This window comes from Paracoccus sp. TRP, from assembly GCF_000185925.1.
Lineage (GTDB): Bacteria > Pseudomonadota > Alphaproteobacteria > Rhodobacterales > Rhodobacteraceae > Paracoccus > Paracoccus kondratievae.
Map to the genome: position 1 here is coordinate 53,747 of NZ_AEPN01000006.1, position 53,011 is coordinate 106,757.

Below are 53,011 nucleotides of genomic sequence, written 5' to 3' on the forward strand. Positions count from 1 at the left end.
TTCGCGCACCGTCAAGGGCACCCACCTGCCGGTCGAACCCTGACCGCAACCTAATTCCCGAGGGGAGGAACAATGCAACCACTGGCGCCAGAAAAGAAGGAACTGGACCCGATCGAAACCGCCTCGCGCGATGAGATCGAAGCCCTGCAGTTCCACCGCATGAAGCGGTCGTTGAAACACGCTTTCGAAAACTCGCCTTTCTATCGCAAGCGGTTCATCGAACATGACGCGCATCCCGAGGATCTGAAATCGCTCGCGGATATCGCCAGGTTCCCCTTTACCACCAAACAGGACCTGCGTGACACCTATCCCTTTGGAATGTTCGCGGTTCCGCAGTCCAGGCTGGTGCGTATCCACGGCTCGTCCGGGACTACGGGCAAGCCGACCGTGGTGGGCTATACCCAGGCCGATATCGACCATTGGGCGAATCTGATCGCGCGCTCGATCCGCGCAGCTGGCGGGCGGCGGGGCGATATCCTGCACAACGCCTATGGCTACGGGCTGTTCACCGGTGGCCTTGGTGCGCATTACGGGGCCGAGCGGCTGGGCTGCACCGTCGTCCCGATCTCGGGCGGCATGACCGAGCGGCAGGTGACGCTGATCAACGACTTCCGTCCGCGCATCATCATGGTGACCCCCAGCTACATGCTGTCGATCCTTGATGAATTCCGCCGGCAGGGCCTTGATCCGCGCGAATCCTCGCTTGAGATCGGGATCTTCGGCGCCGAACCCTGGACCAACTCCATGCGGCAAGAGATCGAAGAAGCCTTCGACATGCATGCCGTCGATATCTACGGCCTTTCCGAAGTCATGGGCCCGGGCGTCGCCATGGAGTGCGTCGAGACCAAGGACGGGCTGCATTTCTGGGAAGACCATTTCTACCCCGAGATCATCGACCCCACGACCGGCGAGGTCCTGCCCGATGGTGAGATGGGCGAACTGGTCATCACCACGCTGACCAAGGAAGGTTTGCCGATGGTGCGCTATCGCACCCGCGACCTGACCCGCCTGCTGCCCGGCACGGCGCGCAGTATGCGCCGGATCGAAAAGATCACAGGGCGCAGTGACGACATGATCATCCTGCGCGGCGTTAACGTTTTTCCGACCCAGATCGAGGAACAGATCCTGAAATGCACCGGCCTTGCCCCGCATTTCCAGATCGAGCTCAGCCGTTCGGGCCGGATGGACAGCATGATCGTCCATGTTGAATGCGCCCCCGGCCGCACCGACGATGCGGCCCGTACCCAGTCGGCCAAAGAGCTTGCCCACCACATCAAAAGCGTGGTCGGCGTCTCGACCAGGATCGAGGTTTGCGATCCGGGCAGCGTTGCCCGTTCGGAAGGCAAGGCCAAGCGGGTGGTTGACAACCGCCCCAGGACATGATGCCGCACCGCGTCATCGACATGACATGCGGTAACAAAGCCGCTAAGGCGTCGGGGGGCTAAGGCTCCCCGGTTTTCCCGCCCCAGAAAGCGGGCGGATGAATGACAAGAGGATGGCATGGCGCGGACACGGGCAGCCGATTTCGAGGAAAAGCAGCGCGTTCTTTTGGACAAGGCCGCCGAGGTCTTTGCCGATCTGGGAATGGAAAAAGCGTCGATGGCGCAGATCGCGGCGCATAGCCAGGTCTCCAAGGCCCTGCTTTACCATTACTACCCCAGCAAGGACGCGCTGATCTTCGCCATCATCATCACCCACCTCGAAGAGCTGGATGCCGCCATCGAGGACGCCGACGACGCCGATCTGCCGCCGCGGCAGCGTCTGCGCCAGCTGGTCGGCACTGTCCTTGACCGCTATCGCGGCGCGGATAACCAGCACAAGGTCCAGCTGAACGCGACCTCAGCCCTGCCGGATGAGCAAAAGGCCGAAATCCTCGCGGTTGAACGCCGTATCGTGCGCCGCTTTGCCATGGTCCTGCGCGAAATCAACCCCAGCCTCGACAACCCCGAGCGCCCGTTGCTGACCCCGGTGACCATGTCGCTGTTTGGCATGATGAACTGGGTCTATATGTGGTTCCGCGACGGTGGCCGCATCACGCGCGAGGATTATGCCGACGTCGCCACCACCCTGATCCTTGAAGGCATCAAGGCGGTGAAGTGACAACGGATCGGGTATCCATTTGACCGGATTGGCGCTAGGGTCGCCAGGTCTTCCCGCCGTCCCCAAGCCCAGGCCATGCCTGCATCGACCGCCTCTATCAGCCTTGCCGACAACAGCGATCTGGACTGGCTGATCAGGCAGCACGAGACGATCTATGCCAAGGAATTCGGCTTTGGCCCCAGCTTTCGCGACAGCACCGCGGAAAAAGTCGCAGCTTTTATCAAAAACAGCACCGATTTCAGCCGCATCTGGATTGCCAGGACAGACGGGCAACGTGCTGCCTCGATTGCGATTTCCGAACGCCCCGAACGCTCTGCCTTCCTCAACTTCGTGCTGGTTCTGCCCGCATTCCGCGGCCATGGCCTTGCCCGCAGGATGGTCGCAACCGCCCTTACCCATGCGCGAAATCACGACATGACCGAAGTGCGGCTGGAAACCTATGACTGCCTGCAAGAGGCGCGGCGCCTCTATGCGCAGCTGGGGTTCGAACTGACCGAAGCCACCCCCGGCGTGATAGCCTGTGGTCAGACATTCACGCGCGAATTCTGGGCGCTGAAGCTCTGATATCGGTAAGTGCCGGGCGACCCCAAAGCATCGCCCGGCTCAGTTCTGTTATTCCGCGGCTTCTGGCAGCGGCCATTCCTTGGCCACCATGGTCAGCACGTCATATTGCGCCACGACCTCGTCCTTTTGATTGGTCACGCGGCAATCCCAACGCACCTCGCCATGACCGGCGTTTTCGCGCGGATTGATCTCTTTGCAGGTCAACCGCACCTGCAACGTGTCGCCAAAGTAAACCGGGGTCAGAAAGCGCAGGTTGTCGACGCCGTAATTGGCCAGCACCGGGCCGGGGTTCGGCTCAACAAAAAGACCGGCGGCAAAGCTGGCGATCAGATAGCCATGCGCCACCCGGTCGTCAAAGAACGGGTTCGCCTTGGCCGAGGCCTCGTCCATATGGGCATAGAACGTGTCGCCGGTGAAATGGGCGAAGTGCTCGACATCCTCGCGGGTGATGGTGCGGGTCGCCGTGACCAGCTGGTCACCGATTTGCAGCTCGGCCAGCGATTTGCGGAAAGGATGGACGCCCTGTTGCGCCTCGGCCCCTTCGATCCAGCGCCCGGTCACTGCGGACAAAAGCCGTGGCGTGCCCTGAACGGCGGTGCGCTGCATGTAATGCTTGACGCCGCGAATGCCGCCCATCTCTTCACCGCCGCCAGCGCGGCCCGGGCCGCCATGCACCAGCGGCGCCAGCGGAGAGCCATGCCCGGTCGAGCTTTTGGCCGAAGCGCGGTTGCCGATCAGCACCCGGCCATGGAAGGGAGCGACGCCCAGAACGACCTCTTCGGCGACTTTCGGATCATCGGTAAAGACCGAGGACACCAGCGAGCCGCGGCCCATCTGTGCCAGCACCACCGCCTCGTCCAGATCATCATAGGGCATGACGGTCGAAACCGGGCCGAAAGCCTCGACCTCATGCACCGCTGCGGCCTCAAAGGGTTTCGCGGCATGAAGCAGAACCGGGTTCATAAAGGCCCCCTGCCCCGCGTCCCCCGAGGTCAGGCGTACATCGTCAGGATCGCCCGCGACGATCTCGGCCGCCGCTTGCAGGTCGCGGATGCGGGCGCGGACCTCGTCGCGCTGATCAAGGCTTGCAAGCGCCCCCATACGCGTACCCTCATCGTCCGGCAGGCCGACGGCGGTACCCGCCAGCCGCTCACCCAGGGCGGCGACAAGCGCGTCGATCTGGCCGCGCGGCACGATGACCCGGCGGATGGCGGTGCATTTCTGCCCGGCCTTCACCGTCATCTCACGCGCAACCTCGCGCACGAACAGATCGAACTCGGGCGTGCCAGCCACTGCATCAGGGCCAAGGATCGCGGCGTTCAGACTGTCCGCCTCCATGGTAAAGCGGACAGAGTTGGCGATGACCGCCGGATGGGTCCTGAGCTTGCGCCCCGTCGCCGCCGAGCCGGTAAAGGTCACCGCATCCTGTTCGGTGACATGATCCAAAAGATCCCCGACCGAGCCGCAGATAAGTTGCAGCGCCCCTTCGGGCAGGATGCCGGTCCCGACAATGCGGCGCACCATCAACTCGGTCAGATAGGCGGTCTGCGAGGCAGGTTTGACCACGCAGGGCATCCCCGCCAGCAGCGTCGGCGCAATCTTTTCCAGCATCCCCCAGATCGGAAAGTTGAAGGCGTTGATATGAACCGCCACCCCCTGCAGAGGCGTCAGGATATGCTGGGCGCTGAAGCTTGTGTCGCGCGACAGCGGCTCGACCTCGCCATCAGTCAGAATCCGGGCGTTCGGCAATTCCCGCCGCCCTTTCGAGGCATAGGTCAGCATGGTGCCGATCCCGCCCTCGATATCGACCCAACCATCGGCTCGGGTCGCGCCGGTGTGCAGGCTTTCGGCGTAGAATTCCTCTTTCTGCGCCATCAGCGCCAGACCAAGCGCCTTGAGCATGGAGGCGCGCTCATGAAAGGTCATGGCGCGCAGCTTTGGCCCCGCCGCCTCGCGCCCATGGGCAAGTACGGCGGCGAAATCCAGGCCGGCAGAGTCGATCACGGCAACGGGCTCGCCGGTTGCGGCATCGCGCAGGGTCTGGCCCTGGCCGCTGCCCGGGGTCCAGCGTCCGCAGACATAGCTTTCAAGACGGCGCGGGTTGGTCATGGCGTTTCCTTAAGTCATTCGTCAAAGGGCCAGGGCCGCGCAGTCACCTTGTGGCGGACAGGCGGCCCAGGCCGGTTACAGGCCGAAAGCGGCCAGATGTTCAGAGGCCAGCGCCTCCCATCGCGACAGCAGCGCCGCGTTGGGACTGTGGCGCAGGCCAAAGCGCGCCAAAGTGTCATAGCGGTCCGATTGCGTCAGGCCGAATCCTGCAGCCACCCGGGGCCGCCAATAGGCGACGGCGGCACGCGCTTCGGCGCGCCCCTCTTCGGTCGCGGCAATCTGGGCCAGACCCTCCAGCCCCAGTTCGGCATGACGCGCCTCACGCGGGGCGATTTCGCGAAAGACCTCGGCCAGCGGACCATATGAGACCCGGGTCAGTTCGGTCATCTGCACGCCGGTCGCCAGACCCTGCAGCACATTCATCACCACCGCATCGGTCCAGCCAGTGATCGGATAGTGAAAGACTGACAGCCGCATATCGCCCGGGCGGCGGGCCGCGCCCAGATCGGCCTCGCGCGGGACCCGGGCGGACCAGTCATGGCTGGCCTGATAGCGCGCCATATCGGTACCAAAATCGCCCATCACCCGCAGAACCCGTTCGGCATGATCGGCTTTTTCAAGGGTGATGCGGCTGGCGGCGATGCGCTCTTTGATGCCGGGGGCAAAGTTGATCGCATTGGCAAACCCGGCAGAGGCAGCCAGTTCGCTGTCCACAAAAGACGACATCAGCCGCAAAAGCTCGCCGCGATAACGGGGCGGGACGTTGCCCGGTGCGGTCATGATGCCGCCTTGGGCAAGGTAGTCCTCGATATTCATGGTGTCGGACATTGTTTCCTCCCTGCCCTGCGGATCATTCGTCGTAGCTGACGACGACGCGGTCGCTGATCGGGTGGGCCTGACAGCTAAGGACATAGCCGGCGCGGACCTCGTAATCCTCAAGCGCGTGGTTCACCATCATCTCGACCTCGCCCTCAAGCACTTTGCAGCGGCAGGTCGAACAGACGCCGGCCTTGCAGGAATAGGGCGCGTCCATGTCATTGGCGAGCGCGGCGTCCAGGATCGTCTCGCCCTCGCGCGCGATCTGGAAACTGCGCGTCACCCCGTCGAGCGTCACCGTCCCCGCGACACCGTTGCCATCGGCACCCGAGGCCCCGCGCGACACCACCCGCGCCTTGGCCCGGCCCGGCTGGCTGCTGGCAAAAAGCTCGAACCTGATCTGATCGTCCCGCAGACCATGGTCGCGCAGCGAGGCGGCAACGGTCAGCATCATCCCCTCTGGCCCGCAGATGAACGCGGTGTCCAGCGCCTTGGGGTCGATCCAGTGCCTGAACAGCGCCGCCATCTTTTCGGCATCAATACGACCCGAGAACAGCTCGATCTCTTGCGATTCGGCCTTAAGCACATGCAGCACCGACAACCGGCCCAGATAGAGGTTCTTGAGATCCTCCAGCTCCTCGCGGAACATGATCGAGCTGGCCTGACGGTTGGCATAGATCAGCGTGAACTGCGATTTCGGTTCGCGCGCCAGCACCGTCTTGATGATCGACAGGATCGGCGTGATGCCCGAACCCGCAGCGACGGCGAGGTAGCTGCGCTCGGCCACGGGGTTCAGTTCGGTGTTGAACTTGCCCATCGGCGGCATCGCCTCGATTTCGACGCCGGGGACCAGATTCTCATTCGCCCAGGTGCTGAAGGCGCCGCCTTCGACGCGCTTGATCCCGACCTTCAGGCAGCCGTCGTCAACGCCGGCACAGATCGAATAACTGCGGCGCAGCTCTTCGCCATCAAAATCGCGGCGAAAGGTCAGGTATTGGCCCTGAACAAAACCGAACAGCGCACGATCCTCATCACGTGGCGCCAGGGTGACGACCACCGCGTCGCGCGTTTCGCGGCGCACGTCGGTGACCTTCAGCGGATGGAAGCGTGCCATGGGGGTATCCTTCCTGAAGCGGGGCGCATTCTCAGATGCATTTGAAATAGTCAAAGGGTTCCAGACAGTCCTTGCAGCGATAGCTCGCCTTGCAGGGGGTCGAGCCGAACTGGCTGATCCCTTCAGTATGGGTCGAGCCGCAGCGCGGGCAGGCGATCTTGAGGTTCGTGCCGGTCATCCGGGCGATACGCCCGGCCAGTACCCCATCCGCCGCCGTCCCGTCCACGGGCGGTGCAATGCCATAGGCGCGCAGCTTTTCCCGGCCCTCGGGGCTGATCCAGTCGGTGGTCCAGGGCGGGGTAAGCTGGCGTTCCAGCCGCAGCTTTTCGATGCCGTGGCGGCGCAGCGCGGTTTCGATATCCAGGTTGATGACACTGGTCGCGGGGCAGCCGGAATAGGTCGGCGTGACCCGGACGACCAGCGTATCGCCCTGCCATTCCACGCCGCGGATAATGCCCAGATCAGTCAGGCTGATCACCGGGATTTCCGGGTCGGGCACCTCCGAGAGCCAGCCCCAGACCTCTTCGACGCCGGGTTGGGTCTGCGCGGCCATGGGCTTACCAGCTTGCACCGGGATAGGCGCGCTGCAGGAACTGCATCTCGGACAGGATATAGCCCAGATGCTCGGTGTGGATGCCCTGTTTGCCACCTTTATGCGCGAAACTGCCTTCGGGGATCTGCAAGGTCGCCTCGGTCAGCACGTGCTGTAGCGTCTGATCCCATGCCGCACGCAGGCTGGAGGGATCGGGCGCAATGCCACGCGCCGCCACTTCGGCATCCTTGGCATCACCGATGAACATCTCGCCCGCATAAGACCACAGATCATCAAGCGCCTCTTGCATGCGGCGGTGGCTTTCCTCGGTCCCATCGCCAAGCCGCACGACCAGATCGGAAGAGCGTTCGAGGTGATAGGCCACCTCCTTGCCCGCCTTGGCCGCGATTTCGGCGACACGCGGATCGGACGATGCCGCAAGTGCCTTGAGCAGTTCATGATGCCAGGCGTCGAACAGGAACTGACGCATCAGCGTATGGCCGAAATCGCCGTTCGGACGCTCGCAGATCAGCAGGTTACGAAAATCCCAGGCGTCCCGCAGATAGGCCAGATCGTCAGCCGAGCGGCCCTTGCCCTCGACCTCGCCGGCAAGGCTCAGCCACAGCTGGGTCTGGCCGATCAGGTCCAGCGCCACGTTCGCCAGCGCGATATCCTCTTCCAGCGCCGGAGAGTGGCCGCACCATTCCGAGATGCGGTGGCCAAGGATCAGCGTGCTGTCGCCAAGGCGTAGCAGCATCTCGGAAAAGGCCTCCTGCCCGGCGTCGGGCTGGGGTACCGCAGGATGGGCCGAGGCAGTCTGCGCCGCCTCTCGCGCCAGATCCGCCACATTGGGCGTGGTCATATCGGGCAGCGACGGCATCACATATGCCCCACTTCTTCGGGGATGTCGAAAAAGGTCGGGTGGCGATAGACCTTGCTGTTCGAGGGCTCGAACAGCGGCCCCTTGTCCGAGGGGCTGGAGGCGGTGATCTCGGACGAACGCACCACCCAGATCGAAACCCCCTCGTTGCGGCGGGTATAGACGTCGCGGGCGTTCATGATCGCCATTTCGGCGTCAGGCGCATGCAGACTGCCGACGTGGCGGTGGTTCAGCCCGTGCTGGCCCCGGATGAAGACCTCCCAGAGCGGCCATTCCTTGGACATTGTTCTCTCCCTAAATCTGGCTTGCGCGCATTGCTGGCCAAAGGGCCGGTTACTCGGCGGCGACGGGCGCGCGGCGCGCGGCCTGTTTCTCGGCATGGGCCATCAGCCCCTCGCGGAACCATGCGCCATCCTCCCAGGCCCTGATCCGGGCGCCCAGCCGGTCCTTGTTGCAGGGGCCGTTGCCGGCGATGACCTCAAAAAACTCGGACCAGTCCGGCTCGCTGAAGTCATAGCCGCCCTTGTCCTCGTTCCACTTCAGATCGGGGTCGGGGACGGTCAGGCCCAGATATTCCGCCTGCGGCACGGTCTGATCGACGAATTTCTGCCGCAGTTCGTCATTGGTGTTGATCTTGATCTTCCACGCCATGGACTGGGCCGAATGCACCGAGTCCTTGTCCGAGGGACCAAACATCATCAGCGCCGGATACCAGAAGCGGTTCAGCGCATCCTGCGCCATCCGCTTTTGTTCGGGCGTACCCTGCGCCATCTTCATCATGATGGCGTAGCCCTGGCGCTGGTGAAAGGATTCCTCTTTGCAGATACGGATCATCGCACGGGAATAAGGACCAAAAGAGGTGCGTTGCAGCGGCACCTGGTTCATGATCGCCGCGCCATCAACCAGCCAGCCCACCGCGCCGATATCGGCCCAGGTCAGGGTCGGATAGTTAAAGATCGAGGAGTATTTCATCTTACCGGCGTGCAAAAGCTCCATCAGCTCGTCACGCGACACGCCCAGCGTCTCGGCCGCCGAATAAAGATAAAGCCCGTGCCCGGCCTCGTCCTGCACCTTGGCCAGCAGGATCGCCTTGCGTTCCAGCGTGGGCGCGCGGGTGATCCAGTTCCCTTCGGGCAGCTGGCCGACGATCTCACTATGCGCGTGCTGGCCGATCTGGCGGATCAGGGTCTTGCGATACCCCTCGGGCATCCACTCCTTGGGCTCGATCTTTTCGCCGCGGTCAACGCGGTCCTGAAAGGCGATCTCCTCGGGGGACATCTCCTCGCGGGCTTTCATCCCTTCGGATTTGACAAGCTGGGCATACATGCTGGTTTCTCCCCCTTGGTCACACGCGTTCGATAATGACGGCGATGCCCTGTCCGACACCGATGCACATGGTGCAAAGCGCATAGCGCCCGCCCGTGCGATGCAGATGATACATCGCCGTCGTCACAAGCCGGGCCCCCGACATGCCAAGCGGATGGCCTATCGCGATGGCACCGCCGTTCGGGTTCACATGGGCAGCGTCATCGGGCAGACCAAGATCCCGCAGCGTTGCCAGCGCCTGACTGGCGAAGGCCTCGTTCAATTCTATCACATCCATCTGGTCGATGGTCAGTCCCGCGCGCGCCAGCACCTTTTTCGCTGCCGGAGCTGGTCCGATACCCATGATGCGCGGCTCAACACCTGCAGCCGCCATGGCGACGATGCGCGCCCTGGGCGTCAGCCCATGCCGCTCTGCCGCAGCACCCGACAGGATCGCCAGCGCCGCAGCGCCGTCATTCACGCCCGAGGCATTGCCGGCCGTCACTGTCAGATCAGGTCCGTTGACGCCTTTAAGCCTGGCCAGCGTCTCGGCCGTGGTGCCGGGGCGCGGATGTTCGTCAGTGTCAAAGACGACCGGCTCACCCTTTTTCTGCGGGATAGTGACGGGAATAATCTCATCGCGGAAGGCTCCTGCCTTTTGCGCGGCCTCCCAACGGGCCTGGCTGCGCGCGGCAAAGGCGTCCTGATCCTCGCGGCTGATGCCAAAATCGGCCGCGACATTATCGGCAGTCTGCGGCATCGAGTCGGTGCCAAACTGCGCCTTCATCCTGGGGTTCACAAAGCGCCAGCCGATGGTCGTGTCATAGACCGCATTGCTGCGCGAAAAAGCGGTTTCCGCCTTGGGCATCACAAAGGGGGCGCGGGTCATGCTTTCGACGCCGCCAGCGATGACGAAATCGCAATCGCCCGCCTTGATCGCCCGCGCGGCCATACCGACCGCATCCATCCCCGAGCCGCAAAGCCGGTTCACCGTGGTCGCCGGTACGCCGACGGGCATCCCCGACAGCAGGACCGCCATACGCGCGACGTTGCGGTTATCTTCACCCGCCTGGTTGGCACAGCCAAAGATCAGGTCATCAACCGCCGACCAGTCCACGCCCGGATTGCGCTCCATCAGCGCTTTCAGCGGCAGCGCGGCCAGATCATCAGCCCGAACCGAGGCCAGCGCCCCGCCATAGCGGCCAATCGGCGTGCGCACCGCATCACAGATGAAGGCGTCCTGCATGCTCTCTCCCATTTTCACGAAAGACCGGCGATTCTCCAATTCGCCGACCGATTGGTCAGTTTATACACCCCAAAACATCACAAAGAAAGAGGTTTATTGGAGAATCGTGTAATGTTTCTGGGCGGGAAAAAATATTATTCCGGATCATGCACTTACACCTGACAGGTCGTTAAGACGCGCCTCGGTTTCAGTGGTCTGAGCGGACAGAAAGCCCTCGCTGCCCTCAAAATGGGTGCCGATCCAGCGCTCGGCCGCCGGGGTAAGTTGACGATAAAGGCTGCGAAACAGCGCCCGCGCCTCTTGTCCCTTCCAGTCGGGCGGCAAGGCGGCTTGCGGTAAGCGCGGATCGCGCAACAACACGCCGCGATAGTCATGGACCAACAGCAGTCGCGCGATCAGGGCCATCTCATCCGAAAGCGTTGCGGCAGCCTTGGCCAAGGGCGCGAAACGGGCAAGCAGGTCCCGATAACGCTGATGCAGCGACGAGAGGTCCCAAAAGCGGCCCAGCCCCTCAAGCTCTGACGGATCGGCGGCGCGAAACAGCAGCGCGCCCTCGGGCACCGGCTGGCCGCGGTCGGGACGGACGAACACCGCCCCGCCCATATGGCCCATGCGCTGACGGCGGGCCTCATCCTCGCCCAGATCGGGGGCATAGAGGATCTGCCAGCCCTGCGGCGGCACCTCGGGCCGATAAAGCAGCCCGGCAGCCTGATCAAATTCGCGCTGTGCCGAGGCATCCAGCCGGTAATAGCTGCGCCGTCCCATCCGCTCGCCTCGCAACCGATGGGCGGCGACCAGACGTGAAACAGCGGTGCGCACCAATGATTCGCTGATGCCGACCCGGTCGCAAACCTCGATCAGCGTGCCGGTCCACAGCACACCACCGCGCGGCACCACCACATCGCCATAGACGGTGACGATGAACCCCGCCGAGCGCAGGGCCATCCCCTCAAGAATATTGTCAATCAGCCGCCGTTCGGCCGCCCCGTCCTGCCGCATGTTTCCCCGCTGTCTGCCATTGGCGCCATAGAAGCCGGGAAACGGCGCAGGCGCAATGCGGCTTGTCCCTGCCGACCGGCGCCCATGTCAGCTGCCTTTACCGTTTGCAGCGGATTTCAGCGCGGGATATGGATCGGGCGATGCACGAACCTTTGCTTTCCCCGCCCGCTTTCTTGTCCCGCCCGGGCCTGCCGGGTGCATCCTGACATGGCGGATGCGATGTTCGGGCTTGACGCCTTTCATTTCTGGATCGCTGTGGCGATCACGCTGTTTTCCGGCTTTGTCAAAGGGGCGATCGGCTTTGCCATGCCGATGATCATGCTGGCGGCGCTCGGCTCATTTTTACCGGCCCAGCAGGCGGTGGCGGCGGTGATCCTGCCGGTGCTGATCACCAATATACGCCAGGCGCTGCGCCAGGGCTGGGGACCGGCATGGCAGACGACTGTGGCCTGGCGCTGGCATGTCGGCATGGTGGTGCTGTTCATTCCCATCAGTGCGTTTTTCGCCACCCGCATCCCGCAATGGCTGATGTATGCGCTTATCGGTCTGCCGATCACCGCCTTTGCCCTGTGGCAGATCATGGGCCGCAGCCTTGCCCTGCCGGTGCATCATCGCCGCGTGATGGAGATCGTGACCGGCGCAATCGGCGGCCTTATCGGCGGGATTTCGGGCATCTGGGGACCGCCTTTGCTGGTCCTGCTTTTGTCGCTGCAAATCCCCAAGGACGAACAGATGCGCGCGCAGGGGGTGGTGTTCTTTATCGGTGCGATCGCGTTGACGGGCGCGCATCTGCAATCTGGGCTTTTGAATGCGCAGACCCTGCCCTTTTCCGCCATTCTGGTCATCCCGGCGCTGATTGGCATGTGGCTGGGCTATCTGGCACATGACCGGCTGGACGTGAATCAGTTCCGCCGCTGGACGCTGATCCTTCTGGTGCTGACCGGGGCAAACCTGCTGCGGCGCGCGCTGGAGCTTGCAGGCCCGGCGATGTAACCACAGTCCAAAAGCGAAAGGCCCCGCCATGACGACGATCCCCGACCCCGCCCGTTTGACCGCCGACCTGATCCGCTGTCCCTCGGTCACGCCTGATGAGGGCGGCGCGCTGACCCTTTTGGCCGGGGTGTTGAGCAAGGCAGGTTTCACCTGCCAGCGGGTGGATCGTGAGGGGGTGCCAAACCTTTTTGCTCGCTGGGGAAAAAAGGGCGCGGCGCGCAGCTTTGGCTTTAACGGTCACACTGATGTGGTGCCTCCGGGCGATCTGGCCAGCTGGACCCACCCGCCGTTTTCCGGACACGAAGAGGATGGCTGGATCTGGGGGCGGGGCGCCACCGACATGAAATCGGGCGTTGCGGCCTTTGCCGCCGCCGCCATCGCCTTTGTGACCCAAACCCCGCCCAAGGACGGGTCGATTATCCTGACGATCACCGGCGATGAAGAAGGACCGGGCAGGCACGGCACCCGTGCGCTGCTCGACTGGATGCAGGCCAATGATGAACGCATGGACGTCTGCATCGTCGGCGAACCCTCGAACCCCGACCGTATGGGCGAGATGATCAAAATCGGCAGACGAGGCTCGATGACCCTGCGGATCGAGGCGCAAGGCGTTCAGGGCCACGCCGCCTATCCCCATCGCGCCCGCAACCCGATCCACGCGCTGGTGCGGCTGCTGCATGGGCTGACTTCGACACCGCTTGATCACGGGACCGAGCATTTCGATCCTTCGGGCCTTCAGGTTACGACGGTCGATTGCGGCAACCCGGCCTCGAACGTGATCCCCGAACGGGCGCAGGCGACGATCAACATCCGCTTCAACGACGCCCATGACTCGGGCAGCCTTGACAGGATGATCCGCGCGCGGGCCGAGGCGATTTCGGCCGAGACCGGCATCAGCTTTGCCATCTCGGCCGAGGTGTCGGGCGAAAGCTTCCTGACCCGGCCCGGCCCCTTTGTCGATCTGGTCACGGGTGTCGTGCGCGAGGAAACCGGGATTGATCCGGTGCTGTCCACCTCGGGCGGCACCTCGGATGCGCGGTTCATAAAAGATCACTGTCCGGTCCTTGAATTCGGACTGGTCGGACATTTCATGCATCAGGTTGATGAACGTGTCCCCGCCGATCAGGTACGCCAGCTTGCCCGTATCTATCGCCGTGTTCTGGAGAGCTATTTCTCATGATCGAAAAGACCACCGATCTTGACACCTGTCGCGACATCCGCCGCGAAGTCTTTATCCTCGAACAGAACGTGTCCGAAGATGAAGAGTGGGACGGGCGCGACGACGAGGCGCTACACCTGCTTGCCCGCGATGCACAGAACCGCGCAATTGGCACCGCCCGCATCCTGATCGAGGGAAAGACCGGCAAGATCGGCCGCGTCGCGGTGCGGAAATCTGCCCGCGGCACAGGGGTCGGCGCGGCACTGATCCGCGCGGCGCTTGAGGAATTGCGCACACTGCCCGGCATTACTCGCGCCAAGCTGGGCGCCCAGACCCATGCCATCGGCTTTTACGAAAAGCTGGGCTTTGTCGCCTATGGGCCGGAATATGATGACGCCGGCATTCCCCATCGGGACATGGTTCTGGATCTGGAATGATCCGGCCCGAACTAGCCGAAAAACTGCGCCCCTGGGCCGAAACCGGCGCTGCGCTGCTTGCCACCGCCTTTGGTCTCTGGGTCTTTTCGTTGGGCGGGTGGCTCTTTTGGCCCTTGGGCGCGGGATTGGCGGGGGCTTCGGCTCTTTGGGCGCTCGATGCGCGGCGCCGAATGCGTTTTCGTCATGCCACGCTGGGACCCGGCGTGGTCGAGCTTGACGAAGGCGCGATCCGTTACATGTCCCCCAACCCGCTGCTCGGTGGCGAAATAGCACTGCGCGAACTGAACGAGATCCGGCTGACCCGTCTGAGCAGCCGCCTGCACTGGCGGCTGAAAAGCGCGGATGGGCAGGCGCTGCTGATCCCGGTCGATGCAGCCGGGGCCGAAGATCTGGCCGGTGCCTTCTCGACCCTGCCGGGGGTCGAGATGGGCCGGCTTGCTGCCGCGCTCGGGCCGGAAAGTCCAACAATCCAGACCGTTTGGACGAGGCCGGCTCGCACCCGCTTGACTTGAGACGCGGCACTTGCCACCTGTGACACGCAAAGGCAAACGAGAGGCCACCGATGTCCATTCCCCAACAGGGCGGCGGCCCGATCGAACACACCGCACAATTGGCCGAATATATCGCCTCGGGTGAAAAGCCGCGCGAGAAATGGCGCATCGGCACCGAGCATGAAAAATTTGGCTACCGCCATTCCGACCATATGCCCCTGCCCTATGAGGCCCCGGCAGGACAGCCCTCTGTCAAAGCCATGCTGGAGGGGTTGCAGGCGCGCTTTGGCTGGACCCCGGTACTTGAGGCGGACAACATCATCGGGCTGGAGCGTAACGGCGCCAATATCAGCCTGGAACCGGGCGGGCAGCTTGAGCTGTCGGGCGCGCCCCTGGAAACCATTCACCAGACCTGTGACGAGGTGAACCAGCACCTGGCCGAGGTCAAAAGCGTCGCCGACGATCTGGGCGCGGGCTTTATTGGTCTGGGCACAGCCCCGATCTGGTCCCAGGAACAGATGCCGATGATGCCCAAGGGCCGCTACCGGCTGATGACCGACTATATGGGACGGGTCGGGACTCTTGGTACGCAGATGATGTATCGCACCTGCACCGTGCAGGTGAACCTCGATTTCGCATCCGAGGCCGATATGGTGCAGAAACTGCGTGTGGCGCTGGCGCTGCAACCGGTCGCCAATGCGCTTTTCGCCAATTCGCCTTTCCTCGACGGCAAGCCGAACGGCTGGAAAAGCTGGCGTGCGCATATCTGGCAAAACCTGGATGATGCCCGCACCGGGCTTTTGCCCTTCGTCTTTGAGGACGGGTTCGGCTATGAACGCTGGGTCGATTACGTTCTGGATGTGCCGATGTATTTCGTCTATCGCGACGGCAAATATATCGACGCGCTGGGGCAGAGCTTCCGCGACTTTTTGCAAGGCCGTCTGCCAGCACTGCCGGGCGAGATCCCGACGCTGTCGGATTGGGCCGACCACCTGACCACCGTCTTTCCCGAAGCCCGGGTCAAGAAGTTCATCGAGATGCGCGGCGCCGATGGCGGTCCGTGGCGGCGGCTTTGCGCCCTGCCCGCACTATGGGTTGGGCTGATCTATGACCAGACGGCACTGGACGCGGCCTGGGATCTGGTCAAGGGCTGGGATCATGAAACGCGCGAGGCATGGCGGCGCGGCGCGGGCGTTCACGCGCTTGATGCCGAGGTGAACGGCACCCGGATGCGCGATCTTGCCCGCGAGGTGCTGAACATCGCCGAAGCAGGGCTTAAGGCGCGGGCACGGGCCGGTTCGGGCGGGCTGGTGCCGGATGAGACGCATTTCCTTAACACGCTCAAGGAAAGCGTCGAGAACGGCAAGGTCCAGGCCGATGAGCTGCTTGAGAAATATCACGGCGAATGGGCGGGCGATCTGAACCGCATCTACGCCGAATATTCCTACTGAGCCGATCTTTGTAAAAAAGAAGGGGCCGGGGTTTTCCCGGCCCTTTTGCATTGCTTGACCGTCGCCTCAGGCCTGCGGCTCACGCGGCTCGTTGCGGTTTTGCATGAACTGGTCGAACTCGGCCTTGTCCTTGGCCTCGCGCAGCTTCTGCAGAAAGTCCAGAAACTCGCGGTGTTCGTCCTCAAGCCGCTTCAGCGTTTCCTCGCGATAGGCGTCAAAGGCGCTATTGCCGGTCGGCGCAGAGAAACCGTGACGATAGCTGCGGGCAGAGTGGTGGCGATGGCGGCAGGAAAACATCCGTTTGCTCCAGATCATGTAACCCAGGATAGCCAGGCCCAGGGGCCAGCAGGCGACAAAGGCCAGGATCATTGCAGCGATCCAGGCGCCCTTTCCGCGCTCGTCCAGCCAGTCCCGGACGCCGGCGAGCACTGCCCCGATCCGGTCGAAGACAGAAGGGCGCGGGGCTATGTAGGTGTTCATTGCGGTCCCTTTCCAATGTAAATGTTAATTACATTTACATAGATGGCGCGCAACGAGCCCCGGTCAAGACTTTCGGCTAATTTTTTTTCACTCAGGGATGACGCCCAGACCGCGCAGATAGATCAGCGCCCCGCTTTCCAGCATATCCGCAGGCGCAACGGGCGAACGTGAGCCGGGCTTGCCCCGGCCAAACAGCTCGACCACGCCGTGGCTCAGCGCCCAGATATGATCGGCGACCATGCCGGGCGGTGGGCGGCGACCCTCGGGCAGCTGACGAAACAAAACCTCGGCACCACGCACCAGCATCCCACGCGCACGCTCGGACGCCTGCGCCAGTCCGGCATTACCCGCAATCGAGATACCGGATTCGAACATGGCGATGTAAAAGCCGCGCCTTTCAGCGGCAAAGCTCAGATAGGCCTGCCCCATGCGCAGAAAGGCGGTCAGCGGAGTCGGCCTGCCATTGTCGAAAGCATCGTCCAGACGTTCCGAGAACTCATCGAACCCTTGCCGCGCAACCTCTTCCAGCAATTCGTCACGGCCAGAGAAATGGCGATAGGGCGCGGCGGCACTGACACCGGCCAGACGCGCAGCTTCGGCCAGAGTAAAGGCCTGCGGGCCCTTCTCTTCGATCAGCTGTACCGTGGCCTCGACAAGGGCCTGACGCAGATTGCCGTGATGGTAGGACGCGCGGGCCATGTCCGGCCCTTACATGCCTTCGCCGAAGTAATCCTCGACAAGGGCGGTCAGCGCATCGGCAAGCTCTTTCGCCTGTGCGCCGGTTGTCGTGACGCGAATGGCACTGCCGCGCGGAGCGGCCAGCATCAAAAGGCCCATGATCGAATCGCCTGCAACCGACATCCCGTCTTTTTCGACGGTCGCCCGTGCATCAAAACGCTCAACCGTCTCGACGAATTTTGCGCTGGCCCTGGCGTGAAGGCCCTTTTCGTTGATGATCGCCAGTTCGCGGGTAATCGCCCCGTTGGTCATATCATTCATGAAAAGGCACGTTTCGGGATGGGCAGCACATCGGCGGGCACGACGTCATAGCTGTTGATATACTTGCGGCCCGCATCCTTGGCCAGCGACACCGCATCGGCGACCGGCAACTTGCGCGACTTGGCCAGCTTGACCAGCATGGGCAGATTGGCCCCATAAAGAATGGCCCGGTTGCGCGCCGCACAAGCCATCAGCGACAGGTTCGAAGGCGAGCCGCCGAACAGGTCCGTCACCACGACCACGCCGTCGCCCGCATCCACCGCGTCGGCAGCGGCACATATTTCGGCCTGCTTTTCGCCACGGTCATGGTTTTCCTCGATCGCCACGGCCCTGATTCCGGTCTGGGGCCCCACAACATGTTCGACCGCCGAGAGATATTCCCGGGCCAGGCCCCCATGCGCCACGATGACAATCCCTATCAATTCGCCTCACCACGCACAGCCGTCAACCCTGCGCCCGGGCCGTGCGAGAGGCCAAAACCTGGCCATCATCCCAAGGTGCCGGCGCCTTTTCACGGCGTTCAAGTTCCCGATGTCTAATTGACACCTGCCAGCCTGCTTTCGCAAGCGCATCTGCCATTTTTTCCGCCATTGTGACAGAACGGTGTCGCCCCCCTGTGCAACCAAAGCCGATTGCCAGATGGGCTTTACCTTCCTCAAGATGGGCAGGCAGGGTAAAAAGTGCAAGATCACGGACGCGACGGAAGAATTCGTCGAATCGCGGATCGGCCATCACATAGTCCTGAACAGGCGCATCACGCCCGTCCAGAGGTCGCAATTCCGGCTTCCAATGCGGGTTCGACAGAAAGCGACAGTCAAACATCATGTCGACGCCGCGCGGCACGCCCCGCTTGTAAGAAAATGACTGGACCGAGACGGTCAGCCTGCGCCCCGGCTCGGTCTCGAACCAGCGCGACAGCTCGGCCTTGAGATCATGCGGCGACAGCTCTGATGTATCGACCAGCACATCGGCGCGCGCCCGGATCGGGGCGAGCATGTCACGTTCGGCCACAATCGCTTCCAGCGGCGAGCCCTCAAGCCGCAGCGGATGGCGGCGGCGGGTCTCATTAAAGCGGCGCAGAAGCTGTTCGGTCGAACAGTCCAGAAACAGTACTTCGGGCGCATATTCGGGCAGCCGGGTCAGCCGGTCGATCAACTCGATAAGGTTTGAGACCGAAAAGTCGCGGTTGCGCACATCCAGCCCCAGCGCCAGGGGCACAGGCCGCGTCGGGCCATCCAGCAGCCGGGGCACCAGCGACAGCGGCAGGTTGTCGATGGCCTCGTAGCCCAGATCCTCAAGCACGTTGATCGCGGTCGAGCGCCCGGCACCCGACGGGCCGGTGATCAGTACCAGCCGCTGCGCTTCTTCTTCATGGGTCTCGGTGGGGCTGTTGGCCTCCGGCATCGCTTGGCTCTTACCTCCCGTGCATATCCGTATCGGCCCTGCCGGCGATAAGATATTGCAGCAGCATCGGCGCAAGATGGACCTGCCCCGCGCCAAGGACAAGAGGCAAGCGGCAATCCATCAGCTCAATGTGGCGATCGGGCGGCAGGCGGTCGGGCTCGGGCCGCTCAAGATCCACCGCCAGTGCCAGTTCGACCGGGCCATGGGCCTGCGCATTCAGAATACCGACCCCGCGCGCCTCGATCCGGCCACGAATCGAATCGGGGGCATCGGCGATGATCCGGCCCTGCCGGACGTTCAGAATGGTGCGGTCATCGGCAACCAGCTCCGCGCCAAATGCCATCAACTCAAGCGCGAGCGTCGATTTTCCAGACCCCGAGGGGCCAAGGATCAGCAGCCCCCTGCCGGAATGGGCGATGCAGGACGCATGCAGGATCATCGCGGGCACCTCATTCGTCGGGGGCGAATCACCCCGGTTTTCGCGCGTGGACGGCTTGGCTTTGTGACGTTTTCTTATGGACAACTCTACGGCCGGGCAAATGATTGCGCTAACCTTTCCTGATTGCGCTAACCCTGTCCATAACTGCACTTTCGCCGGGGAAATGCCGTGTTATAGGACGCGCAACGGCCGGTTGCCGGCCCGGAATTAAGCAGGAGCACAGGTGCCATGACCGAACCGCGCGTCAATCCGAATTGCCGTCTCGAAGACCAGGGAATCACGGGGCTCGGCAAAGTCCACTACAACCTGCTCGAACCGGCGCTGATCGAAGCTGCGATCCAGCACGGCGAAGGCAGGCTGGGTCTGGGCGGCACGTTCCTTGTCTCGACCGGCGCCCATACAGGCCGCTCGCCCAAGGACAAACATGTCGTGCGCACCCCTTCGGTCGAAAACACCATCTGGTGGGAAAACAACCGCCCGATGGAGCCCGAGGCCTTTGACCGCCTGCACGCCGATATGCTTGAGCATATGAAGGGCAAGGAATACTACGTTCAGGACCTCTACGGCGGCGCGGATCCTGCCCTGCGCCTTGACGTGCGGGTCGTGACCGAACTGGCCTGGCACGGGCTTTTCATCCGCCACCTTCTGCGCCGCCCCGAACTGGCCGAGCTTGCAAGCTTTGTGCCCGAGTTCACCATCATCAACTGCCCCAGCTTCAAGGCGGATCCGGCGAAACACGGCTGCCGCTCGGAAACGGTGATCGCGCTGAACTTCGACAAGAAGCTGATCCTGATCGGCAACACCGCCTATGCCGGCGAAAACAAAAAGTCGGTCTTTACCCTGCTGAACTACATCCTGCCGGAAAAAGGCGTGATGCCGATGCATTGCTCGGCCAACCACGCGATCGGCAATCCCGATGACTCGGCCATCTTCTTCGGCCTGTCGGGCACCGGCAAGACCACGCTGTCGGCCGATCCCTCGCGCACGCTGATCGGCGATGACGAGCACGGCTGGTCCGACCACGGCATCTTTAACTTCGAGGGCGGCTGCTACGCCAAGACGATCAACCTGTCGGCCGAGGCCGAGCCCGAGATCTATGCCACCTGCTCGAAATTCGGCACCGTGATCGAAAACATGGTCTTTGATCCGGACACGCTGGAGTTGGACTTCGAGGATAACTCGATCACCGACAACATGCGCTGCGCCTATCCGCTGGACTATATCTCGAACGCCTCGGCAAGCTCGCTGGGTGGTCAGCCCAGGAACGTGATCATGCTGACCTGCGACGCCTATGGCGTGCTGCCGCCGATCGCGCGGCTGACCCCGGCGCAGGCGATGTATCACTTCCTGTCGGGCTTTACCTCCAAGACCCCGGGCACCGAGGTCGGTGTGACCGAACCGACCCCGACCTTCTCGACCTGCTTCGGCGCGCCCTTCATGCCGCGCCGCCCCGAGGTCTATGGCAAGCTGCTGCAGGAAAAAATCGCCAAGACCGGCGCAACCTGCTGGCTGGTCAACACCGGCTGGACCGGCGGCGCTTTCGGCACCGGCAAGCGCATGCCGATCAAGGCTACCCGTGCCCTGCTGACCGCTGCGCTGGACGGTTCGCTGAACAATGCCGAATTCCGCAAGGACCCGAATTTCGGCTTCGAAGTTCCGGTCTCGGTCCCGGGCGTCGAGGACAAGTTGCTTGATCCGCGCCAGACCTGGACCGATCCTGCGGCCTATGATGCCCAGGCACGCAAACTGGTCAGCATGTTCAGCGACAACTTTGCCCAATACGCCGACAAGATCGACGACGACGTTCGCGCCGCCGCCATCGGCTGAACACTGACGGCGAAAGTCTGACAGGGAAAACAACAAGGGGCGGTCCACCGGGCCGCCCCATTCATTATCAGATCGCTGCGAGGTCTGGCGCGTTTCAGCGCTGGCGGCGGACGCGGCGGCGTTTTTGCGCGCGCTTGATTTCAGCCAGCCGGGCCTGGGTCGCACGCTTGCGCATCGGCCCTTTGCCTGCGCCGCGACGGCCGCTTTGCGGCAGCGGCCGACCCTCGACCTCCAGCAACTCAAGCATCAGACCGCCGGTCACCGGCACCGCCTCGGAAAGCCGGACGGTGACCCGCTGACCAATACCGATCTCCAGCCCCGTCTCTGACCCCATGAGCACCTGCGCATCGGGGTCATAATGGAAATACTCTCGCCCGATCTCGCGGATCGGCAAAAGCCCGTCCGCCCCGGTTTCGTCCAGCCGTACGAAAGCGCCGAACCGCTGCACGCCACTGACCCGACCGGTAAACTCGGCCCCCACCCGATCAGCCAGATAGGCCGCAAGATAGCGGTCAGTGGTATCCCGCTCGGCCGCCATCGAACGGCGCTCGGTTTCCGAGATATGTTGCGCTGTCTCGGACAGTCGCTCGATATCCTGCGGCGACAGCCCGTCAGCGCCCCATTTATGGCCGGTGATCAGTGCGCGATGCACGATCAGGTCCGAATAGCGACGGATGGGAGAGGTGAAATGCGCATAGGATCGCAGCGCCAGTCCAAAGTGACCAAAATTCTCGGGGTGGTAATAGGCCTGCTGCATGGAACGCAGCGCGGTCATATTGATCAGCTCATCGAACTCTGATCCCTCGGCCTGTTCCAGCAGCCGGTTCAGATGCCGGGTCTGCAGGACCTGTCCACGTGCAAGGGTAAAGCCCGAAGCCTCGGCCACCTCGCGCAGCGCATCAAGCTTTTCCACCGTCGGCTCTTCGTGCACGCGATAAAGCAGCGGACGGCGCAGACGCTCAAGCTCTTCGGCGGCGGCGACATTGGCCAGCACCATGAATTCCTCGATCAGCCGGTGCGCGTCAAAACGTTCGCGGAAGTTGACCGATTTGACACGCCCGTCAGCAGTCAGCTCGATCCGACGCTCGGGCAGGTCAAGTTCCAGCGGCTGGCGACGCTCACGCGCGGCCTTCAGCAGCGCATAGGCAGCCCAAAGCGGGCGGATCACACTGTCGATCAGCGGGCCGGTCTGCTCATCAGGGTTGCCGTCCGCCGCTGCCTGCGCCTGCTCATAGCTAAGGCTCGCGGCCGAACGGATCATGCCGCGATGAAAACTGTGGCTGACCTTGTTGCCCTGCGCATCCAGCCGCATACGCACGGCGATCACCGGCCGGTCAATGCCTTCATGCAGCGAACAAAGATCCCCTGAAAGGACGTCGGGCAGCATCGGCACCACCCGGTCAGGGAAATAGGTCGAGTTGCCGCGCAGCCGTGCCTCACGATCAAGGGCCGAGCCGGGGCGGACGTAATGCGCCACATCGGCGATGCCGACCCAGATTGTTGCACCGCCGTCCTCATGCGTCTCGGCCATGACGGCATCGTCATGGTCGCGGGCATCAACGGGATCAATGGTGACAAATGGCAAATGGCGCAGATCCTCGCGTGACTTCATGGTCGCGGGGCTGGCGGCATCCGCCTCGGCGATCACGTCGTCGGGGAAATCATCGGGAATGCCGTGCTGATGGATGGCGATCAGGCTGACCGCCCTGGGCGCCGAAGGGTCGCCCAGCCGTTCGACGATGCGTGCCATGGGCAGGCCAAGACGGCCGCGCGGGCCGACCTGTTCGGCCTCGACCAGTTCGCCGCTTTGCGCACCATGGGCGTCGCCGGGGCGCACCTGCCATTCCTTATCCTGCCCCTTGTCGATGGGCAGAATACGCCCCCCCGCCTCGGGACCGCCCGCCGAGGCGCGAAAAATGCCGACGATGCGGTGCTGGACCGTGCCGATGCGGCGGATCAGCCGGGCCTGATAATCATGATCCTCGCCCCGGGTCTCGATCAGCCGGGCTAGGATGCGTTCACCCGGCGCGACCGCCGGGTCGGATTTAAGAGCTGCGTACAGGATGCGCGGCATCGGCCCCTCACCCTGCCACTCCAGCGGCCTGGCAAAGATGTCGCCATCGCGATCGGGCGGCAAAAGCTGCACCACCGTCACCGGAGGCAGACGCTCGGCATCATGGTAATGGCGGCGGCGGCGTTCTAGCAGACCGTCGGCCTCAAGCTCTTTCAGAATACGCTTGAGCTCGATCCGCGCCGCCCCCTTTATCCCAAAAGCCTTGGCGATATCGCGCTTGGCGGTGGCGTCCGGGTGGGCGGACACCCAGTCGAGAATCTCTTGCCGGGAAGGTAGCTGTGCCATGCCGTCACGCTATCACGCCGAAAGCTTGGGCGGCAGAGGCAAAAAGCGCACCTGCACCGATCAGATGCGAATGAGATCCGCCGCCTCGCGCACCACCGGATCGGCCTCGGCACCGGCACGGATCTGTTCGACAAAGTCCTGACGCATGCGGGGCGACCAGGAATCGTTGATATGGGCGGCGACAGCCTCAGGCGCGGGGCGATCAGGCTGGCTGCGAAAGAAATCTGCCATCTGGGTCGCCATACGGATCAGCTTGTTATGGGTCATGGTCTCGGTCATCTCAAACCTGAACTTCCGGCGATACGCCAGGGGTGGGTGTAAAGATCAAAACTGTCCTGCCGCGAGCGTGCGATCAGCGTGATGCCCGCGCGTTCAGCCCAGTCAAGCGCAAGCGCGGTCGGGGCGCTTGCACCGATTAAAACGGGCGCACCGATACGGGCAGCCTTTTGCACCAGATCGACCGACAGGCGCGAGGACATGACAATCGCACCCTGCCCCGCCGCCTGTCCCGCAACGGCAAGGGCACCGGCCAGCTTGTCCAGCGCATTGTGACGGCCAACATCTTCGCGGGTGATGGCGCGGGCACCATCCCAAAAGGCCGCGCCATGAATCGCCGGGGTCTGGCGGCGCAGGATCTGCCCTTCGGTCAGCGCGGCCATGGCCTCTGCCACCTGTTCGGGCGGCATAGACCAGTCCGAACTGACGGGCACGATCTCGGGCAAAGCTGCCTCGATACTGTCCACGCCGCACAGCCCGCAACCAACCGGGCCAATCATGCTGCGCCGACGCTCGGCCAGTCGTGCTGACAGGCCGGGACGCAGCCACAGCCGTGCCTCGCATGCGGGAAAGCCGCGGGCCGGGGCCTCGGCTTCGTCAAACCCCTCGACATCCTCGGGCGAGGCGATCAGCCCCTCGGTCAGCGCAAACCCCAAAGCAAAGTCGCGCAGGTCATGCGGCGTCGCCATCAGCACCGCCTGACTCATGCCGTCGATGACAATGGCGACGGGGCATTCCTGCGGCGCCGGGGGCGGTGCGGCCTGATGCCAGCCGCCCTGCCAGCGCAAAACCCCGTTCATGTCCCGCATCCGGTCCGGAACCTGGTCATTCCGCTGCGGTGGGCAGGATACGACGCGCGAGTTCGGAATGGTGACGATACTCCTCTTGCCACTCCGACGGGCCGTTCGAGGGACTGACCTGCACGGCGGTCACCTTGAACTCGGGACAGTTGGTGGCCCAGTCGGAATTGTCCGTAGTCACCACATTGGCCTGAGTCGTCGGGTGATGGAAGGTGGTATAAACCACCCCCGGCGCCACCCGCTCGGTGATATGGGCCCTTAGCGTCGTCTCGCCCGAGCGTGAGGCCACCCGCACCCAATCGCCTTCGCGAATACCGCGGTTTTCGGCGTCCGAGGGGTGGATCTCCAGCAGATCCTCGGCGTGCCAGACCACGTTTTCTGTACGCCGTGTCTGCGCGCCGACGTTGTACTGCGACAGAATGCGCCCGGTCGTCAGCAACAGCGGGAAACGCGCACCGGTCCGCTCTTCGGTCGCGATATACTCGGTATGGACGAACTTGCCCTTACCGCGCACGAAACCGTCGATATGCATCAGCGGCGTGCCCAGCGGGGCATTTTCGTTGCACGGCCATTGCACCGAACCAACCCGGTCAAGCAGGTCATAGGTCACGCCCGAGAAGCTGGGCGTGGTCAGCGCGATCTCGGCCATGATCTCGCGCGGGTGGGTATAGGACCAGTTCGCGCCCATCCGGTTCGCAAGCAACTGGGTGACTTCCCAGTCCTCGTATCCGTTGCGCGGCGTCATGGCGCGGCGAACCATGTTGATGCGCCGTTCGGCATTGGTGAAGGTGCCGTTCTTTTCAAGGAAGCTCGAACCCGGCAGGAAGACATGGGCGTAGTTCGAGGTCTCGTTCAGGAAAAGATCCTGCACGATGACGATATCCATCGCCTTCAGCGCCGAGGTGACGTGGTGGGTGTCGGGGTCCGATTGGACGATATCCTCGCCCTGGCAGTAAAGACCACGGAAACGGCCGGCCAGCGCCTCATCAAACATGTTGGGGATGCGCAGGCCCGGTTCAGGCGACAGCTCGACCCCCCAGACACGTTCATAAATCGCCCGCGCCTCGGGGTCCGAGACATGGCGATAGCCCGGATATTCATGCGGGAAGCTGCCCATGTCGCAAGAGCCCTGCACGTTGTTCTGACCGCGCAGCGGGTTCACGCCGGTGCCGGGGCGACCGATGTTACCGGTCAGCATGGCAAGGTTCGCAATCGCCATCACCGTGGTCGAGCCCTGCGAATGCTCGGTCACGCCAAGGCCGTAATAGATACTTGCCCGCGGCGCGGCGGCATAGGCACGGGCCGCCTTGCGGATCAGTTCGGCCGGGACCTTGGCCAGTTTCTCGACCTCTTCGGGCGCGTGGCGCGGATCTTTGAGGAACTCGGCATAGGCCAGGAATTCATCCCAGTCGCAGCGCGTACGGATAAAGCCCTCGTCATAAAGCCCCTCGGTCACGATCACATGCGCGATCGCGGTCAGGACGGCGACGTTGGTGCCCGGACGCAGCGGCAGGTGCAGCCCCTCGCCCATATGCGGGGTCTTGAGCAGGTCGATCTGACGCGGGTCAATGACGATCAGCCCCGCGCCCTGCCGCAGCCGCTTGCGCAGGCGCGAGGCAAAGACCGGGTGCCCGTCGGTCGGGTTCGCACCGATGATCAGCGCCAGATCGGTCTCTTCGACCGAGTCGAAATCATGCGTGCCCGCCGATGTGCCAAAAGTCGTCTTCAGCCCGTAGCCGGTCGGAGAATGACAGACCCGCGCGCAGGTATCGGTGTTGTTGTTAAGAAAGACGGCGCGCGCCAGTTTCTGCACCAGATAGGTTTCCTCATTGGTGCAGCGCGACGAGGTGATGACACCGATGGCGTCGCGTCCATGGTCCTGCTGGGCCTGGCGCAATCGGCTGGCGGCGAAATCCAGCGCCTCATCCCAGGTGACGACACGCCAGGGGTCGGTGATCCGTTCACGCACCATCGGCTGTGTCTGGCGTTCACGGTGGGTTGCATAGCCCCAGGCAAAGCGACCCTTGACGCAGCTATGGCCATGGTTGGCCTTGCCGTCCTTGCCTGGCACCATGCGCACGACCTCTTCGCCGCGCATATGGGCATCGAACGAGCAGCCGACCCCGCAATAGGCGCAGGTCGTCTTGACGATATGCTCGGGCGTTCCGATCTGGATGACGCTGTTTTCGATCAGGGTCGCAGTCGGGCAGACCTGCACACAGGCCCCGCAACTGACACAATCCGAAGACAGGAAACTGTCGGACCCCATCCCGGCCGAGACGCGGCTGTCAAAGCCCCGCCCCTCGATGGTCAGCGCAAAAGTACCCTGCACCTCTTCGCAGGCCCGGACGCAACGCGAACAGACGATGCATTTCGCCGGGTCGAAGGTGAAATAGGGGTTCGACTGATCCTTGGGCCGGTATTCGGGGTTCGGCCCCTCGGCATCGCGGCGGGCAAAATGGTTCTTGCCCGGCTCATAACGCACTTCGCGCAGACCAACGGCCCCGGCCATGTCCTGCAATTCGCAATCGCCATTAGCGGCACAGGTCAGACAGTCCAGCGGGTGATCGCTGATGTACAGCTCCATCACGCCTTTGCGGACGCGGGCGACATCATCTGTCTGGGTATGGACGACCATGCCCTCGGCCACCGGGGTGGTGCATGAGGCAGGCAGACCCCGCATCCCGTCGATCTGCACCACGCACAGCCGGCATGAGCCAAAGGCACTGACATGATCCGTCGCGCACAGTTTGGGGACCGAAATCCCAGCCACGGCAGCAGCGCGCATGACACTGGTACCCGCAGGAACGCTGACGGGAATGCCGTCCACGGTCAGGTTGACAGTGACATCGGATTTGACCGCCGGGGTACCCATGTCGCGGTCGGGAATGATAAAGTCCTTCATTCGGCGGCCTCCCTGCGGGGCTCGCGGCGCCCGCTGAAATCTTCGGGGAAATGGGTCAGCGCGGACATGACCGGAAAGGGCGCAAAGCCCCCCAGCGCGCAAAGCGATCCCCATTTCATCGTGTTGCAAAGATCGGTCAGGATCGCGATCCCCGTTTCATCGCCCTGGGCAATACGGTCGATCGTCTCGACCCCGCGGATCGAACCGATACGGCAGGGCGTGCACTTGCCACAGCTTTCGACGGCGCAGAACTCCATGGCAAAGCGCGCAAGCTTCAGCATGTCGGCAGTGTCGTCAAAGACGGTGATGCCGGCGTGGCCAAGCAGCCCCTCTTTGCTCGCAAGCTCTTCATAGCCAAAGGGCAGATCGAAATTCCAATGCGGGATATATGAGCCAAGCGGTCCGCCGACCTGCGCCGCCTTGACCGGCCGGCCCGAGGCTGTGCCGCCGCCGATCTCTTCGATGATCTGGCGCAGGCTCATGCCAAAAGCGACCTCGAACAGCCCGCCATATCTGACGTTGCCAGCCAGCTGGACCGGGATCGTACCCTTTGAGCGACCGATGCCCAGCCGGGCATATTCCGCCGCACCATGGGCAAGGATCCACGGCACCGAGGCCAGCGAGATCACGTTGTTCACAACCGTCGGACGGCCAAGGAAACCTTCCAGCGCCGGAATCGGCGGCTTGGCACGGACGATGCCGCGCTTGCCCTCAAGGCTGTTGAGCAGGCTCGTTTCCTCGCCGCAGACATAGGCTCCGGCGCCGACGCGCACCTCCATGTCATAGGCATGGCCCGAGCCAAGGACAGACTGGCCCAGAATTCCCGCCTGCCGCGCCCGAACGATTGCAGCCTGCATCAGCCGGATCGCATCGGGATATTCGCTGCGGATATAGACATAGCCCTGAACCGCACCGACCGCGATGCCCGCGATCGTCATGCCCTCGATCAGGACCAGAGGATCGCCCTCCATCAGCATACGGTCGGCAAAACTGCCCGAATCGCCCTCATCCGCATTGCAGACGATGTATTTGCGAACGGCCTTGGCACCCGCCACAGTCTTCCATTTGATGCCGGTCGGGAAACCTGCACCACCACGGCCGCGCAGGCCGGATTCGGTGACCTCATCAACGATCTTTTCCGGACCGACGCTGATCGCGCGACGCAGACCTGCAAGGCCACCATGGGCCTCATACTCATCGACCGACAGAGGGTCGATGACGCCCACGCGGGCAAAGGTCAGCCGGGTCTGTGCCTTCATCCATGGCAGTTCCTCGACCGGCCCCAAGGCCAGCGGATGCTCGGAACCGGTGCGGATCGCCCCGGCAACCGAGGCGGCATCCTCCGGCATCACCGGACCATAGCCATAGCGCACCCCGTCACGCTCGACCTCGACCAAAGGCTCAAGCCAGACCATCCCGCGGGTACCGTTGCGGGTGACGGTGAATTCGCGCGAAAGCGCCTCGGCGACTTCGTCAGCGCCAAGAGCCCTTGCAGCAGCGTCGAGAGGAACCCAGACTCTCATGCCCCTGCCTCCGCCACCAGTTTCTGCACCTTGGCCAGATCGGCGCGGCCAAGCAGCCGGTCGCCCATCTGTGCCGACGGCGCACAGGCGCAAAGCCCAAGGCAGAACACCGGCTCAAGCGTCAGCCGCCCGTCGGGCGTCGTCTCATGCCAGTCAATCCCCAGCGCAGCACGGACCTCATCGGCCAAAGCCTCGGCCCCCATCGACTGGCAAGCCTCGGCCCGGCACAGGCGCAGGACATGCCGGCCATGCGGATGATCCCGGAAATCATGATAAAAGCTGACCACGCCATGCACCTCGGCACGGGTCATGCCCAAGGCCTCGGCGATGACCGGCTGCGCGGCCTCGGGGACATGGCCCCATTCGGCCTGAATGTCGTGCAGAATGGGCAGAAGCGGCCCTTCGCGGCCCTTATGGGCGGCGATGATCTCATCAAGGCGCAACAGGAAATCAGCGTCAATCGCTGGTACAGTCATGGCTGGGTCGTCCGGGCTCATCAATTTTGTCCAGACTAAAGCCCAACGATAGACAAAACAATCGTGATATACCGTCTATTGATCGAATGTATCTATTGATGCGGTAATACGAAGCAGCGCCTCGACCAGCGGCGGATGCGGCTCGCGGCTGGCAACCACCAGACCAACCATATGCCCTTCGCCAGTCAGGTCGCGGGCGCGCACGCCCTCGGGCAAGGGCAGGCCCCGTGCCAGCGCCCGGGGCAGGATCGCAGCCCAGTCCCCGGTCGCCACATGCGAAAGAATTGCCAGCATCGAGGTCGATTCGACCCGTGGCAGCGCATCCGCCCCCGCCTCGACCAGATGGCGGGTGACGATGCGACGGTTCTGCATGTCGGGCGTCAAAAGGCACAGCGGCCGCGTCGCCGCCTCGGCCCAGCCGACCGGACTGCCAAGTTCGCTGCGGTCAATCAGGCAGTAGGTCTCGCGATAAAGTGGCAGGCTTTGCACCCGGCCCAAAGGCTCACTGTCGAGGTAGGTCACACCGGCATCAAGTTCCAGCGCCTCGATCTGCTCGCGGATTTCGTCCGAACTGCGCGACAGGATCGAGACCCCGGCATTCGGGTGGCGGCGCAGGAATGGCCCGGTCAGCTCGGCGATACGCGGCATGGCAGTCGGGATGACGCCGATGCGCAGCCGGCCCGAGACGCCCTTGCGACTGGCCTCCATCTCGGCCTGCATGGCGCGGGCGTCGGCGACGATACGGCGCGCCCAGCCAAGGACCCGTTCGCCTTCGGGCGTCAGACCCTGAAAGCGCGAGCCCCGGCGCACAAGCTGCACGCCCAGCTGTTCTTCAAGCGCGCGGATGGCGGATGACAGGGTCGGCTGGGTGATGCCCAGCGATTCGGCGGCGCGGCCAAAATGCTTTTCCCGCGCCAGCGCCATGAACATGGAGAGCTTGTCGATCACGAAAACCGCCCTCCCGGCTGCTGCCTGAACACCAAAGGCCGGAGCAACGCCCCGGCCCGGCAGATCAGACGATTTCGACGGCGTATTTCTCGATCACCGTATTGGCCAACAGACCCTCGCACATGCGCGCGACCTCGGCCTTGGCTGCCTCGGCATCGGTGGCAGCCAGGTCCAGCTCGATCACCTTGCCCTGACGCACGCCCGAGACGCCCTGAAAACCAAGGCCGCCGAGGGCGTGGCGGATGGCCTCGCCCTGCGGATCCAGAACGCCATCCTTAAGCATGATGGTGACACGGGCTTTCATCGGCGGGCCTTTCAGTTGATAAGCGTCGGTTTGGTCAGCGAGGCGGTGTTGGCGGGCATCAGGCCCAGCCGGCGGGCCACCTCGGTATAGGCATCGGTCAGGCTGCCCAGATCGCGGCGGAACACGTCCTTGTCGAGCTTTTGCCCGGTCTTGACGTCCCAGAGACGGCAGGAGTCGGGGCTGATCTCATCGGCGACGACAAGACGCATGAAATCGCCGTCCCAGATGCGGCCGATCTCGATCTTGAAGTCGATCAGTTTGATGCCGACACCAAAGAACACGCCCGAGAGGAAGTCATTCACCCGCAGCGCCAGCGACACGATATCGTCCAGGTCCTGCTGGCTCGCCCAGCCAAAGGCGATGATATATTCCTCAGAGACGAAGGGGTCGCCCAGCTCATCATTCTTGAAGCTGTATTCGACGATAGGCCGCGGAAGCTGCGTGCCTTCCTCCATCCCCAGCCGCTTGGCAATCGAGCCGGCGGCGAAATTGCGCACGATCACCTCAAGCGGGATGATCTCGACCTGACGCACCAGCTGCTCGCGCATGTTGATGCGGCGGATAAAGTGATTGGGCACGCCGATGCTAGTCAGCCCGGTCATAAAGAACTCGGACAGGCGGTTGTTCAGCACCCCCTTACCCTCGATCGTCGCCTTCTTCTGCGCGTTGAAGGCGGTGGCGTCATCCTTGAAATACTGGATGAGCGTTCCCGGCTCGGTGCCCTCATACAGAATCTTGGCCTTGCCTTCGTAGATTTTCTTGCGCCTTGGTGCCATGCTGCGCGTCCCCCGTCCGCAAGGTGAGAATTCCTACCCGCGCTATAGGCCAGAATGAGGGTCAGGGGCAATACGGGCTTGCGATGGGGCGCGCGCATGGGCATATCCAGCAAAAAGAACCACGGGATCACCCCTAGCCGGAGGCCGCCATGACTACCTTTGACGACCGCGAGCGCGCACATGAGGCGAAATTCGCCCATGATGCCGAACTGAACTTCAAGGCCGAGGCGCGGCGCAATCGCCTGCTTGGCGAATGGGCGGCCGGTTTGCTGGGCAAGACGGGCGACGACGCCCGCGCCTATGCGCTGACCGTGGTCAGCTCGGATTTCGATGAGCCGGGCGATGAGGATGTCTATCGCAAGCTTGCCGCCGATCTGGAAGGCAAGGCAGATGAGACGACCATCCGCACCAAAATGGCCGAACTGCGCGTTACCGCCCGCCAGCAGATCATCAAAGAGCTGTAGGACGAGATATCACCACAGCGCCCCGATTCGCGGGGCGCTGTGCACATTCAGGACAAGGCGGCCTCGACCCGGGGATAAAGCCGCCACATTGTCACCCCGCGCAGCGCATTCAACCCCATCAGCGCCGCCCATAGGCCATGATTGCCGAAAAGCGCGGGCAGCAGCGTCACCAATGCCGCGTAAACCCCGACCGACACCAGCATGGCATTGCGCATCTCACGCGTGCGGGTCGCACCGATGAACACCCCGTCAAGCATCCACGAAGCAATGCCGATCACCGGCGCGGCGATCAGCCATGGCAGATAATGCCGTGCCTCTGCCCGCACCTCGGGCGAGGTGGTGAGCAGGTCGATGATCGCCGGTCCGAAAAGCAGAAAGGTCAGCGACAGGATCACTGCCCCGGCGACACCCCAGCCCGAGGCGACGCGCACCGACTGGCGCAACCGGTCCAGCCGCCGCGCCCCGACCGCCTGCCCGACCAGCGATTCGGCCGCAAAGGCGAAACCGTCCAGCCCATAGGCGACGATTTCCAGAAACTGCAAAAGCACCTGATTGGCAGCAAGCGTCACATCTCCGCGCCCTGCCGCCATGAACATGAAGGTGGTGAACGACCCCTGCAGCAGTACCGAGCGGATCAGGATATCGCCGTTCACGCGCACCAGTTCTTCGATCCGGTCGCGGGCCATAAGCCCGGACCGCCGTACAGCGGCACGGATGGCGTGACGCGCAAACCACAGGCCAAGCGCCAGCCCCGACCATTCGGCAATCAGGGTAGCGCCGGCCACACCGGGCACACCCCAGCCAAGACCCAGCACGAACCACAGATCCAGCAGGATATTCAGCCCGTTCATCACCAGTTGCAGGACCAGCACCGACCGGGTCCGCTCGGTCGCGATCAGCCAGCCGGTGATGGCGTACAGCGCGATGGTGGCCGGGGCCCCCCAGATCCGCAGGCCAAGATATTGCCGCGCCAGGGCTTCGACCTCGGGCGAGGCCGGGGCAAGGCGAAAGGCCCCGGCAAAAAGCAGCCCTTGCAACAGGATGAATACCAGCCCGGCGATGATTCCGATTCCCAGCGCCCGCAACAGATGCGCGCCGGCCTCGCCCTCATTCCCTGCGCCATGGGCCTGGGCGACAAGGCCCGAGGTCCCCATACGCAGAAAGCCAAAGATCCAGTAGATCGAGGCAAGAATCACCGCCCCCAGCCCCACCGCGCCGATGGGCGCCGCCTCTCCCAGCTGGCCGATAACGCCGGTATCGACGGCGCCAAGGATCGGAACGGTGGCGTTGGAAATCACCACCGGCAGGGCGATCGACAGCACACGGCGATGCGAAACTGGCCTGTCCGCGCCGGTCATGCCGCTGGCTGGCAAGGTCTCAACCATGAGGTCAGCCGTTCTGCGGCATCAGAAAATGACCGGTCGCCTGGGCAAAAAGCTTGCTGCGATGATCCTGCCAGGCCTCGACATGCACGCTGGCATAGCGCCGGCCCGAACGCACCACCCGCGCCCGCGCATAGGCGTCACGCGGCAGGCCGGAACGCAGGTAATCCACTGTAAAATCAATGGTCTTTGGCAGGCGCGGCAGGCTTTCCGGCACGGCGGCATCAGGGGCGATGCGGCCCTGTTCCATGTCCTCCCAGATCGCGCTCCAGGTCAGTTCGACGATGGCGGTGACTTCCAGAAAGGCAGCCGTGACGCCGCCGTGGATCGCGGGAAGCATCGGGTTGCCGATCAGCTTTTCATCAAAGGGCAGCACCGCCGTCAGCTCATCTCCGCGCCGGTCAAAGGTGATCCCCAGCCAGCGGATATAGGGCACGCTGTTGACCAGCGCGTTCAGCGTGCCGTTGCGCCGCGACTTGATCGCGTCGAGGGGTTCGTTCCGGCCCGCCATGTTACCTCTCGATGGTAAAGGCCCCGGTGGCGGCAGCCACAGGGCGCGATTCGTCGTCATCCATCGCCCAGGCACGCACAAAAGCGACCGAGCGGGTGACGTGATAGCATTCAGCGCGGGCGCGGATGGTCTGACCGGGCGTTGCCGCGCGCATATAGTCGATGCGCAGGTCGATGGTCGCGGTCGAGCGCGCACCGGCAGGATGGGCCATGACCGCCGCGCCGCTGCATGTGTCCATCAGCGCAGAAATCACGCCACCATGAACGACCCCGCTGTCAGGGTCGCCAACCAGATCCTCGCGCCATGGCAACGAGATTTCGGTCCCTTCGGGTGACAGCTTGTCCAGGCTCATGCCAAGCGCGCGGGCGTGCGGGATTATCTCGATGAACTGACGCGCGATCCGCCGGCGTTGTTCAGGATCGTCCTCGGGTGACGCTCCGTTCATGCTTCGTGCCTCCTGATTGGGGTGAGGTGAATGGTAGCAGCACGCCACCGCCAGACAAGCCCGGCCGCGCAATGGTTGAGTTTGGCCAACCCCGGCGCTAGGCTGACCATGATCCGATTACGGGGTTCGACAGATGTCCGATGGCGACCAAAGCGAATACATAGGTTTCAAAGAGATGTGCGCACGTTTCGACGTGACGCCGCGGACGCTGCGCTATTACGAATACATAGAATTGCTCAGCCCGCGCAAAGAAGGCCGCTCGCGATTTTACGGCCCGCGCGAAATCGCACGGATGAAACTGATCCTTCGCGGTCGCCGCTTTGGCTTCTCGCTTGAGGATATCCGCCAGTGGCTGCTTATCTATGGCGAAAAGGGCACCCGCGAACAGTACCGGGTCTGGATCGAACTTGCCGACCGCCAGCTTGAGGTACTGGCCCAGCAGCGCGACGAGCTTGAGACCTCGATGACCGACCTGCGCGCCCTGCGCAACGAAACGCTGGCCATTCTCGAAGGCATGGAGGCCGATGAGAAACCCGCCGGAGAGGCGCAGACCGGCTGAGCACTCTCTGACGCCACGTCGCACCTTACGTGCACGTCAACCTGGCCTATATTCAGATCAGGTGACTGCGAGGGAAAGGACCGGACGTGAGCGAAGCGCCGATGACCATTCGCCAGATGTGCGACGCCTTTGGCGTCACGCCGCGTACGCTGCGCTTTTACGAATCGCGCGAATTGCTGTTCCCCGAGCGGCGCGGCCAGCAGCGGCTTTACAGCCGCGCAGATCGTGCCCGGCTGACCCTGATCCTGCGCGGCCGCCGCTTTGGCTTTTCGCTCGAACAGATCCGGCAGTTGCTGGAACTGTACGACCCGGCCGAGCGCAACATCACCCAGACCGAGGCCGCGCTTGGCGCAGCGCGCGAACGGCTGGCTGACATGGAGCAGCAGCACCGTGAACTGGGTGAAGCCATGTCCGAATTGCGCCAGCAGATCGCCGATGGTGAGCTGTGGCTGAACAACCTGAAATCCGACGCCTGACGTCGAACCCCTGGGAGGACCGATGACAACCTATTCCGCCCCCGTCCGTGACATGCAGTTCCTGCTGCATGACGTTCTCGAAATCTCCAGGCAAGAGCTTCCGGGCCACGACGAGCTTGACCGCGACTTTACTCAGGCCGTTCTGGAAGCAGCCGGCAAGATTGCCTCCGAGGTGCTGGCCCCCCTGAATGCCACCGGTGACCGCGAAGGCTGTCGGCTGGAAAATGGCGTCGTCCACACGCCGAAAGGCTTTGCCGAGGCGTTCCAGCAGATGCGCGAAGGTGGCTGGACCGCGCTCGACTGCGACCCCGAATATGGCGGTCAGGGCATGCCCTATGTGATCGGCCTTGCGGCGGGCGAGATGTTTTCGGGCTCGAACATGGCCTTTACCATGTATCAGGGCCTGACCCATGGCGCCTATTCCGCCATCCGCGCCCATGGCACGGATGAGCAGAAGGCGACCTATCTGCCCAAGATGGTCAGCTGCGAATGGACCGGCACCATGAACCTGACCGAGCCGCATGCCGGTACGGATCTGGGCCTGCTGCGCACCAAGGCCGAGCCGCAGCCGGACGGCAGCTATCTGATCACCGGGCAAAAGATCTTTATCTCGGCCGGTGACAACGACCTGTCGGAAAACGTCATCCATCTGGTGCTGGCCAAGGCTCCGGGCGGCGGTCCGGGCACCAAGGGCATCTCGCTGTTCATCGTGCCCAAGTTCCTCGTCAATGAGGACGGTTCGCTGGGCGAACGCAACAAGCTGTCGGTCGGCAATCTTGAAGAAAAGATGGGCATTCACGGCAATGCCACCTGCGTCATGAACTATGACGGCGCCAAAGGCTGGCTGCTGGGCGAGCTGCACAAAGGCATGCGCGCCATGTTCACCATGATGAACGAAGCCCGTATCGGCGTCGGCCTGCAGGGTTATGCCGTCGCCGAGGCCGCCTATCAGAACGCCGTCGCCTATGCGCGCGAGCGTCTGCAAGGTCGTGCCGCGACCGGAGAGGCCAATCCAGGGGGCCCGGCCGATCCGCTGATCGCCCACCCCGACATCCGCCGCAACCTGATGGACCAGAAAAGTTTTCTGGAAGGGGCGCGCGCACTGGCCTTTTGGGGCGCGCATCTGATCGACCGCGCCGTGATCGGCAATGACAAAGAGGCGCATGACCTCATCTCGCTGCTGACCCCGGTCATCAAGGGCTTCCTGACTGACAAGGGCTTTGACGTGGCGGTCCAGGCCCAGCAGGTCTTTGGCGGCCACGGCTATATCGAGGAACAGGGCATGTCGCAGTTCGTCCGCGACACCCGCATCACCATGATCTACGAGGGCGCGAACGGCGTGCAGGCGCTTGACCTCGTCGGTCGCAAACTCGCGGCCGAAGGCGGCAAGCCGATCATGGGTTTCTTTGACATGATCCGCCAGACCATCAAGGCGCATGAAGAGGATGAGACGCTTAAGGCCGATTTCCTCGACCCGCTCAAGGCGGCCTCGAAAGATCTGCAGGCGGCGGCGATGTTCTTTATGGAACATGGGCTCAAGAACCCCAATGCCGCGCTGGCCGGGTCCTATGACTTCATGCATCTTTTTGGCCATGTCGCGCTCGGCCTGATGTGGGTGCGCATGGCGGCTGCTGCACGTGCGGCGCTTGCCGCCGGGACCGGCGACGCGACCTTCTATGAGACCAAGCTCGCCACCGGGCGCTATTACATGGCGCGTCACCTGCCGATGACCGCGACGCATCTGGCGCGCATCCGCACGGGTGCTGATCCGGTAATGGCGCTGACGGCTGAGCAGTTCTGAAACAGACGGCCCGGCGCGGGGCAGCAGGGACAAGGGGCCAGCGCCCCGGCCCCGGACCCGCGCCAGCCACGCACCTAATGCCTTGTGGGAGGGAAAGGAGACAGGATGCCAGCACTGCTTTACTGTTTTGGGGAATCGGGCCACTCTTACAAAGTGGCGCTGATGATGCAGCTGACCGGCTATCCTTGGCAGCCGGTCTTTGTCGACTTTTTCAACGGCGCATCGCGCAGCCCCGAATACCGCGCCCTGAACGAAATGGCCGAGGCTCCGGTCTTTGCCGAAGACGGGCTGACCCTGACCCAATCAGGTGTGATCTTGCTGCATCTTGCGGAAAAGACCGGCCAGTTCCTCGGCGAGGACCGTAACGAAATCATGCGCTGGCTGTTTTGGGACAATCACAAAGGTTCGTCGCAATTCGGCGCATTGCGCTTTTTGATGAATTTCCTGCCCCCCGACAAACGCCCGGCCGAGGTTATCGCTTGGCTGCAGGGTCGCTGCCGGGCGGCGCTCAGGACGCTGGACGCCCATCTGGCCGGGCGCGAATGGCTGGCAGGGGACGCGCCAAGCATCGCCGACCTCTCGTGCTGCAGCTATCTCTTTTATCCCGAGCCCTTCGGCTTTGACCGCGCCGATTGGCCCCATATCGACGCCTGGCTGACGCGCATTTCGGCGCTGCCGGGCTGGAAACACCCCTATGATCTGATGCCCGGCAACCCCGCGGACCGGGCCGCGAAGGAGGAAGCATGACCGAAGCCTATATCTATGACGCCGCCCGTACCCCGCGCGGCAAGGGCCGCCCCGACGGCAGCCTGCACGAAGTCACCTCGGTCGCGCTTTCGGCCCGGCTGCTGAACGCGATCAGGGAACGCAACGGCTTGACCGGTCATGCGGTCGAGGACGTGATCTGGGGCAATGTCACCCAGGTCAAGGAGCAGGGCGGCTGCCTTGCACGCTCGGCCGTCTTGGCCTCGGATCTGGACGAGTCGATCCCGGGCCTGTCGATCAACCGTTTCTGCGCCTCGGGCATGGAGGCCGTGAACATTGCCGCAAACCAGATCAGGGGCGGCGCAGGCCAGGCCTATATCGCCGGTGGGGTCGAGATGATGGGCCGCGTTGCCATGGGCAGCGACGGCGCCGCCATCGCCGTCGACCCCAGCCTGACCTTCCCGACTTATTTCGTCCCGCAGGGGATCAGCGCCGATATCATCGCCACCGAATACGGCTTTTCGCGCGAACAGGCCGACAGCCTTGCCGTTGAAAGCCAGCGCCGCGCAGCACAGGCCTGGGCCGAGAACCGCTTTGCCAAGTCGATCGTGCCGGTCAGGGACCAGAACGGACTGACCATCCTTGACCGCGACGAATACATGCGGCCCGGCACCACGCTTGAGGATCTGGGCCGGCTTAAGGCCAGCTTCAAGGAAATGGGTGAGATGATGCCCGGCTTCGACAAGGTGGCAACGCTGAAATACCCCCACCTTGACCGTATCGAGCACATCCACCACGCCGGCAACAGCTCGGGTATCGTGGACGGCTCGGCTGCTGTGCTGATCGGCAATGCCGAGTTCGGCAAGGCTTACGGGCTAAAGCCCCGCGCCCGCATCCGCGCCACTGCCAAGATCGGCACCGACCCGACGATCATGCTGACCGGCCCTGTGCCAGTGACGGAAAAGATCCTGAAAGACAGCGGCATGGCGATCAGCGACATCGACCTGTTCGAGGTGAACGAGGCGTTTGCCGCGGTCGTGCTGCGCTTCATGCAGGCCTTTGACGTCGACCCCGCCGTCGTCAACGTCAATGGCGGTGCGATTGCTCTTGGCCACCCGCTGGGGGCGACCGGAGCCATCATCATCGGCACGCTGCTTGACGAGCTTGAGCGTCAGGACAAGACGGTGGGCCTTGCCACGCTGTGCATCGCGTCCGGCATGGGCGCGGCCACCATCATCGAGCGCGTCTGAGGGAGGTAAGGATGACCGATTTCACCATGCAGAAAGACGCCGACGGCGTCGCCATCGTCACCTGGGACGTGCCCGGTAAGTCGATGAACGTGCTGTCTCTGGACGGCGCGGCTGAACTGAATGCATTGATCGACGACGCGCTGGCCGATGAAACGGTCAAGGGCATCGTCATCACCAGCGGCAAAAAGGACTTTGCCGCCGGCATGGACCTGAACGTCATCGCAAGCATGAAAGAGGGCGGCGCTCAGTCAGTCTTTGACGGGGTGATGACGCTGCACCACCTGCTGCGCAAGATCGAGCTTGCGGGTATGGACCCCAAGACAAAAAAGGGCGGCAAGCCCATCGCAGCAGCCCTGCCCGGCACGGCCCTGGGGATCGGGCTGGAGCTGCCGCTTGCAACCCATCGCATCTTTGCCGCCGACAATCCCAAGGCCAGGATCGGCCTGCCCGAGATCATGGTCGGCATCTTCCCCGGCGCTGGCGGAACCACCCGGCTGGTGCGCAAGCTTGGCGCGATGGGCGCGGCCCCCTTCCTGCTGGAAGGCAAGCTTAGCGACCCGGCCAAGGCCAAGGGCGCGGGGCTGATCGACGAGGTGGCCGCCGATCCAGTCGCCGCTGCGCGTGAATGGGTGCTGAAGGCCAGCGACACCGATCTGGTCAAACCCTGGGATGCCAAAGGCTACAAGATGCCGGGGGGTGAACCCTATCACCCGGCGGGCTATATGACCTTTGTCGGCGCAAGCGCGATGGTCCATGGCAAGACGCTGGGGGTCTACCCGGCCGCCAAAGCCCTGCTCAGCGCCGTCTACGAAGGGGCGATGGTGCCCTTTGACACGGCGCTGAAGATCGAGGCGCGCTGGTTCACCAATGTGTTGATGAACCCCTCGTCCACCGCGATGATCCGCAGCCTCTTCATCAACAAGGAGGCGCTGGAGAAAGGCGCAAACCGTCCCGATGCCCCCGATCAAAGCGTGAAAAAGGTCGGCATCCTTGGCGCGGGCATGATGGGCGCAGGCATCGCCCATGTCTCGGCCATGGCTGGGATCGAGGTCGTGCTGATCGACTCGGCCCAGGAGGCGGCCGAGCGTGGCAAGGCCCATTCCGCCGGTCTGCTTGACAAGGCAATCAGCCGCCGCAAAGTAACCGAAGAGAAAAAGGCCGAGGTCCTTGCCCGCATCACCCCCACCACCGATTACGCCGCCCTGCAAGGCTGCGACCTGGTGGTCGAAGCGGTGTTCGAGGACCCCTCGGTCAAGGCTGAGGTGACGAAAAAGGCCGAGGCCGTGCTGCCCGCCGAGGCGATCTTTGCCACCAACACCTCAACCCTGCCTATCTCGGAACTGGCCAAGGCCAGCGCGCGGCCTGATCAGTTCATCGGCATCCACTTCTTCAGCCCGGTGGACAAGATGGCTCTGGTCGAGATCATCAAAGGCAAAGAGACCGGCCCCCGCGCCGTCGCCAAGGCGCTGGATTTCGTCCGCCATATCCGCAAGACGCCGATCGTCGTTAATGACGCGCGCTTCTTCTATGCCAACCGCTGCATCATCCCCTATATCAACGAAGGGATCCGCATGGTGGCCGAGGGCGTCAGCCCGGTGCTGGTCGAAAACGCCGCCAAGATGATGGGTATGCCGCTGGGCCCGCTGCAACTGGTCGATGAGACCTCGATTGATCTTGGCGTCAAGATTGCCAGGGCAACCCGCGCAGCCATGGGCGACGCCTATCCCGACGGTGCCGTGGATAAGGTGATCTTCAAACTGGCCGAGCAGGGTCGGCTGGGCCGCAAGGCCAAGGCGGGCTTTTACGACTATGATGAGGCCGGCAAGCGTCAGGGTTTCTGGTCAGGGCTCGCCTCGGAATGGCCCGAAGCCGATGCGCAGCCCGAACTGACCGAGATCCAGCACCGGCTGATGTTCGTGCAGGCGCTCGAAGCGGTGCGCGCGCTTGAGCAGGGCGTGCTTGAGGACATCCGCGAAGGCGATGTCGGCGCGATCCTTGGCTGGGGTTTTGCACCCTGGTCAGGCGGCCCGTTCAGCTGGCTCGACATGCTGGGCGCGCCGCGTGTGGTCGAAATCGCCGACGCGCTTGAGGCCAAGTTCGGCCCGCGTTTTGCCGCGCCGCAACTGCTGCGCGACATGGCGACGAAAGGCGACAGCTTCTACGGACGCTTTGGCGCTGGCAAGAAGGCCGCCTGAGACTGAAAAAGGGGCAGAGGCGGCAACGCCCCTGCCCCTTTCCCTTTACCCCTCTGCGAGGGCCGCTTCAGATCAGCCCCTCGGTCCTGAAGGCCGCGCGCAGATCGCTTTCAGGCCGCGCGCCGACATGGCTGATGACCTCGGCCGCAGCGATACAGCCCATGCGTCCCGCCGCCGCCAGATCCGCGCCAATCGCCAGACCATAGATCAGGCCCGCCGCGAACTGGTCGCCCGCTCCGGTCGCATCCACCGGCACGATACGGTGGACCGGCGCGCTTACCCGTTCATCCCCACGGATCAGGATCGCATCCTCGCCCGAACGGGTACAGATCACTGTGTGGCAATCGGCGCTTGCCTGCCGCAGCGCCTCTTCCAGATCCTCGACCTCATATAGCGACTGCCATTCATGCACGTTGCCGATGACGTAATCCATCGGTCCTGCCACCAGACGACGGAAATCGGCGCGATGCCGATCCACGCAGAACGGATCGGACAGCGCAATTCCCGCCTGCCCACCCGCCTTGTGACAAGCATCGGCAGCCTTCAAGAACGCTGTTTTCCCGGGGTCCTTGTCAAACAGATAGCCCTCAAGAAACAGCCAATCCGCGCCGCTAAAGACTGACGGGCTGACATCATCCGCCCCCAGCTCGGCCGAAATTCCCAGATAAGTGTTCATCGACCGCTCGCCATCCGGGGTGACAAAGATGATCGAACGCGAAGTTGGCAGCACATCCCCCGCAACCGGCGGGTTGACGAAAACCGTGCCCTGCTGCTCGGTCTGTTCGGCATAGCTCAGGCCCAGAGGATCGCTTGCCACCTTGCCGATAAAGGCGGTGCGCAGTCCCAGCATCCCCAGCCCGGCCAGCGTATTCGCAACCGAACCACCTGGCACCAGCCGCGCCTTGCCCGCCTGCGGATCGGCCGATTGCGCCGCCATCAGGAACTCGGACCGCTCGCGGTCGATCAGTTGCATGATGCCCTTTTCCACCCCCAGCCGGGCCAGCGTGTCCTCTGAGGTCGGCGCAATCACATCCATGACGGCATTGCCGATCCCGATTACATAGGGGGTGGTCATCCGGTCTTCTCCTCATAGGGGCAGAGATCTTCGATTGGGCAGATCCGGCAACGCGGACGCCGCGCCTGGCAGATATAACGGCCATGCAGGATCAGCCAGTGATGGGCGTTCTGCTGAAAGGGCACGGGGACGTTATCCTCGATCGCGCGCTCGACCTCGGACACGTCGCGGCCGGGGGCGATATGCGTGCGGTTCCCGACACGAAAGATATGGGTATCGACCGCCTGCGCAGGAAAGTTAAAGACACTGTTCAGCACGACATTGGCGGTCTTGCGCCCGACACCGGGCAGGGTCATCAACGCCGCCCGCGATTGGGGCACCTCACCGTCGTATTCGTCGATCAGGCGCTGCGACAGGGCGATGACGTTCTTGGCCTTTTGCCGATAAAGGCCGATGGTCTTGATTTCTTCGGTCAGCGCCTCAAGGCCCAGATCCAGCATCTGCCTGGGCGTGCTGACCTGCTGAAACAGCCGCCTGGTTGCCTTGTTCACGCCGACATCGGTGGCCTGCGCCGACAGCGCGACCGCGACAAGCAGGGTAAAGGCGTTGGTATATTCAAGCTCGGTCACCGGCTGCGGATTGGCCTCGCGCAGTCGCGAAAAGATTGCGACCTGCGTCGTATAGGGCAAAGCCGGGGGAAGACGGGGGGTGGTGCTGCGTGCCATGGCCTTCAGATGCCCTGCCCCGCGCTTATGCGCAAGCATTCGTGCATGGATTTGCGCCACGCCTGCGCTACTCTGCCGCAAAGACAGCAGCGAGGCAGCGATGACGGCAACGCTCTTTCCTCTCACCCCGCCCGAAAACGGGCTGCGAGTGACGATCACGACCCAGCCGGCAGAGGATCCGGGCGTGGTTTTGTGCCACGGACGGTTCAAAACGCCGCTTGGCACAGTAATCGCCTATGGCGCGGCCGGCGCCCTTTGGGGGCTCGGCTTTGCCGGTCCCCTGCCCGAGACCGAGGTTGAGGCCGATCTTTCCTCCCGCTGGCCCGGCGCACGGCCGGTTCCCGCCCCCGAGGCGCTTGAGCCCGCAATAGACGCGCTGATTGCAGGTGCAGGAGAGATCACCGTGCGTCTGAGCGGCACCCCTTTTCAGCTGCAGGTCTGGCAGGCGTTGACCCAGGTGCCGGCCGGGCAGGTCATCAGCTATGCCACGCTGGCCGAACGAATTGGCCGTCCCCGGGCCCTGCGCGCAGTCGGCACCGCTGTCGGGCAGAACCCGGTCTCATGGGCGATCCCATGCCACCGCGTGACCCGCACCGGTGGCGCCATCGGAGGATATCATTGGGGCGAGGCGGTAAAACGCGCACTTCTTACGCGCGAGGGTGCGAAAATCGCTCCTCTCGCCATCGCTGTTTTGTGAGTGCAGGCCAGCGATTTTGCACGAGTTTCTCTGGTCTTGGCATGGAACTCATGCCAAGTTTCAATCGTTTGGGCATCAGATGCCGGATCAGTCCGGCCAGGTCGTAAGGACAGGCGGCTGTGGATCGCCCCGAAAAGAAAGGTAATAAAATGAAGACCCGTATTTCGCTGCTTCTCGCCTCGGCCGGCGCGCTTGCCATCAGCGCCTGTACACCGGGCGACCGCTATGGCCAACCTCAGCAGATGAACCGCGCCCAGCAGGGCGCCATCGCCGGCGCCGTGGTCGGCGGCGTTCTGGGCGCTACCCGCGACAAGGATAAGAACAACCAGGGCATGGACGCGATCAAGGGCGCCATCGTCGGTGCCGCGGTCGGCGGCGTGGGTGGGGCGATCCTCGACCAGCAGCAGAAATCCCTGCAACAGCAGCTGAACAACCCCAACATCCGCATCGTCAACAACGGCAGCTATCTGACCGTAGTGATGCCGGAATCGACGCTGTTTGCCACCGACTCGGCAGCGGTTGGCGCGCAGGGTCAGAACGACCTCTACATCATCGCACGCAACCTGAACCAGTATCCGAACAGCCGCATTCAGGTCGTCGGTCATACCGACAGCACCGGTTCGGCCGCCTACAACCAGGACCTGTCCGAGCGCCGGGCGCGTTCGGTCGCTGGCATCCTGACCGCTGGCGGCGTGTCGCAGGGCCGCATCGCGACCTCGGGCCGCGGCGCTACCCAGCCGGTGGCCTCGAACGACACCGCAGCAGGCCGGGCACAAAACCGCCGCGTCGAAATCCTGATCACCCCGACGCGCTGATCCATCGCCAGGGTAAATATCGGGCCGGCAGCCGCAAGGTTGCCGGCCCATTCATTTTCAAACGACCGTATCCGCCACCAGCCCGGTGCGTGGACAAGGAAAACCCCGAGACGCTAACGCGCCCCGGGGTCCAGTCACTGTCCCTGAGGATGCTCGAAGGCACCCTTCTCGTTCAATTCCGTGGCCTCAGTTCAGCCGCCGGGCAACCTCTTCGATGGCCTTGTCGATACCGGCGCTGCGCTCAGCCGGGCTGACCTGCTGACCAAGGATCTCGGCCGCAGCGGTCACCGCAGTCTGGATCGCGCGATCACGCACAGCACGCACAGCATCGGCTTCGGCGCTGGCGATCTGATCTTCGGCAGCTTTCAGGCGGCGCTCGATGGATTGTTGCAGCGCTTTCTTGGCCTTGTCGGCCTCGCTCACCGCCTCGCGCCGTGCATTGGCGACAATCTCTTCGGCCTGGCCCTTAACTTCGCGCTGGCGGCGCTCGTAGCTTGCATAGATCTCCTGCGCTTCTTCACGCAGGCGCCGGGCTTCGGCCAGATCGTTGCGAATGCCTTCGGCGCGCTTGTCCAGCAGGCCGCCGACAGTCTGCGGCACGCGGAACCAGAGCAGGATGCCGACAAAGACCAGGAAGGCCAGAGTAACGACGAAATCGGTATTGCGCAGCGAGAAGAACGGACCCGAAGCCGCAAGCGCCGGGGTTCCCATCAGCGCAAAGAGCACGCTCAGACGTTTCATTGCAGCGCCCCTTTCAACCGCTGATCGACAGCCGTGTCGACCAGGTTTTGATCGACCTTGCCGCCAAGATGCTCCACCAGCGCTGCCGTCACCTCGCGGGCAACAGAGCGCGCATCCTCAACCGCCGAAGCGCGGATCTCAGAGATGCGCTTTTCGGATTCTGCCGCGCGGGCAGCAATTTCCGCATCGGCATGGGCGATGGCAGCATCCAGCTCTTTCTGGATCTCGGCCTTGTTGGCAGCGATGATCTTCTGCGCCTCGGCCCGGGCATCGGCCAGAGCCTTGTCATAGGCAGCCTCGGCCTCTTTGGCCTTTTGCTTGAATTCCTCGGCAGCCATCAGGTCGCCGGTGATGGCGCCTTGACGATCCGAAAGAACGCCGCCGATGCGCGGCAGCGCGATCCGCGACAGCACCCAGTAAATCACGGCCAGAATGACCAGCAGCCAGAAAATCTGGTTGCCAAAGGTCGTGATATCCAGTTGCGGCATGCCGGGGGCGCTGGCGGCATGGCCAGCCGCAGCATCCGCGGCATTGGCAACGGCATGGGCTGCTTCGGCGCCATGACCCGCCGCCTCGGCGGATTCGGTGATTACCACCGTTTCAGTTTCTTCGACCACGACAGGCGCGGTCTGTTGCAACAGGCTGAACATATCCTACCCCATGCCGGTCGTTTCACAATCGGGTGGGCGCCTGTAGCCCCCACCCAACCGCAAGGATGGCAAAAGGATCAGACTGCGAACAGCAGCAGCAGAGCGACCAGGAACGAGAAGATGCCCAGGGCTTCCGCAAAGGCCATGCCGATGAACAGGGTGGCGGTCTGCGAGGCAGCGGCCGACGGGTTGCGCAGGGCGCCCGCCAGATAGTTGCCGGCGACATTGCCCACCCCCATGGCGGCGCCCGCCATGCCGACGCAAGCCAGACCGGCGCCGAGGTACTGTCCCAGTTGACCCAGATTTTCCATGTTCATGCTCCTTGAGGCTTTGGAAAGGGTTTCGATTCAGACCCGAGGCTGACCCGGCGCTTAGTGCGCCGGATGCAGCGCGTCCTTCAGATAGACGCAGGTCAGGATGGTGAAGACATAGGCCTGGATCAGCGCAACCAGCACCTCAAGCCCATAGACAGCGGTGATGGCCAGCACCGAAAGCGGCGCGATGGCAGAGATGGCGGCAAAGGCGGCAAAGACCTTGATCACCGCGTGGCCGGCCATGATGTTACCAGCGAGACGGATCGAATGGCTGACGGGGCGCACAAAGTACGAGATCAGCTCGATCACCGCCAGCACCGGGCGCAGCGCCAAAGGCGCAGAGCTGACCCAGAACAGGCCCAGGAAATGTGCGCCGTTCTTGACAAAGCCCAGAATGGTGACGCCCAAAAAGACCAGAACCGCCAGAACCGCCGTCACAGCGATATGCGAAGTCGGCGAAAAGCTTTTCGGCAGCAGGCCCAGGAAGTTCGTGAACAGGATGAAGCAGAACAGCGTCATCACATAGGGGAAGTACTTCAGCCCGTCCTTGCCGGTTACGTCCTCGACCATTTTATGGACCATGCCGTACAGCAGCTCGGCGATGGACTGGACGCGGTTCGGCACGATGGCGCGCCCACGGGTGCCAAAGACCAGAAGGGCGGTGATAGCGACAGCCGCCAGCGCCATCCACAGGGTCGCATTGGTCGGCGTGTACCAGTTTACCGAACCTTCGCCAAACAGCGGTTTGATGACGAACTGATCCATCGGATGGAAAACCAGACCACCTGCTTCTTCTTCTGCCATCGTCATTCACCCTTGTCGTCGCCGGGAGGCCCCGGTGGCTTGCCTATGTCTTTCGCGGTCCGCATCATGGTCTTGATACCGGCTGCCAGGCCCAGCAGCACAAAGACCACCATGAAGACCGGTCGCAGGCCGGTCAGATAATCCAGCCCGTATCCGATCATGAAGCCGATGCCCAACCCTGCCACCAGCTCCGTCACCATGCGCCAGGCCAGATTGGCCTGACTGAAATGTTCTTCCCCGCGCGAGGGCAGCTTTGCTCCGGCTTTCTTGCCCAACCGGGCCTCCAGCTTGCGCAGCCGCTCTGCGTCCCGGGCTCGCGCAGCGTCATGGTCGTGTTCGGCCACGGCTCACACCCCCGTTATCGGTTGGCGCGGTGATAGGGACTTGCGCCCCATGAGTCAAGCAAGCGAGGCACATTTATAACACATTGAAAATACTGCATTTGATTAGCCTGCCATCCGGCAAACATCCGACAAAAACATGATCTTGCCGTTGCCAGTCGATCCGCCGCATATTCAACCGGCAAGTTGAACAAGGCCCATGTCCGCAGCACAGCCCAGCCTCGACGCGATCTTTGCCGCCCTCGCCGATCCGACGCGCAGGGCAATCCTTTCGATGCTGCTCGAAGATGACATGGCCGTCACCGATGTCGCGGCGCCCTTTCAGGTCAGCCTTGCGGCGATTTCAAAGCACCTCTCGGTACTGGCTGCTGCCGGTCTGATCCGGCAGGAGCGGCGCGGACGGATCATCTGGTGCAAGCTCGAACCCGACGGGCTGCGCAGCGCCTCGGTCTGGATGCAGGGCTTTGGCCAGTTCGAACCGGTGGATCTGGATGATTTCGAACGGTTCCTGCACCAGACGCTTTCGCAAACTGGTGAAGGCAACCCGGAATAGCCCTCGCACCTCAAGACGGATGGCCAGGCGGCAACCGCCCGTTGCCGCGGACAAATAAGGCTTTCAATTTCCTTATTTTTAAGTTGTATTTACCAAGTTTGTACAACTTTAGATTGTGAATTGGTTAATGGAATACCGCATCATCACGGCAACCTTCGAGGTTCCGGTTTACACCAACCCCAACGTGACCGGTGCGGAAAAGAACCTGCCCTTCCTGAACCGCAGCAACATCAGCTTCGCATCGGCCGAGATGGGGGAACTGAGGATCGAGGATGACGATCCAGAGTTTGGTTATCTCTCGCGCGGTGGCTCCGGGCTATATTACAACGATCCGGGCGATGGTCAGACGCTCATCGAAACCACGACCTTTGGTCAAGGCGACAAGCAACAGACACTGGACGCAGGCACCCGCATATCCTTGCAAGAGACATCAATCCTGCGCGATGCCGATGGAAACGAGTTTTATGTTTTCTTCCCGAGCTATGTCGGAGATGGGCCGGACGGAAAGCCTCTGAACGCGGGCTACCCGATCGAGGCCGGTGGCCGTCATACCGTGATGATCCTTCCCCGGATGCGTCAAACCACCGGGGGAGAGGACTACTGGCCAAAGTTCCGCCCTGATGGGACCTATAGATATGTCGGCAAAAGGGTCATGGGCGCTACAACTTCGGCGCTGCCTTATGACCCCACCATGCAAGGTGCGCCCTGTTTCACCCCCGGCACACTGATCGAAACCCTGTCCGGCCCGCGCACGGTCGAGACTCTGGCCCCAGGTGATCTGATCCTGACACGCGACCACGGCTTTCAACCCCTGCGCTGGATTGGCCGTGTGCGGCTGGATGGCAAAAGGTTGGACCTGTGCCCAAACCTGCGCCCGATCCTGATTTCCCAAGACGCGCTCGGCCCCGACCTGCCCCAGCGTGACCTGATCGTTTCGCCTCAGCATCGCGCCCTGCTGCGCTCGGCCATCGCGCGGCGGATGTTTGATGCCGAAGAAATCCTTGTTGCGGCTACCCATCTGCCCGCGCTCGACGGCATCCGCCCGCTTTGTCCAAAAGATGGCGTATCCTATCTGCACCTGCTCTTTGACCGGCATGAGCTGGTGCTGTCAAATGGGTGCTGGACAGAATCATTGCTGACCGGACCGCAGGCGCTGCGCGCGTTTTCATCCGCCGCGCGGCGCGAGATTTTCGCACTGTTTCCCGAACTTGCGGTGGGCCATTTCCCCCCCGCTGCCCGCCCCGTCGTGCCGGGACGTAAAGGCCGCCAGCTTGTCCAGCGACATATGAAGAACCGCCGCGCCTTCTTGCCAACCTAGGCCGCCAGGATGGAAAAAGGCCGGGTGCGATCCCCGGCCTTTGCAGTGTCATTTCACGGTGATGCGGCCATCAAGCCTTGGCGCGAAATCCGGCCCCTGCCTGGCCAGATATTCTGCCAGCACATCGGCAAGATCAGGCCCAAAATCATAGGCATTCATAGCGTTATCGGCAAAGATCTTATAGCCGTCACCGCCAGCGCGCATATAGTTCTGGGATACGACACCATATACCGCCTCCGGGTTGATCGGCACCCAATCCGAGCCTTCGCGCACCAGCACATTGCTGATCCGGCTTCCGACCGGGGCCGAGGGGTCCAGCGTGTATTTCAGCCCCGAGACCTGAGCAAAGCGCCCCGCCGCCTCTTCGATCTGGCTCGCGCCATTTTCCAGCGCCGCAACCACATCAGAACCTTTCAGCTGAAAGGTCGAAAGCGTATTCTGGAACGGCAGTACCGACAGCACATCGCCCATGGTCACCGCCCCCGCCGGGATTGAGGCGCGCAACCCGCCGCCGTTCTGGATCGCAATGGTGATGCCCTGATCCTTGACACGCGCCAGCATCGCATCCGCGACCACATTGCCCATTTCGCATTCACGGACACGACAGGATTCGCGGCTGCCGTCGATGGGTGCCTTGATCTCGGCCACGTGCTTTTGCTTGAGCTGTTCGATGGGCGCAGCCATTTCCTTGACGCGAGCGGCAAGCTTTTCGTCGGGCACGACCGAGTTATCCAGCAGGACCGGCTGGCCCTCGGCCTTGATCAGCTTGCCGTTGTCGTCCCAGGTCAGAACCAGATGACCCAGATACTTGCCATAGGCATAGGCGGTCGCGACCGGCACCTCAGCCCCATCAGCGCCCTTCACCATTGTCGGATAGGGACCCTCGGCCCCTTCGACCTGACCAAGCAACGTGTGGCTGTGCCCGCCGATCACCGCATCGATTCCCACCACTTCGGCAGCGAACTCCTGATCACGCTTAAAGCCCGTATGGGTCAGGGCGATGATCTTGTTGACGCCCTGATCGGTCAGTTCCTGCACATCGGCCTTCAGGCTATCCATGTCATCCATGAAAATGACCTTATCGCCGGGCGAAGCGGTCTCCGGGGTGTCCATCGCCAGAGCCGAAACGATGCCGATCTTTTCGCCCCCGATCTCTAGCGTCAGCATATCGTCAACCTTGTCCTTCAGCTCGGGTGATTGGGACAGATCAAGGTTGCCCGAGATCACGGGAAACTTCGTTCCCTCGGCCAGAATCGCCAGCCCAGCCGGTCCGTCGTCAAACTCATGATTGCCGACTGCCATGGCGTCAAAGCCGATCGCGTTCATGAACTCGACCGTGTCCTTACCCTTATAGGTGGTATAGAACAGGCTGCCCTGATACTGATCGCCCGCATCCAGCACGATGACATTCTGCCCCTCGGCCTTCAGCTCATCGCGAAGCTCGCGGATCTTGGATGCCAGCCGCGCCACGCCGCCGAAACACTCGCCCTTGGCCTCGGTCTCAGCATCGCAGGTACTGTCATAAGCGTTGATCGGCTCGATTCGGCTGTGAAAATCGTTAATATGCAGCACGTGCAGCGTATAATCCGCCTGCGCCGCGCCCGAAGACAGCGCAACGGCCGCTGCCGAAACCAAAAGCCAGCGTTTCATCTCGTTCCCTCTCACCCCGAATGTCCGAATGAAACGCAGATTGGGGGATGGCCGCGGCTCCGTCAATTGACGATCATGTTGGCTGACAAGCCGCAGGCTCAATGGCGCTTGACGGGCCGCACGGTGCAACGCATGAACCCACCATGCTGGTTTACAAGATCTTTCACGCGGCCGAGTTTCAGGCCTTCACGCATCAGGGCCATAGCCTTGGCGCACCCGTGGATCTGGCCGATGGTTATATCCACCTGTCAACTGCAACACAGCTTCCCGGCACGCTGTCGCGTCACTTTGCAGGCAAAGACGGGCTGCATCTGCTGGCTCTCGATTCCAGGGCGCTGGACGCGCTGCGTTGGGAACCATCGCGCGGTGGTGATCTGTTCCCGCATCTCTACCGCGAACTCAGGGCCAATGACGTGCTGTGGAGCCGCCCTCTGCCTCTCGGCCCCGGCGGCCACGATATCGGAGATATCACATGAACCTCATCGAGCGGATGGGCCTTGCCGCATTGCATCGCCTCGACCCCGAGCGTGCGCATGATCTCTCGATCCTGGCTCTGCGAAAGGGGCTGGTGCCGCTGCCGGGCCAACCCGTCACCTCTGGTCGGCTGCGACTGCGCCTTGCCGGGCTCGATCTGCCGAATCCGGTTGGGCTGGCGGCGGGCTATGACAAGAACGCCCGCGCTCTGCCAGCGCTGATGCGGGCGGGCTTTGGCTTTATCGAGGTCGGCGCCGCCACTCCGCGCGCCCAGCCCGGCAACCCCCGGCCACGGCTCTTTCGGCTAAGCGAAGACCGCGCCATCATCAACCGCTTTGGCTTCAATAACCAAGGCGCTTCGGCAATTGCCCAACGACTTGCCGCGCGCCCGTCGGGCATTCCGGTCGGGCTGAACATCGGGGCTAACAAGGACAGCATCGACCGCAGCGCCGATTTTGCTGAGGTCGTGCGCATCAGTGGCGCCCATGCCGATTTCCTGACCGTCAACGTCTCATCGCCGAACACTGAGAAACTGCGCGACCTGCAAGGGGCCGAGGCTCTTGCGGCGCTGTTGCAGGGCGTGTTGCAGGCACGTGACAGCCTGAAAAACTGCCCGCCTGTATTCATCAAGATCGCCCCCGATCTGGACAACGCCGCGATTGCCGATATCGCGGCCGTGGCGCTGGCCGCGCCCGTCGATGCGATCATCGCCACAAATACCACACTGACCCGCGATGGCCTTAGCTCACCCCACGCGCCCCAAGCGGGCGGCCTGTCAGGCGCGCCGCTGTTCGAACGCTCGACCCGCGTCCTCGCCCGCCTCTACCGCGAGACACAGGGACGGGTGCCGCTGATCGGCGTGGGCGGAATCGGCTCGACCGAACAGGCATGGCAAAAGCTGCGCGCCGGAGCATCGGCCGTACAGATCTACTCGGCGCTGATCTATCAGGGCTTTTCCCTGGCCAGCCGCATTGCGCGCGAACTGGATCAGCGGCTCGCACGCGAAAACATCACCCTGTCCGAGCTGACCGGCAGCGGCAACGCCGACTGGCTTTAGAACAGGTCTTCCTGACCCAAAAGCTGGTTCATGGAATTCGAAGGCTCCGGGCAGCCGGCATCGCCGACGATCCGTGCCGGCACGCCCGCCACAGTCTTGCAAGGCGGCACTTCGCTCAGCACGACCGAACCGGCGGCGATGCGCGAGTGATGGCCGACGCGGATATTACCCAGCACCTTGGCCCCGGCCCCAATCATCACACCATTGCCGATCTTTGGATGCCGGTCGCCATCCTCCTTGCCGGTGCCGCCCAGCGTCACCGAATGCAGCATCGAGACATCATTGCCGACCTCGGCCGTCTCGCCGATGACGATGGAATGGGCGTGGTCGATCATGACGCCCGTCCCGATGCGTGCT

The 53,011-nt window shown here is 63.0% G+C and carries 59 protein-coding genes (2 of these 59 cut by a window edge); 23 read left to right on the top strand and 36 right to left on the bottom strand.

All coding sequences use genetic code 11. The features are described 5' to 3' along the window. From paaI to PARACOCCUSGL_RS0105485, 4 genes are all read left to right on the top strand, one after another. Positions 1–43 carry the end of a hydroxyphenylacetyl-CoA thioesterase PaaI gene (paaI, locus tag PARACOCCUSGL_RS0105470; protein WP_010393970.1) on the top strand. Its footprint begins 419 nt before the window's first position, so the window shows 43 of its 462 coding nt (coding positions 420–462); its start codon lies beyond the left edge, outside the window; it ends in the stop codon at positions 41–43. A gap of 29 nt (positions 44–72) precedes the next feature. Then, complete coding sequence (gene paaK, locus PARACOCCUSGL_RS0105475) at positions 73–1,383, top strand: phenylacetate--CoA ligase PaaK (RefSeq protein ID WP_010393972.1); 1,311 nt, start codon at positions 73–75, stop codon at positions 1,381–1,383. A 117-nt stretch (positions 1,384–1,500) separates the two neighbouring features. After that, the gene (locus PARACOCCUSGL_RS0105480; RefSeq protein ID WP_010393975.1) at positions 1,501–2,100 is read left to right on the top strand and encodes a TetR/AcrR family transcriptional regulator; all 600 of its coding nucleotides are present in this window, start codon (positions 1,501–1,503) and stop codon (positions 2,098–2,100) included. Between the two features lie 75 nt (positions 2,101–2,175). Further along, a complete protein-coding gene (locus PARACOCCUSGL_RS0105485; RefSeq protein WP_010393979.1) occupies positions 2,176–2,664 on the top strand; it encodes a GNAT family N-acetyltransferase in 489 nt (162 codons plus the stop codon). Positions 2,665–2,712: 48 nt separating this feature from the next. Here the strand turns inward: PARACOCCUSGL_RS0105485 and paaZ are convergent, their stop codons facing one another. The 9 genes from paaZ to PARACOCCUSGL_RS0105530 all read right to left on the bottom strand — a co-directional run bounded on the left by paaZ (position 2,713) and on the right by PARACOCCUSGL_RS0105530 (position 11,665). Next, positions 2,713–4,773: a phenylacetic acid degradation bifunctional protein PaaZ gene (gene paaZ / locus PARACOCCUSGL_RS0105490; RefSeq protein WP_010393981.1), complete on the bottom strand. Its 2,061-nt coding sequence runs from the start codon at positions 4,771–4,773 to the stop codon at positions 2,713–2,715. A gap of 75 nt (positions 4,774–4,848) precedes the next feature. Then, positions 4,849–5,601, bottom strand: coding sequence for a Phenylacetic acid catabolic protein (locus PARACOCCUSGL_RS0105495; protein WP_010393983.1), 753 nt, complete (start codon positions 5,599–5,601; stop codon positions 4,849–4,851). Between the two features lie 22 nt (positions 5,602–5,623). Continuing rightward, the gene (gene paaE / locus PARACOCCUSGL_RS0105500) at positions 5,624–6,703 is read right to left on the bottom strand and encodes a 1,2-phenylacetyl-CoA epoxidase subunit PaaE (RefSeq protein WP_010393985.1); all 1,080 of its coding nucleotides are present in this window, start codon (positions 6,701–6,703) and stop codon (positions 5,624–5,626) included. A gap of 31 nt (positions 6,704–6,734) precedes the next feature. Then, a complete protein-coding gene (paaD, locus tag PARACOCCUSGL_RS0105505) occupies positions 6,735–7,256 on the bottom strand; it encodes a 1,2-phenylacetyl-CoA epoxidase subunit PaaD (RefSeq protein ID WP_010393988.1) in 522 nt (173 codons plus the stop codon). Between the two features lie 4 nt (positions 7,257–7,260). Next, on the bottom strand, positions 7,261–8,115 hold the full coding sequence (paaC, locus tag PARACOCCUSGL_RS0105510; protein ID WP_010393992.1) for a 1,2-phenylacetyl-CoA epoxidase subunit PaaC: 855 nt from the start codon (positions 8,113–8,115) through the stop codon (positions 7,261–7,263). After that, positions 8,115–8,399, bottom strand: coding sequence for a 1,2-phenylacetyl-CoA epoxidase subunit PaaB (gene paaB, locus PARACOCCUSGL_RS0105515; RefSeq protein ID WP_010393994.1), 285 nt, complete (start codon positions 8,397–8,399; stop codon positions 8,115–8,117). Before paaB ends, paaC begins: the two co-directional genes overlap by 1 nt. A 49-nt stretch (positions 8,400–8,448) precedes the next feature. After that, positions 8,449–9,441 (bottom strand): 1,2-phenylacetyl-CoA epoxidase subunit PaaA, encoded by a 993-nt coding sequence (paaA, locus tag PARACOCCUSGL_RS0105520; protein WP_010393996.1) that lies wholly within the window; start codon positions 9,439–9,441, stop codon positions 8,449–8,451. A 19-nt stretch (positions 9,442–9,460) separates the two neighbouring features. Beyond that, entirely contained in the window at positions 9,461–10,666 is a 1,206-nt protein-coding gene (pcaF, locus tag PARACOCCUSGL_RS0105525) for a 3-oxoadipyl-CoA thiolase (protein ID WP_010393998.1), read from the bottom strand. Positions 10,667–10,810: 144 nt separating this feature from the next. After that, entirely contained in the window at positions 10,811–11,665 is an 855-nt protein-coding gene (locus tag PARACOCCUSGL_RS0105530) for a PaaX family transcriptional regulator C-terminal domain-containing protein (protein ID WP_010394000.1), read from the bottom strand. A gap of 207 nt (positions 11,666–11,872) precedes the next feature. On the opposite strand from PARACOCCUSGL_RS0105530, the gene PARACOCCUSGL_RS0105535 reads away from it, so the two are divergent. From PARACOCCUSGL_RS0105535 to PARACOCCUSGL_RS0105555, 5 genes are read left to right on the top strand one after another with little or no spacing between them, the layout of a single operon-like run. After that, positions 11,873–12,658, top strand: coding sequence for a sulfite exporter TauE/SafE family protein (locus PARACOCCUSGL_RS0105535; protein WP_010394002.1), 786 nt, complete (start codon positions 11,873–11,875; stop codon positions 12,656–12,658). Positions 12,659–12,686: 28 nt separating this feature from the next. Further along, positions 12,687–13,838: a succinyl-diaminopimelate desuccinylase gene (gene dapE, locus PARACOCCUSGL_RS0105540; protein ID WP_010394005.1), complete on the top strand. Its 1,152-nt coding sequence runs from the start codon at positions 12,687–12,689 to the stop codon at positions 13,836–13,838. Continuing rightward, complete coding sequence (locus tag PARACOCCUSGL_RS0105545; RefSeq protein WP_010394006.1) at positions 13,835–14,254, top strand: GNAT family N-acetyltransferase; 420 nt, start codon at positions 13,835–13,837, stop codon at positions 14,252–14,254. Before dapE ends, PARACOCCUSGL_RS0105545 begins: the two co-directional genes overlap by 4 nt. Beyond that, entirely contained in the window at positions 14,251–14,766 is a 516-nt protein-coding gene (locus PARACOCCUSGL_RS0105550; RefSeq protein WP_010394008.1) for a hypothetical protein, read from the top strand. Before PARACOCCUSGL_RS0105545 ends, PARACOCCUSGL_RS0105550 begins: the two co-directional genes overlap by 4 nt. A 50-nt stretch (positions 14,767–14,816) precedes the next feature. Further along, the gene (locus PARACOCCUSGL_RS0105555; protein ID WP_010394011.1) at positions 14,817–16,196 is read left to right on the top strand and encodes a glutamate--cysteine ligase; all 1,380 of its coding nucleotides are present in this window, start codon (positions 14,817–14,819) and stop codon (positions 16,194–16,196) included. Positions 16,197–16,262: 66 nt separating this feature from the next. On the opposite strand, the gene PARACOCCUSGL_RS0105560 is transcribed toward PARACOCCUSGL_RS0105555, so the two are convergent. From PARACOCCUSGL_RS0105560 to PARACOCCUSGL_RS0105585, 6 genes are all read right to left on the bottom strand, one after another. Next, positions 16,263–16,676, bottom strand: coding sequence for a DUF2852 domain-containing protein (locus PARACOCCUSGL_RS0105560; RefSeq protein ID WP_010394014.1), 414 nt, complete (start codon positions 16,674–16,676; stop codon positions 16,263–16,265). Positions 16,677–16,763: 87 nt separating this feature from the next. Continuing rightward, a complete protein-coding gene (locus tag PARACOCCUSGL_RS0105565) occupies positions 16,764–17,375 on the bottom strand; it encodes a TetR/AcrR family transcriptional regulator (RefSeq protein WP_010394016.1) in 612 nt (203 codons plus the stop codon). 9 nt (positions 17,376–17,384) lie between these two features. Next, positions 17,385–17,675 (bottom strand): HPr family phosphocarrier protein, encoded by a 291-nt coding sequence (locus PARACOCCUSGL_RS0105570; protein WP_010394018.1) that lies wholly within the window; start codon positions 17,673–17,675, stop codon positions 17,385–17,387. Then, positions 17,672–18,097 carry a PTS sugar transporter subunit IIA gene (locus PARACOCCUSGL_RS0105575; RefSeq protein ID WP_029371582.1) on the bottom strand — a complete coding sequence of 142 codons (426 nt, stop codon included), beginning with the start codon at positions 18,095–18,097 and terminating at the stop codon, positions 17,672–17,674. The genes PARACOCCUSGL_RS0105570 and PARACOCCUSGL_RS0105575 overlap by 4 nt, the downstream gene beginning before the upstream one ends. A gap of 22 nt (positions 18,098–18,119) precedes the next feature. Then, positions 18,120–19,079 carry an RNase adapter RapZ gene (gene rapZ, locus PARACOCCUSGL_RS0105580; RefSeq protein ID WP_010394020.1) on the bottom strand — a complete coding sequence of 320 codons (960 nt, stop codon included), beginning with the start codon at positions 19,077–19,079 and terminating at the stop codon, positions 18,120–18,122. 10 nt (positions 19,080–19,089) lie between these two features. Next, entirely contained in the window at positions 19,090–19,518 is a 429-nt protein-coding gene (locus tag PARACOCCUSGL_RS0105585) for an HPr kinase/phosphorylase (protein ID WP_010394021.1), read from the bottom strand. 228 nt (positions 19,519–19,746) lie between these two features. Here PARACOCCUSGL_RS0105585 and PARACOCCUSGL_RS0105590 point away from each other — a divergent pair, with 228 nt between their 5' ends. Next, positions 19,747–21,345 (top strand): phosphoenolpyruvate carboxykinase, encoded by a 1,599-nt coding sequence (locus PARACOCCUSGL_RS0105590; RefSeq protein ID WP_010394022.1) that lies wholly within the window; start codon positions 19,747–19,749, stop codon positions 21,343–21,345. Positions 21,346–21,439: 94 nt separating this feature from the next. Here PARACOCCUSGL_RS0105590 and rnr read toward each other — a convergent pair whose 3' ends face one another. From rnr to purC, 9 genes are all read right to left on the bottom strand, one after another. Beyond that, positions 21,440–23,704 carry a ribonuclease R gene (gene rnr / locus PARACOCCUSGL_RS0105595; RefSeq protein WP_029371584.1) on the bottom strand — a complete coding sequence of 755 codons (2,265 nt, stop codon included), beginning with the start codon at positions 23,702–23,704 and terminating at the stop codon, positions 21,440–21,442. Between the two features lie 60 nt (positions 23,705–23,764). Continuing rightward, entirely contained in the window at positions 23,765–23,983 is a 219-nt protein-coding gene (locus tag PARACOCCUSGL_RS0105600) for a formate dehydrogenase subunit delta (protein WP_010394025.1), read from the bottom strand. Continuing rightward, positions 23,980–24,780: a formate dehydrogenase accessory sulfurtransferase FdhD gene (gene fdhD / locus PARACOCCUSGL_RS0105605; protein WP_010394026.1), complete on the bottom strand. Its 801-nt coding sequence runs from the start codon at positions 24,778–24,780 to the stop codon at positions 23,980–23,982. Before fdhD ends, PARACOCCUSGL_RS0105600 begins: the two co-directional genes overlap by 4 nt. Positions 24,781–24,805: 25 nt before the next feature. Continuing rightward, positions 24,806–27,685: a formate dehydrogenase subunit alpha gene (fdhF, locus tag PARACOCCUSGL_RS0105610; protein ID WP_010394028.1), complete on the bottom strand. Its 2,880-nt coding sequence runs from the start codon at positions 27,683–27,685 to the stop codon at positions 24,806–24,808. Next, positions 27,682–29,208 carry an NADH-quinone oxidoreductase subunit NuoF gene (locus PARACOCCUSGL_RS0105615; protein WP_010394030.1) on the bottom strand — a complete coding sequence of 509 codons (1,527 nt, stop codon included), beginning with the start codon at positions 29,206–29,208 and terminating at the stop codon, positions 27,682–27,684. Before PARACOCCUSGL_RS0105615 ends, fdhF begins: the two co-directional genes overlap by 4 nt. Further along, the gene (locus PARACOCCUSGL_RS0105620) at positions 29,205–29,684 is read right to left on the bottom strand and encodes a formate dehydrogenase subunit gamma (RefSeq protein ID WP_010394031.1); all 480 of its coding nucleotides are present in this window, start codon (positions 29,682–29,684) and stop codon (positions 29,205–29,207) included. The genes PARACOCCUSGL_RS0105615 and PARACOCCUSGL_RS0105620 overlap by 4 nt, the downstream gene beginning before the upstream one ends. Positions 29,685–29,759: 75 nt before the next feature. Then, the gene (locus PARACOCCUSGL_RS20290; RefSeq protein WP_010394032.1) at positions 29,760–30,632 is read right to left on the bottom strand and encodes a LysR family transcriptional regulator; all 873 of its coding nucleotides are present in this window, start codon (positions 30,630–30,632) and stop codon (positions 29,760–29,762) included. A 64-nt stretch (positions 30,633–30,696) separates the two neighbouring features. Then, positions 30,697–30,936, bottom strand: coding sequence for a phosphoribosylformylglycinamidine synthase subunit PurS (gene purS / locus PARACOCCUSGL_RS0105630; RefSeq protein ID WP_010394034.1), 240 nt, complete (start codon positions 30,934–30,936; stop codon positions 30,697–30,699). An 11-nt stretch (positions 30,937–30,947) separates the two neighbouring features. After that, entirely contained in the window at positions 30,948–31,712 is a 765-nt protein-coding gene (gene purC, locus PARACOCCUSGL_RS0105635) for a phosphoribosylaminoimidazolesuccinocarboxamide synthase (RefSeq protein ID WP_010394036.1), read from the bottom strand. Positions 31,713–31,861: 149 nt separating this feature from the next. Here purC and PARACOCCUSGL_RS0105640 point away from each other — a divergent pair, with 149 nt between their 5' ends. Beyond that, positions 31,862–32,176 carry a DUF1476 domain-containing protein gene (locus PARACOCCUSGL_RS0105640; RefSeq protein ID WP_010394038.1) on the top strand — a complete coding sequence of 105 codons (315 nt, stop codon included), beginning with the start codon at positions 31,862–31,864 and terminating at the stop codon, positions 32,174–32,176. 47 nt (positions 32,177–32,223) lie between these two features. Here PARACOCCUSGL_RS0105640 and PARACOCCUSGL_RS0105645 read toward each other — a convergent pair whose 3' ends face one another. From PARACOCCUSGL_RS0105645 to PARACOCCUSGL_RS0105655, 3 genes are read right to left on the bottom strand one after another with little or no spacing between them, the layout of a single operon-like run. Continuing rightward, a complete protein-coding gene (locus tag PARACOCCUSGL_RS0105645; RefSeq protein ID WP_010394039.1) occupies positions 32,224–33,561 on the bottom strand; it encodes an MATE family efflux transporter in 1,338 nt (445 codons plus the stop codon). Between the two features lie 4 nt (positions 33,562–33,565). After that, positions 33,566–34,069: a PaaI family thioesterase gene (locus PARACOCCUSGL_RS0105650; RefSeq protein WP_010394040.1), complete on the bottom strand. Its 504-nt coding sequence runs from the start codon at positions 34,067–34,069 to the stop codon at positions 33,566–33,568. Between the two features lies 1 nt (position 34,070). Continuing rightward, a complete protein-coding gene (locus tag PARACOCCUSGL_RS0105655) occupies positions 34,071–34,514 on the bottom strand; it encodes a PaaI family thioesterase (protein WP_010394042.1) in 444 nt (147 codons plus the stop codon). Between the two features lie 133 nt (positions 34,515–34,647). On the opposite strand from PARACOCCUSGL_RS0105655, the gene PARACOCCUSGL_RS0105660 reads away from it, so the two are divergent. From PARACOCCUSGL_RS0105660 to PARACOCCUSGL_RS0105685, 6 genes are all read left to right on the top strand, one after another. Next, the gene (locus tag PARACOCCUSGL_RS0105660) at positions 34,648–35,073 is read left to right on the top strand and encodes a MerR family DNA-binding transcriptional regulator (RefSeq protein WP_010394044.1); all 426 of its coding nucleotides are present in this window, start codon (positions 34,648–34,650) and stop codon (positions 35,071–35,073) included. Between the two features lie 86 nt (positions 35,074–35,159). Beyond that, on the top strand, positions 35,160–35,549 hold the full coding sequence (locus PARACOCCUSGL_RS0105665) for a MerR family DNA-binding transcriptional regulator (protein ID WP_010394045.1): 390 nt from the start codon (positions 35,160–35,162) through the stop codon (positions 35,547–35,549). Between the two features lie 22 nt (positions 35,550–35,571). Next, entirely contained in the window at positions 35,572–37,350 is a 1,779-nt protein-coding gene (locus PARACOCCUSGL_RS0105670; protein WP_010394046.1) for an acyl-CoA dehydrogenase C-terminal domain-containing protein, read from the top strand. A gap of 105 nt (positions 37,351–37,455) precedes the next feature. Continuing rightward, on the top strand, positions 37,456–38,097 hold the full coding sequence (locus PARACOCCUSGL_RS0105675) for a glutathione S-transferase family protein (RefSeq protein ID WP_010394048.1): 642 nt from the start codon (positions 37,456–37,458) through the stop codon (positions 38,095–38,097). Then, positions 38,094–39,305, top strand: a complete 1,212-nt coding sequence (locus PARACOCCUSGL_RS0105680; RefSeq protein ID WP_010394052.1) for an acetyl-CoA C-acetyltransferase — start codon at positions 38,094–38,096, stop codon at positions 39,303–39,305. The genes PARACOCCUSGL_RS0105675 and PARACOCCUSGL_RS0105680 overlap by 4 nt, the downstream gene beginning before the upstream one ends. An 11-nt stretch (positions 39,306–39,316) precedes the next feature. Beyond that, positions 39,317–41,500 (top strand): 3-hydroxyacyl-CoA dehydrogenase NAD-binding domain-containing protein, encoded by a 2,184-nt coding sequence (locus PARACOCCUSGL_RS0105685; protein WP_010394054.1) that lies wholly within the window; start codon positions 39,317–39,319, stop codon positions 41,498–41,500. Between the two features lie 67 nt (positions 41,501–41,567). Here PARACOCCUSGL_RS0105685 and PARACOCCUSGL_RS0105690 read toward each other — a convergent pair whose 3' ends face one another. Together PARACOCCUSGL_RS0105690 and nth are read right to left on the bottom strand one after the other, a co-directional pair. Further along, positions 41,568–42,575, bottom strand: a complete 1,008-nt coding sequence (locus PARACOCCUSGL_RS0105690; protein WP_010394057.1) for an adenosine kinase — start codon at positions 42,573–42,575, stop codon at positions 41,568–41,570. Continuing rightward, the gene (gene nth / locus PARACOCCUSGL_RS0105695) at positions 42,572–43,240 is read right to left on the bottom strand and encodes an endonuclease III (protein ID WP_050804166.1); all 669 of its coding nucleotides are present in this window, start codon (positions 43,238–43,240) and stop codon (positions 42,572–42,574) included. Before nth ends, PARACOCCUSGL_RS0105690 begins: the two co-directional genes overlap by 4 nt. Before the next feature lie 148 nt (positions 43,241–43,388). On the opposite strand from nth, the gene PARACOCCUSGL_RS0105700 reads away from it, so the two are divergent. Continuing rightward, on the top strand, positions 43,389–43,937 hold the full coding sequence (locus PARACOCCUSGL_RS0105700; protein ID WP_237701485.1) for a methylated-DNA--[protein]-cysteine S-methyltransferase: 549 nt from the start codon (positions 43,389–43,391) through the stop codon (positions 43,935–43,937). Between the two features lie 149 nt (positions 43,938–44,086). Continuing rightward, positions 44,087–44,752 (top strand): OmpA family protein, encoded by a 666-nt coding sequence (locus tag PARACOCCUSGL_RS0105705; protein ID WP_010394062.1) that lies wholly within the window; start codon positions 44,087–44,089, stop codon positions 44,750–44,752. A gap of 186 nt (positions 44,753–44,938) precedes the next feature. Here the strand turns inward: PARACOCCUSGL_RS0105705 and PARACOCCUSGL_RS0105710 are convergent, their stop codons facing one another. From PARACOCCUSGL_RS0105710 to PARACOCCUSGL_RS0105730, 5 genes are all read right to left on the bottom strand, one after another. Next, positions 44,939–45,493, bottom strand: a complete 555-nt coding sequence (locus PARACOCCUSGL_RS0105710) for a F0F1 ATP synthase subunit B (protein WP_010394063.1) — start codon at positions 45,491–45,493, stop codon at positions 44,939–44,941. Next, entirely contained in the window at positions 45,490–46,143 is a 654-nt protein-coding gene (locus PARACOCCUSGL_RS0105715) for a F0F1 ATP synthase subunit B' (RefSeq protein WP_010394065.1), read from the bottom strand. Before PARACOCCUSGL_RS0105715 ends, PARACOCCUSGL_RS0105710 begins: the two co-directional genes overlap by 4 nt. A gap of 77 nt (positions 46,144–46,220) precedes the next feature. Further along, positions 46,221–46,454: a F0F1 ATP synthase subunit C gene (locus PARACOCCUSGL_RS0105720; protein WP_010394077.1), complete on the bottom strand. Its 234-nt coding sequence runs from the start codon at positions 46,452–46,454 to the stop codon at positions 46,221–46,223. A gap of 60 nt (positions 46,455–46,514) precedes the next feature. Beyond that, complete coding sequence (locus tag PARACOCCUSGL_RS0105725; RefSeq protein WP_029371596.1) at positions 46,515–47,261, bottom strand: F0F1 ATP synthase subunit A; 747 nt, start codon at positions 47,259–47,261, stop codon at positions 46,515–46,517. 2 nt (positions 47,262–47,263) lie between these two features. Further along, complete coding sequence (locus PARACOCCUSGL_RS0105730) at positions 47,264–47,605, bottom strand: AtpZ/AtpI family protein (protein WP_010394081.1); 342 nt, start codon at positions 47,603–47,605, stop codon at positions 47,264–47,266. A gap of 196 nt (positions 47,606–47,801) precedes the next feature. Here PARACOCCUSGL_RS0105730 and PARACOCCUSGL_RS0105735 point away from each other — a divergent pair, with 196 nt between their 5' ends. Together PARACOCCUSGL_RS0105735 and PARACOCCUSGL_RS0105740 are read left to right on the top strand one after the other, a co-directional pair. After that, entirely contained in the window at positions 47,802–48,155 is a 354-nt protein-coding gene (locus PARACOCCUSGL_RS0105735; RefSeq protein ID WP_010394084.1) for a helix-turn-helix transcriptional regulator, read from the top strand. Between the two features lie 127 nt (positions 48,156–48,282). After that, the gene (locus tag PARACOCCUSGL_RS0105740; RefSeq protein ID WP_010394085.1) at positions 48,283–49,473 is read left to right on the top strand and encodes a Hint domain-containing protein; all 1,191 of its coding nucleotides are present in this window, start codon (positions 48,283–48,285) and stop codon (positions 49,471–49,473) included. Between the two features lie 48 nt (positions 49,474–49,521). On the opposite strand, the gene PARACOCCUSGL_RS0105745 is transcribed toward PARACOCCUSGL_RS0105740, so the two are convergent. Then, positions 49,522–51,123 (bottom strand): bifunctional UDP-sugar hydrolase/5'-nucleotidase, encoded by a 1,602-nt coding sequence (locus tag PARACOCCUSGL_RS0105745; protein ID WP_010394089.1) that lies wholly within the window; start codon positions 51,121–51,123, stop codon positions 49,522–49,524. A 143-nt stretch (positions 51,124–51,266) separates the two neighbouring features. Here PARACOCCUSGL_RS0105745 and PARACOCCUSGL_RS0105750 point away from each other — a divergent pair, with 143 nt between their 5' ends. Next, entirely contained in the window at positions 51,267–51,599 is a 333-nt protein-coding gene (locus PARACOCCUSGL_RS0105750) for a DUF952 domain-containing protein (protein ID WP_029371598.1), read from the top strand. Next, positions 51,596–52,654, top strand: a complete 1,059-nt coding sequence (locus PARACOCCUSGL_RS0105755) for a quinone-dependent dihydroorotate dehydrogenase (RefSeq protein WP_010394092.1) — start codon at positions 51,596–51,598, stop codon at positions 52,652–52,654. Before PARACOCCUSGL_RS0105750 ends, PARACOCCUSGL_RS0105755 begins: the two co-directional genes overlap by 4 nt. Here PARACOCCUSGL_RS0105755 and cysE read toward each other — a convergent pair. Next, a protein-coding gene (gene cysE, locus PARACOCCUSGL_RS0105760) for a serine O-acetyltransferase (protein ID WP_010394094.1) crosses the window boundary here: on the bottom strand, positions 52,651–53,011 show its 3' portion. The gene runs 479 nt beyond the window's last position; 361 of the gene's 840 nt are visible here — the last part of the coding sequence; the start codon falls outside the window, past its right edge; its stop codon occupies positions 52,651–52,653. The two genes, PARACOCCUSGL_RS0105755 and cysE, sit on opposite strands and share 4 nt — an antisense overlap.

What these genes read in the sequence shown, in the direction of transcription:
- paaK (WP_010393972.1), top strand. Translation starts at nt 73, where the DNA reads ATGCAACCACTGGCGCCAGAAAAGAAGGAACTGGACCCGATCGAAACC.
- PARACOCCUSGL_RS0105480 (WP_010393975.1), top strand. Translation starts at nt 1,501, where the DNA reads ATGGCGCGGACACGGGCAGCCGATTTCGAGGAAAAGCAGCGCGTTCTT.
- PARACOCCUSGL_RS0105485 (WP_010393979.1), top strand. Translation starts at nt 2,176, where the DNA reads ATGCCTGCATCGACCGCCTCTATCAGCCTTGCCGACAACAGCGATCTG.
- paaZ (WP_010393981.1), bottom strand. Translation starts at nt 4,773, where the DNA reads ATGACCAACCCGCGCCGTCTTGAAAGCTATGTCTGCGGACGCTGGACC.
- PARACOCCUSGL_RS0105495 (WP_010393983.1), bottom strand. Translation starts at nt 5,601, where the DNA reads ATGTCCGACACCATGAATATCGAGGACTACCTTGCCCAAGGCGGCATC.
- paaE (WP_010393985.1), bottom strand. Translation starts at nt 6,703, where the DNA reads ATGGCACGCTTCCATCCGCTGAAGGTCACCGACGTGCGCCGCGAAACG.
- paaD (WP_010393988.1), bottom strand. Translation starts at nt 7,256, where the DNA reads ATGGCCGCGCAGACCCAACCCGGCGTCGAAGAGGTCTGGGGCTGGCTC.
- paaC (WP_010393992.1), bottom strand. Translation starts at nt 8,115, where the DNA reads ATGCCGTCGCTGCCCGATATGACCACGCCCAATGTGGCGGATCTGGCG.
- paaB (WP_010393994.1), bottom strand. Translation starts at nt 8,399, where the DNA reads ATGTCCAAGGAATGGCCGCTCTGGGAGGTCTTCATCCGGGGCCAGCAC.
- paaA (WP_010393996.1), bottom strand. Translation starts at nt 9,441, where the DNA reads ATGTATGCCCAGCTTGTCAAATCCGAAGGGATGAAAGCCCGCGAGGAG.
- pcaF (WP_010393998.1), bottom strand. Translation starts at nt 10,666, where the DNA reads ATGCAGGACGCCTTCATCTGTGATGCGGTGCGCACGCCGATTGGCCGC.
- PARACOCCUSGL_RS0105530 (WP_010394000.1), bottom strand. Translation starts at nt 11,665, where the DNA reads ATGCGGCAGGACGGGGCGGCCGAACGGCGGCTGATTGACAATATTCTT.
- PARACOCCUSGL_RS0105535 (WP_010394002.1), top strand. Translation starts at nt 11,873, where the DNA reads ATGGCGGATGCGATGTTCGGGCTTGACGCCTTTCATTTCTGGATCGCT.
- dapE (WP_010394005.1), top strand. Translation starts at nt 12,687, where the DNA reads ATGACGACGATCCCCGACCCCGCCCGTTTGACCGCCGACCTGATCCGC.
- PARACOCCUSGL_RS0105545 (WP_010394006.1), top strand. Translation starts at nt 13,835, where the DNA reads ATGATCGAAAAGACCACCGATCTTGACACCTGTCGCGACATCCGCCGC.
- PARACOCCUSGL_RS0105550 (WP_010394008.1), top strand. Translation starts at nt 14,251, where the DNA reads ATGATCCGGCCCGAACTAGCCGAAAAACTGCGCCCCTGGGCCGAAACC.
- PARACOCCUSGL_RS0105555 (WP_010394011.1), top strand. Translation starts at nt 14,817, where the DNA reads ATGTCCATTCCCCAACAGGGCGGCGGCCCGATCGAACACACCGCACAA.
- PARACOCCUSGL_RS0105560 (WP_010394014.1), bottom strand. Translation starts at nt 16,676, where the DNA reads ATGAACACCTACATAGCCCCGCGCCCTTCTGTCTTCGACCGGATCGGG.
- PARACOCCUSGL_RS0105565 (WP_010394016.1), bottom strand. Translation starts at nt 17,375, where the DNA reads ATGGCCCGCGCGTCCTACCATCACGGCAATCTGCGTCAGGCCCTTGTC.
- PARACOCCUSGL_RS0105570 (WP_010394018.1), bottom strand. Translation starts at nt 17,675, where the DNA reads ATGAATGATATGACCAACGGGGCGATTACCCGCGAACTGGCGATCATC.
- rapZ (WP_010394020.1), bottom strand. Translation starts at nt 19,079, where the DNA reads ATGCCGGAGGCCAACAGCCCCACCGAGACCCATGAAGAAGAAGCGCAG.
- PARACOCCUSGL_RS0105585 (WP_010394021.1), bottom strand. Translation starts at nt 19,518, where the DNA reads ATGATCCTGCATGCGTCCTGCATCGCCCATTCCGGCAGGGGGCTGCTG.
- PARACOCCUSGL_RS0105590 (WP_010394022.1), top strand. Translation starts at nt 19,747, where the DNA reads ATGACCGAACCGCGCGTCAATCCGAATTGCCGTCTCGAAGACCAGGGA.
- rnr (WP_029371584.1), bottom strand. Translation starts at nt 23,704, where the DNA reads ATGGCACAGCTACCTTCCCGGCAAGAGATTCTCGACTGGGTGTCCGCC.
- PARACOCCUSGL_RS0105600 (WP_010394025.1), bottom strand. Translation starts at nt 23,983, where the DNA reads ATGACCGAGACCATGACCCATAACAAGCTGATCCGTATGGCGACCCAG.
- fdhD (WP_010394026.1), bottom strand. Translation starts at nt 24,780, where the DNA reads ATGAACGGGGTTTTGCGCTGGCAGGGCGGCTGGCATCAGGCCGCACCG.
- fdhF (WP_010394028.1), bottom strand. Translation starts at nt 27,685, where the DNA reads ATGAAGGACTTTATCATTCCCGACCGCGACATGGGTACCCCGGCGGTC.
- PARACOCCUSGL_RS0105615 (WP_010394030.1), bottom strand. Translation starts at nt 29,208, where the DNA reads ATGAGAGTCTGGGTTCCTCTCGACGCTGCTGCAAGGGCTCTTGGCGCT.
- PARACOCCUSGL_RS0105620 (WP_010394031.1), bottom strand. Translation starts at nt 29,684, where the DNA reads ATGACTGTACCAGCGATTGACGCTGATTTCCTGTTGCGCCTTGATGAG.
- purS (WP_010394034.1), bottom strand. Translation starts at nt 30,936, where the DNA reads ATGAAAGCCCGTGTCACCATCATGCTTAAGGATGGCGTTCTGGATCCG.
- purC (WP_010394036.1), bottom strand. Translation starts at nt 31,712, where the DNA reads ATGGCACCAAGGCGCAAGAAAATCTACGAAGGCAAGGCCAAGATTCTG.
- PARACOCCUSGL_RS0105640 (WP_010394038.1), top strand. Translation starts at nt 31,862, where the DNA reads ATGACTACCTTTGACGACCGCGAGCGCGCACATGAGGCGAAATTCGCC.
- PARACOCCUSGL_RS0105645 (WP_010394039.1), bottom strand. Translation starts at nt 33,561, where the DNA reads ATGGTTGAGACCTTGCCAGCCAGCGGCATGACCGGCGCGGACAGGCCA.
- PARACOCCUSGL_RS0105650 (WP_010394040.1), bottom strand. Translation starts at nt 34,069, where the DNA reads ATGGCGGGCCGGAACGAACCCCTCGACGCGATCAAGTCGCGGCGCAAC.
- PARACOCCUSGL_RS0105655 (WP_010394042.1), bottom strand. Translation starts at nt 34,514, where the DNA reads ATGAACGGAGCGTCACCCGAGGACGATCCTGAACAACGCCGGCGGATC.
- PARACOCCUSGL_RS0105660 (WP_010394044.1), top strand. Translation starts at nt 34,648, where the DNA reads ATGTCCGATGGCGACCAAAGCGAATACATAGGTTTCAAAGAGATGTGC.
- PARACOCCUSGL_RS0105670 (WP_010394046.1), top strand. Translation starts at nt 35,572, where the DNA reads ATGACAACCTATTCCGCCCCCGTCCGTGACATGCAGTTCCTGCTGCAT.
- PARACOCCUSGL_RS0105675 (WP_010394048.1), top strand. Translation starts at nt 37,456, where the DNA reads ATGCCAGCACTGCTTTACTGTTTTGGGGAATCGGGCCACTCTTACAAA.
- PARACOCCUSGL_RS0105680 (WP_010394052.1), top strand. Translation starts at nt 38,094, where the DNA reads ATGACCGAAGCCTATATCTATGACGCCGCCCGTACCCCGCGCGGCAAG.
- PARACOCCUSGL_RS0105685 (WP_010394054.1), top strand. Translation starts at nt 39,317, where the DNA reads ATGACCGATTTCACCATGCAGAAAGACGCCGACGGCGTCGCCATCGTC.
- PARACOCCUSGL_RS0105690 (WP_010394057.1), bottom strand. Translation starts at nt 42,575, where the DNA reads ATGACCACCCCCTATGTAATCGGGATCGGCAATGCCGTCATGGATGTG.
- nth (WP_050804166.1), bottom strand. Translation starts at nt 43,240, where the DNA reads ATGGCACGCAGCACCACCCCCCGTCTTCCCCCGGCTTTGCCCTATACG.
- PARACOCCUSGL_RS0105705 (WP_010394062.1), top strand. Translation starts at nt 44,087, where the DNA reads ATGAAGACCCGTATTTCGCTGCTTCTCGCCTCGGCCGGCGCGCTTGCC.
- PARACOCCUSGL_RS0105710 (WP_010394063.1), bottom strand. Translation starts at nt 45,493, where the DNA reads ATGAAACGTCTGAGCGTGCTCTTTGCGCTGATGGGAACCCCGGCGCTT.
- PARACOCCUSGL_RS0105715 (WP_010394065.1), bottom strand. Translation starts at nt 46,143, where the DNA reads ATGTTCAGCCTGTTGCAACAGACCGCGCCTGTCGTGGTCGAAGAAACT.
- PARACOCCUSGL_RS0105720 (WP_010394077.1), bottom strand. Translation starts at nt 46,454, where the DNA reads ATGGAAAATCTGGGTCAACTGGGACAGTACCTCGGCGCCGGTCTGGCT.
- PARACOCCUSGL_RS0105725 (WP_029371596.1), bottom strand. Translation starts at nt 47,261, where the DNA reads ATGGCAGAAGAAGAAGCAGGTGGTCTGGTTTTCCATCCGATGGATCAG.
- PARACOCCUSGL_RS0105735 (WP_010394084.1), top strand. Translation starts at nt 47,802, where the DNA reads ATGTCCGCAGCACAGCCCAGCCTCGACGCGATCTTTGCCGCCCTCGCC.
- PARACOCCUSGL_RS0105740 (WP_010394085.1), top strand. Translation starts at nt 48,283, where the DNA reads ATGGAATACCGCATCATCACGGCAACCTTCGAGGTTCCGGTTTACACC.
- PARACOCCUSGL_RS0105745 (WP_010394089.1), bottom strand. Translation starts at nt 51,123, where the DNA reads ATGAAACGCTGGCTTTTGGTTTCGGCAGCGGCCGTTGCGCTGTCTTCG.
- PARACOCCUSGL_RS0105750 (WP_029371598.1), top strand. Translation starts at nt 51,267, where the DNA reads ATGCTGGTTTACAAGATCTTTCACGCGGCCGAGTTTCAGGCCTTCACG.
- PARACOCCUSGL_RS0105755 (WP_010394092.1), top strand. Translation starts at nt 51,596, where the DNA reads ATGAACCTCATCGAGCGGATGGGCCTTGCCGCATTGCATCGCCTCGAC.